Below are 54993 nucleotides of genomic sequence, written 5' to 3'. Positions count from 1 at the left end.
GGGTGAGGGCAAGCCTCGCCTGGACGTGGCCTGGGCGTGCACGCCCGACGAGATCCGCGCCGCCCAGCGCCTGAGGTACGAGGTCTTCGTCGAGGAGATGGGCGCCCGGCTCAGCCCGCCGGCCGATGCGCCCGCCGGCCACGACATCGACGCCTTCGACCCCTTCTGTGAACACCTGCTGGTGCGCGCCCTCTCCGCGGACGGCCACAGTGCCCAGGTCATCGGCACCTACCGCGTGCTGACGCCTGAGGCCGCACTGCGCGCCGGCGGGCTCTACAGCGAGACGGAATTCGATCTTGCCCCCCTTCGCGCCCTGCGCCCGCGCATGGTGGAGCTGGGCCGCTCCTGCGTGCATGCCGAGCACCGTTCCGGCGGCGCCATCATGGCCCTGTGGGGCGCGCTGGCGGAATTCATGGTGCGCAACCAGCTCGACACCATGATCGGCTGCGCCAGCGTCAGCATGCGAGATGGCGGCCACTACGCCGCCAGCCTCTGGCACCAGCTCAAGGACAGCCACATGGCACCCGAGCAATGGCAGGTGGCGCCCAAGCTGGCGCTGCCGGTGGATGAACTGCGCCAGGACCTGGCGGTCGAGCCGCCGCCCCTGATCAAGGGCTATCTGCGCTGCGGTGCGCGCATCCTGGGGCGCCCGGCGTGGGATCCGGACTTCAACACGGCCGACCTGCCCATGCTCATGCGCATCGACGACCTGCCGGCACGCTACCGCCGCCACTTCCTGGGCGCGGCGTCCTGAGCCGGGTGGACGCGGCGCCCGGCCCAGCCGGACGCCGCAAGGCTCACTCGCCTTCGCCGAACTTGTCGTTGACCAGGGCCGTGATGGCGTCCTGGGCGGCCTGTTCGTCCGGGCCGTCGGTTTCCAGCTCGACCTGGGAGCCAATCCCGGCGGCCAGCATCATGACGCCCATGATGCTCTTGGCATTGACGCGGCGGCTGCCGCGGCTCAGGAAAACCTCACATTGATAGGCGCCAGCCAGTTTGGTCAGCTTGGCCGATGCGCGGGCATGCAGGCCCAGCTTGTTGCTGATGGTGAGGGTCGTCTTGATCATCGGTCCGCGGGGTTGGAGGGCAATTCGCTGAGCACCACGCCCTGCGTGGCGCCCTGGCTGGCGCGCTGCACGAGCGCCGCCAGCGGCTCATGGGCGTAGCAGAGGCTGCGCCACAGCATGGGGACGTTGACGCCACTGAGCACGCGCACATGCCCCTGGACATCGGCCAGCCGCTGGGCAGCGTTGCTGGGGGTCGCGCCGTAGACGTCGGTCAGCACCAGCACGTCCTCGTGGCCGGCCTGCAGGATCAGGGCGCGGCCGCGCTGCTCGACGTCATCCGCCGACATGTCCGTCGTCACGTCCAGCACGGACAGCTGGGTGGCGCAATGGGGAAAGGTGTGCTCCGCCACGGCCTTGAGGGCCGAGGCCAGAGGAGCGTGGGCGATGAGCAGCAAGCCGGTCATGGGCTCATTATCAGCGGGCACGGCGCCAGCGCGACCCGAGACAAGCCCCTCACTGAGGCAATCTCACCGAAGCCACGAAGTTCTGCCAGGCGAGCTCGTCGTCCTTGGGGCCCAGCATGACCAGCTGATAGACCTTGAGCCCGCGGGAGAACAGCGCCTGCCGCGCCTTCTGCCCCGGACCGATCAAGGCCTGCTGCCCCGACTCCGGCCGCGGCGTCATGCCCGGCAGCTGCAAGGCCTGCCAGGCGGCCTCAGGCGCCTTCAACCGCTGCCGCAGCCCTTCTCCCATGGCATGCAAGGCGGGCCCGACCATGTCTGGCCTGGGCATCTCGGACCAGCTCAGGGAGAAGCCCAGCTCGCCCGCGCGGCACACCGCCAGCCCCATGGCCGGCTCCTGCGCACTCGCGGGACGACGGGCCTGCTCAGGCTTGCAGGGGAACATCAGCTCCGCGCCACTGCCTTCGGGCCGTACCTCGCGCCAGTTCAGCGAGGGCGCACAGGCGCCCAGCAGGAGCAGGCAGGCCAGAAGGCCCGCGCGCGGGGGCGTCTTGAGCGGTGTCATCCTCGCATTATCGAGGGATGGCAGCCTCGCGAGCGGCAGTCACAATCCGCCCATGCAAGACCCGACCCCCTCCCTGGCGGCCCTGCCGCCTGGCGCCCTCCGTGGCGTCACCGTGCTGGACCTCTCCCGCGTGCTGGCAGGCCCCTGGTGCACCCAGACCCTGGCCGACCTCGGCGCCAACGTCATCAAGGTCGAGCGCCCCGACAGCGGCGACGACACCCGTGCCTGGGGTCCGCCCTATCTCAAGACTGCGGACGGCCAGGACAGCAGCGAAGCCGCCTATTTCCTGGGTGCCAACCGCAACAAGCGCTCCATCACCGTCGACATCGCCCACCCGGAGGGCCAGGCCCTGATCCGCAGGCTGGCGCTGCAGGCGGACGTGCTGGTCGAGAACTTCAAGGTGGGGGACCTCGCCCGCTACGGCCTCGATGCGCAAAGCCTGCTGGCGCTCAAGCCAGGCCTGGTGGTGTGCTCCATCACCGGATTCGGCCAGACAGGCCCCTACCGCGACCGCGCCGGCTACGACTACGCCATCCAGGGCATGGGCGGCCTGATGAGCGTGACCGGCGAGCGCGACGACCTGCCGGGCGGCGGGCCGCAGAAGGTGGGCGTGGCAGTGGCCGACCTGTTCACCGGGCTCTATGCCACCGTGGCCATCCTTGCCGCGCTGCGCCACCGGGACCTCACCGGCCAGGGTCAGGTCATCGACATGGCCCTGCTGGACACCCAGGTGGCCATGCTGGCAAACCTCGGCGCCAACTACCTCTGCACCGGCAAGGCGCCGGGCCGCATGGGCAATGCGCACGCCAATATCGTGCCCTACCAGGTCTTCGAGACCCTCGACGGCCACCTGATCCTCGCCGTGGGCAATGACAAGCAGTACGCCAAGTTCTGCGAAATCGCCGGCCATCCCGAGTGGGCCACGGACCCGCGCTTCCTGCGCAACGCCGACCGCGTGCGCCACCGCGCCGAACTCGTCCCGCTGATCGCCGAGGCCCTGCGCCTGCAGCCCCGCCAGCACTGGCTGGGCCAGCTGGAGGCCGCCAAGGTGCCCTGCGGCGCGATCAACAACCTGGACGAGGTCTTTGCCGACCCCCAGGTCCAGGCCCGCGGCATGACCGTGCCCATGGCTCACCCCCTGAGCGATCAACTGCAGCTGGTCGCCAATCCGATCAAGCTGTCGGCCACGCCGGTGCAGTACCGGCGCCCCCCGCCCCTGCTGGGCCAGCACACGGACGAGCTGCTGGGCGAGGCAGGCATGACGCCTGCCGAAGTCCAGGCCCTGCGCGAACAAGGAGTGATCGGATGAGCGACTTTGTCCTGGTCCACGGTGCCTGGCATGGCGCCTGGTGCTGGAAACGCATCCTGCCGGCGCTGTGGAAGGCCGGCCACCGGGCCTTTGCCGTGAGCCTCAGCGGCGTGGGCGAGCGTGCCCATCTCGGGCCGGCGGGCATCACCCTGGACACCCACATCCAGGACGTCGCCGCCGTGATCGAGGCCGAGGAGCTGCAGGACTGCATCCTCGTCGGCCACAGCTACGCCGGCATGGTGATCACCGGCGTGGCGGACCGGCTGCACGATCGCATCGGCCAGCTGGTCTATCTGGATGCCGTCGTGCCCTGGACGGGCGACGCCTGGTCCAGCCGCCACAGCCCGGACACGCAGGCCCAGCGCCGCGCCCTCATCGCCCAGCTGGGCGTGCTGCCGCCTGCGCCCCCCAGCCTCTTTGGCCTGGCCGCAGACGATGCCGCCTGGGTCGAACGCCGCCAGACCGCCCACCCCGGCGGCGTCTATGACCAGGCCCTGCCCTATGACGCCGAGCGCTGGGCCCGCCTGCCGCGCCGCTTCATCGATTGCACCGAGCCCGCCCTGGCCACCATCGCCGCCAGCCGCCAGCGGGTGCGCAGCGAGCCTGGCTGGATCGTCGACGAGATCGCCACCGGGCATGACGCCATGATCAGCGCCCCCGAGGCCTTGCTGGACTGCCTGCTGGCCGCGGCGCAGGCCCGCCCCAAATCGTGACGCAGCCCCCCAGGCTGAGGGAAGGGCTGATCCCAGGCCCGCTGGAGGCGCCGGCTTTCACAATCCTGCACCAGGGCCTGCGGCACCGGCCCCCGAGTCACGGGATGGACGCTGCAGGCCAGACTGCCAACCATGGCAGGCCAGACCGGACTGACATCCGTCATCCGCAGGAATCCAGCCCCCGCCTTCATGCAGCACAGCCAGCAGTCCCTCTCCCACGCCGCAACGGCCAGCGCCGATTCCGCGGCCTGGGCGGACATCGTGCAGCAGCTGGGCGCCGAGATCGCCGGCCCGCTGAGCCAGGCTCTGGAGCGCATCCACACGCTCATCGCCACCGGCCAGATCGACCGCCAGAGCCTGCGCGCGCTGCGCGAGGGCGTCAGTCAGGCCCGCGAGGCCGGCATGATGGGCCAGCAGCTCGCACGCCTGGCGTCGGGCAAGCTGCGCCTGTCCAAGGAACGCCTGCAGCTCACCCAGATGCTGCGTGGCGTGCTGGCCCACCGCAGCCGCGAGGCCCTGGCCCGCGGCATCCAGATTCGCCAGGTGCTGAAACCAGCCGACGTGCTGGGGGACGGCGCCCTGCTCTTCGCCCTGCTCAATGCCCTGCTGGACTGGGCGCTGGCCTGCACGCATTCCTCGGTGGACTTCCGCCTGGACCTCAGCCCCTGGCCAGCGCGCGCCCGGCTGATCTGCCGCTTCGCGCACCGCTCGCTGGACCTGGTCGACGATGCGCGCGAGGAGGAGCTCCCCGCCGCCCTGAACTCCCTGGCCTGGCGCCTGCTGGAGCAGACGGCGCTGACCATGGGCCTGCAGCCCTTGCGAGAGCATGAAGCCGGCATCACCGAGCTGACCCTCGAGTTCCCTCACACCCTGCTGGACGAGCCCGGCGCCCCGCAGCCCGAGCCGTCCGAAGGCTGGGGCATGCCCGACGCGCGGGAGTTCGCCAACTCGTCCAACTCCAAGCCGCTGGCGGGCAGCCACCTGCTGATCGTCTCGCCGCGGCGCGAGCTGCGGGGGCAGATCCAGGATGCCGTGCGGCACATGGGCCTGATCATCGACGTGGTGAACACCATGGCCGAGGCCCAGCACTTCTGCATGGAGGGCCTGCCCCACGCGGTGATCTTCGAGAGCTCGCAGCGCGGCAGCGATCTCGAGGCACTCAAGACCGGCATCGTTCGCGACGTGGCGGACTTCTGCTTCATCGAGGTCCAGGAAGCCGCCCACCTCACCCAGCTCTCCAGCGCCACCGCCGACGGCATGGCCCGCATCGCCCGTGGCAGCCTGGCCGAGGCCCTGCCGGCCATGCTGCTGTTCGAGCTCTCGAAGTCGCTGTAGTCCCTCGGACCAGACCGGCGGCCGCGCGCTTCTTGCCCCTGCGCAGGACCTGCCCACGCCCGCTGTCCTACACTGGGCGCCTGCCATCCTGGATGCTGCCTGCCATGCGCCGCTTCGTCATTCCCGCCCTTCTTGTCGCCGCCCTTGCCGGAGCCGGCGTGCTCGGCTATCAGAGCCTGCTCTCGACCCAGAAGGCGCCCGCCGTCAGCTATGTGCTGCTGAACGGGCAGAAGCTGGATTCGACGAACTGGCAGGGCAAGGTCATGCTGGTGAATTTCTGGGCCACGAGCTGCACGACCTGCGTGCACGAGATGCCGCAGATCATCGCCACCCACGAGAAGTTCAAGCAGCGCGGCTTCGACACCCTGGCCGTGGCCATGAGCTATGACCCTCCGGCCTATGTCTCGACGTTCGCCGAGACCCGGCAGCTGCCCTTCAGCGTCGCCATCGACAACACCGGCGAGATCGCCCGGCAGTTCGGCGATGTGCGCCTGACCCCCACCACCGTGCTGATCAACAAGCAGGGCGAGATCGTCAAGCGATTCGTCGGCGAGCCGGACTTCGCCGCCCTGCACGCCCTGATCGAGAAGCTGCTGGCGCAAGGCTGAGCCGCGTCGCCATGGAGATCTACGAAGTCGGCGGCGCCGTGCGCGACAGCCTGCTGGGCCGCCCCGTCAGCGACCACGACTGGGTGGTGGTGGGCGCCACCCCTCAGGACATGCTCGACCGCGGCTTCCAGCCCGTGGGCAAGGACTTCCCGGTCTTCCTGCATCCCCGGAGCCACGAGGAATACGCGCTGGCGCGCACCGAACGCAAGACGGCGCCGGGCTACCACGGCTTCAGCGTCCATGCCGCGCCCGACGTCACGCTGGAGCAGGACCTCAGCCGGCGAGACCTCACCATCAACGCCATGGCCCGCGATGCCCAGGGCCGGCTGATCGACCCTTACGGTGGCCAGCGTGACCTGGCGGCGCGCTGCCTGCGCCATGTCTCGCCCGCCTTTGCCGAGGACCCGGTGCGCATCCTGCGCCTGGCCCGCTTCGCCGCGCGCTTCCACGACTTCAGCGTCGCCCCCGAAACCCTGACGCTGATGCGCACCATGGTCGATGCCGGCGAGGTGGACGCCCTGGTGGCCGAACGCGTCTGGCAGGAGCTGTCACGCGGGCTCATGGAGGCGCACCCCTCGCGCATGATCGAGGTGCTGCGCGAGTGCGGCGCCCTCGCCCGCCTGGCGCCGGAGCTGGACCAGCTCTTCGGCGTGCCCCAGCCCGAACAGCACCATCCGGAAATCGACACCGGCGCGCACCTGCTGCTGGTGCTGGACCAATGCGCGGCGATGGACGCACCACTGCCAGTGCGTTACGCCTGCCTGTGCCATGACCTGGGCAAGGGCGGGACGCCGCCCGAGGAATGGCCGCGTCACATCGCTCACGAGGTGCGCAGCGAGCGCCTCAGCCGGGCACTGAGCGAGCGCTGGCGCGTGCCCACCGAGGCCCGCGAGCTGGCCGAACTGGTGGCGCGCGAGCACACCCACGTCCACCAGAGCGAAAGCTTCAGCCCCGAGGCCCGCCTGCGCCTGCTGGACCGTTGCGACGCCTGGCGCCGCCCGGAGCGCTTCGGGCAGCTGCTGTGGGCCTGCGAGTGCGATGCCCGCGGCCGCGCCGGCCTGCAGGCAAGACCCTATCCGCAGCGCGAGCGGCTCGCCGCCGACCTCCGGCGTCTGCAGGCCCTGGACCAGGCCGCCATCAGTGCCGAAGCCCTCGCCCGCGGGCTGAAGGGCCCGGCCATCGGCCAGGCGATCCATCACGCCAGGCTGGCGGCGCTGAAGGCAGCCGGCTGATGCTGCCTGTCTGGCGGGCCCTTGTCCGGGGCTCGTCAGAGCGTGTGGCTGCGGTCCCCGCGGCTGAAGCCGATGGCCTCGAACTCCGGCCCAGCCACGAAGCCGATCACCTTGAAGAGCTCGCCCATCTCATGCTCGGCCAGCAGCTTGTGCGCCATGGTCCGCGCGGGCAGCGAGGCCCGGGCCATCAGCTCGATCAGCCCGCAGTTGATGAGGAAGTTGGCCTGGCTGGTGTAGCCCAGCACCTGCAGGCCGGCGTCCTGGCCGGCCAGGGCGATGCCGGTGAAGTTGACGTGGGCGGTGATGTCCTTGTTGCCCACGCGCTGCAGCGGGTCGGGATCGGCCTGGTGCAGGTAATGGCACATCAGCGTGCCGCCGCTGCGCTGGGGGTGGTAGTACTCGGCCTCGGGAAAGCCGTAGTCGATGAAGAAGGCGGCGCCGCGTTCCAGCTGCGCCGCGAGGGTCCGCACGAAGGCCTCCGCCTGGGCGTGCAGCTCGGTGAGGAAGCCGGGCACGAAGCCATCCGGCGGCGCGCAGGGCGGCTGCAGGGGCGTCGGCCGGTCGGCCCAGCCCAGGCCCTCACCCTCGCGCACCACGCCGCGCTCCAGCCACTGCCGGCCGTCATAGCGGATGAGCTGCACTGGCATGGCGTCCAGCACCTCGTTGCCCACCACCACGCCGCAGAAACGCTCAGGCAGCGCATCCAGCCAGACCACCTTGTGGGCCCAGGGCCTGAGCCGCTCGGCCTGCCGCGCGCGCAAGGTGCCGGAGAGGTCGACGATCACATAGCGGCGCACTGCATCGCCCAGGGTCGAGAGTAGCTGCTCCGCCAGCGCGCCGGTCCCTGCGCCGAACTCCCAGACCTCGTCGGTCGCCGTCTGGCTCAGGGCCTGAGCCACCTGGGCCGCCAGGGCCTGGCCGAAAAGGGGCGAGAGCTCGGGCGCGGTGACGAAGTCGGAGCCGCTGTCCGGCAGCAGGCCGAACTTCTGGCGGCCGCCGCTGTAATAGCCGTGCTCCGGCGCGTAGAGCGCGGTGCTCATGAACCGGTCGAAGGGCCACCAACCCTCATCGGCCAGGTGTTCGCGGATCTGGTGCAGCAGGGGCGTGCCGGTCTCGGCGCTCTGCGGCCTGGAGCTATCGTTCGCTGACATCCGGGCATTGTAGGGACCGGCTGCCGCCAGGTCGCCGGCCCTCAGGACGCGGCCCGGCGCTGGCTCAGCCAGTGCTCGAATTCGGCCGCGGGCATGGGCGGGCCGATCAGCTCGCCCTGCAGGCTGTGGCAGCCCCAGTCGCCCAGCAGCTGCGCCTGGCCCGCGTCACGCACCCCCTCGGCGCTGACCTGCAGCCCCAGGCCCAAGCCCATCTGCACGATGGCCCGGGTGATGGCCACAGCCTTGCTGTCGCCGGGCAGGCCGGCCACGAAGCTCTGGTCGATCTTGAGCTTGTCCACCGGCAGGCGCCCCAGGTGGGACAGGGAGGTGTAGCCCGTTCCGAAGTCGTCGACCGAGATGCTCAGCCCCAGGGCGCGCAGGGCCTGCAGCAGGGCCGGTACGCGCTCGATGTCGTCCATGAGCATGCGCTCGGTGAGCTCCAGCTCCAGCCAGGTCCCGGGCACGCCGGCGTCCTGCAGCACCAGGGCCACCACGCGGTCGAAATCCTCCAGCCGGAACTGCATGCTGCTGAGATTGACCGCAATGGGCACGGCCGCGATACCGCGTTCATGCCAGTCCCGGCTCTGGCGTGCGGCCTCGCGCATCACCCACTCGCTGAGCGGCAGCATCAGGCGGTGACGCTCCGCGACGTCGATGAAGGCGTCCGGCGTCAGCAGGCCGCGCTGCGGATGGCGCCAGCGCAGCAGGGCTTCGGCACCGCGCAGCTGGCCGCTGCGGGCGTCGATCTGGGGCTGGTAGAAGAGCTGGAATTCGTCGCGGGTGAGGGCCAGGGCGAGCTCGGCTTCCAGCACCAGGTCGGCATAGGCGCGCTCGGCCAGTTCGGGCTCGAAGAAGCGGTAGTTGGCGCGGCCGCTGGCCTTGGCCAGGTACATCGCGGCGTCAGCGTGCTGGATCAGCTCCTCGGCGCTTGAACCGTGCTCGGGATACATGGCCACGCCGATGGAAGGCGTCACCGAGAGGTCGCGCCCGTCTGCCTGGACCGGCACCTCCACCACCGCCAGCAGGGCCGACAGCACGGCCTGCACATCGGCGCGGCTGTGGACATCGGCCAGCAGCACCACGAATTCATCGCCGCCAAAGCGGCCGACGAGGTCCGTGCTGCGCAGGCAGGCGCTGACGCGGTCCGCCACCGTGCCCAGGACCTTGTCGCCCTCCAGATGGCCCAGGGAGTCGTTGACGCGCTTGAAATTGTCCAGGTCGATGAAGAGCAGGGCCAGCGAGCGCGGCGGCACATGAGCGTCCTCCAGCCGGGCCTGCATGCGCTCCATGAAGGCGGCGCGATTGAGCAGCTGGGTCAGGGGATCGTGGTGCGCCAGGTGGTGGATGCGGGCCTGCGTGGCGAGCTGCTCGCGGATGTCGCGGATGATGGTCATGCGCAGGCGCTCGCCCTGGCGCTCCAGCGTGCGCACGATGAATTCCACCGGAATGCGCTCGCCGCTGCGGTGCACGATGGCGGATTCGTAGCGCAGCTCCTGGCCCGCCATCATCACGCTGTTGACCTTGGGCCGCATGTCGGGCGCGACGAAGTTCAGGGCCGGCTGCCCGACGAGCTCGTCCAGCCGGTAGCCCACCAGCTCGCACAGGGGCGGGTTGGCATCGGTGATGATGCCGCCCTTGTGGAAGAGGATGCCCTCCACCGTGGCCTGCATGAATTTGTCGAGGCGCTCCTCGGACTCGCGCAGGGCCGCCTCGGCGCTGCGCCGCTCGCTGATGTCATTGATCAGCACGAAGGCGCCAATGACCGGGCTGCCCGCCCCCTGCCCCGGTGCGAACTGCGGCAGCAGATTGACTTCCAGCCAATGCGGGCGGCCGTCCGGCGCCTGCATCTGCCGCTCATAGCGCACGGCCGCGCCGCGCTGCATGACCTGGTCCACATAGGGCTGGATCTGGCGTGCAGCCTCCTCGCCGATGACCTCGGAAAAGGTCCGCCCCAGCACCGAGCGGGTGCTGTGACCGAAGGTGCGGGCATAGGCGAGGTTGGCGAATCGGCAGTGGAAGGTGTGGGCTTCGTAGAGCGCCATCAACACGGGCACGTTGTCGGCCAGCAGGCGCAGCATCTGCGCCTCGTCGAGGGCGCCGTGGAGGGCGCGTTGCAGCTCTTCCAGTGCGCTGTCGCCCTCGGCCATCAGCCCGCTCCCGTCTCGCCCAGCTGCCGCCGGTAGACCGCTTGAGCCAGGCACAGGTCTTCCCAGGCCCGGGCCTTGTCAGGCAGGTTGCGAAGGAGGTAGGCCGGGTGGTAGCTGACCACCACCGGGATGCCCTGGTAGTCGTGGACCTGGCCGCGCAGCCGGCCGATGGCCTCGCTGCGCTGAAGCAGGGTCTGCACGGCAAAGCGGCCCAGGGCCAGGATGATGCGGGGCTTCACCAGCTCGATCTGACGCTGCAGATAAGGCAGGCACTGGGCCAGCTCGGCAGGTTCGGGATTGCGGTTGCGCGGCGGCCGGCACTTCAGGGTGTTGGCGATGAAGACCTGCTGCACCGCCTCTGCGCCGCCTCGGGTCAGGCCCAGGGCACGCAGCATGTTGTCCAGCAGCTTGCCGGCCTGGCCGACGAAGGGCTCGCCCTGCAGGTCCTCCTGCTCGCCGGGCGCCTCACCGATGATCATCCAGTGGGCCTGCTCGTGGCCCACGCCGAAGACGGTCCGCTGCCGTCCATCGCAGAGCCCGCAGGCGCGGCAGGACGCCACGCTGTCGCGCAGCTGGGCCCAGTCCATGGCCTGGATGGCCGCGGCACGCTCGCCCTGCGCCGCCCCCAGGGCCGCTGGGAGCAGCGCCTGGAGGGCGCTCGCAGCCGGTGGTTCGGCGGCAGCCGGTGCCGGCGCGGGGACCTGCACCGCACGGGGCGGTGCGGCCGGACGGCCAGTGCTACGGCCACCGTCACGGCCGGCAGGCTCGGGTGCTGGCGCCTTTTGCAGAGGGGCCTGCGCAGGGCGCTCGGCAAGGGCCAGATCCGACACCGGCGCCGCCTTGCCGGCCGTCACCGCGGAAGAGGTCGAGGCCGGCTCGCCCGGGGCGTTGGGCAGCGGCATCCAGACCTTGAGGCCCATGGCCTCCAGCATCGCGCGTTGGCGCGCATCCCAGCTCACAGGGGGCTCCTTCGCAGGGCTCGTGGCAGGCGCGAGACCTGATGGCAGAGGGCCGGGCTCATGGCTGCACCTCCGGGTTCAGGGGCTGTGCCGCCAGCTGCAGGCTCATCAGCACGGCATCCTCACGTTGGCCTTGTGCGGCGGGATAGTAGGCGCGGCGCCGGCCGACCTCGGCGAAGCCATAGCGGCGATACAGCTGGCGCGCCCGTTCATTGCCCAGCCGCACCTCCAGCCACAGCTGAAGGCAGCCGGACTGGCGGCACAGCCGGCACAGGGCGTCCAGCATCTGGCGTGCATGGCCCCGCCCTTGCGAGGCGGGCGCCACGCTGATGTTGAGCAGATGCATCTCGTCCACGCCCTGCAGCGCCAGGAAGTAGCCCACCGCCATGCCCCCGTCCTCCAGCAGCCAGGCCTCGTAGCCGGCCGCGAGGGAATCGATGAAGTTGCCGCGGGTCCAGGGAAACTCATAGACCTGGTTCTCGATGGCCAGCACCGCTTCCAGGTCGGGGATCTGCATGCGGCGCAGCCGGGGCGCCGCCGACACAGCCAGGCAGGCGCTCACGAAGCAGCCTCCAGGCCGGCCGCGTGCCGCTGCAGGTCCAGGCGAGCGCTCATGCGCCCCCCTTGGCAGCCAGGCGTTCGGCGGTGGTCTGGGCGACCTTGTCACGCACGTAGACCGGCATGGCTTCAGCGGCATCGACCGCACGGCCGGCCAGAAAGGCCTGGCGGGCCAGCGAGCCCAGCGCTGCAGCACGCGAGCGCGCCTGCGAGGCCTGGACGATGCCGGCCGGCAGCGCCGGTGCGAGATCCTGGGCGAAAGCGGTCAGGGCATTGCCGGCGACAGCCTGCGGCGGGAGCCCGCGCAAGGCCTCGATCAAGGCGGGCAGCCCATACAGAGCCGGCGCACGCAGCGTCTCCCAGCGATCGCCCAGCCAGCGGTAGGCCGCGGCGTAGACCTCGTTCATGCGCGCGTCCATCAGCACCCAGCAAGTGCCCGCCAGGTCGGCAGGCGCCAGCTGGAGTCGGAGGTCCTCGGCCACCAGCAGGAGGCTGTCAATGGGGAGGACCGGCCTGGCGGCGCCAAAGGCCAGGCCCTGGGCCACGGCGCAGGCGGTGCGCAGGCCGGTGAAGGCGCCGGGGCCGGCGGCAAAGGCGATGGCATCCAGCTGGGCCAGCGTCAGGCCGGCCTGCGCCAGCAGGGCCATGGCCTGCGGCACCATCTGCTCACTGGCCCGGGCGCCGCCCTCACTCTCATGAGACAGCAGCCCGGACTCGCGGCTCAAGGCCACAACCAGGGTTTCAGTGGAACTATCCAGAGCCAGCAGAACAGACATGGCTGCAGTGTAGCGGCCCACCTCTCCCGAAGTGGGCCGCGTCCCCCATCGTCAGGGGATGAGCGCCATGGCGCCGCGGGGCTCAGCGCCCGATCAGAAGCTGTAGCCCAGCGACAGGCTGTAGACCGTGGGGCGGAAGTTGATCCGCGTGCTGCGGGTGATCTCGCCGTCGCGGGTCTGGGTCACGGCGGTCATGTCGCTCTTGACGTCGGCCCGCGCCACGGTGGCCACCAGGGACCAGTGCTTGTCATACACGACCGTCAGGCCCACGTGGCCGGCCAGGCCCCAGGAGTCCGACAGCTTGATGCTGGTGGGGCCGCCCGATGCCGCATCGCCGGACGGCGTGCTGCGGGTCTTGGTGAAGCGGGTGTAGTTGATCCCCAGACCCACAAAGGGCTGGACCCGCTGCCACAGGTTCACGAAGTGGTAGTTGGCGAACACCGTGGGCGGCATCTGCTCGACCACCGAGACCTGGCCGAAAGCCTGGATGAAACCGGCGCCATAGACCTTGTGCGCCGGCGGCAAGCCCAGCGCCACCTCCGCGCTCCATTGCGGCGAATAGCGGTAGGTGTAGCCGAAGCCCAGGGTTTCGGCCGAACCGATGCGCAGCAGCGCGCCCGGGGCGGGGATGGCCGGACCGCCGGTCAGCGGGGGCATGGTGGCATCGACGTCGATGTGGGCGCCGCCAAGGTAGACGGTGTGCTGGGCCTGGGCGCCCGCTGCAGCCAAGGCCAGCAGGCCGGCACACAGGATGTGGTTTGCTTTCATGTCTTGATGCTCCTGGATGTCGTCTTCAGAGGCCGGCGGCCAGCACTTGCTGGAAGAAGCCGCGTGCCAGGGCGTTGCAGAACGGCGGCACCAGCCCGCCGTGGTACTGAGCCTGAGCCGAGCTGCCGGCCGCCGCCTTCGCCTGCTGGAAGCCGTAATAGACGGTCTGTCCGGCGGCGCCGGCGGGCAGGGAGCTGAGGGTTTCCAGGTCGTAGACGCCCATCAGCGGCATGCCTCGGGCCTTGAGGTCCGCGGCGGCGACACCGGTGTTGAGGTCGTAGAACACCGTGGGATCGGCCTTGCCGCCGCACAGGGCGATCGGGCGCTTGGTGTTCAGGCCCAGCAGGGTGTTGGTCTGCAGCGCCTTGCGGAAGTTGGAGGTGGCGTAGCTGGCCCTGAAGCTGTCCTTGAGCAGGCCGCCCGTTCCGAACAGCTTGGTGAAGGTCGGATCGGCGGGCAGCTTGCCGGCGGCCATCAGGTCGGCAATGGGGGTGTCCGTGGGCAGCAGGGTCTCGGCAGACGCATCGAAGGGCGCCTGGTAGGCCTCGCTGGGCGAGGCATAGATGTTGCCGTAGGACTTCTGGTAGCTGGTCAGCTGCAGCATCGAGAAGATCGTGGCGCCTGCATTGGCCTGCACATTGACCACGGCATCACCGAAGCCCACCAGGTTGTACGGGCCGGACATCGGCGCCGATGCGGTGATCTTGAACTCGCCGCTGTAGTCGCGCTCGATGATCTTGTGGGTGGCCAGGGCCACATGGCCGCCTTGCGAGTAGCCGGCGAGCAGCAGCTTGTCGGAGGGCTTGGTGCCGCTTTCCGCCTTCAGGTGGGCCAGGCCGGCGCGCAGGCCGTCCACCATGTCCACGGCCTGCGCCTCGGCATTCAAGTAGGGGTGGAAGCTCAGGCTCGAACGCTCGTAGCCCAGGAAGTTGGGGGCGATCACGATGAAGCCCTGGGCGGCGTACATGGCCATCATCAGCGAGGCTTCGCGGTTGTTGGTGACGTCGGCCAGGTTGTAGCTCTTCTGCGTGGCGGTGCCATGGGCATACAGCAGCACGGGGCGGCTGCCCGTGCAGGCGGCATCGGTGCCGGTGGGCACCAGGACGCCCGCCGAGGCCGTGGCCGGCTGGCCTTGCGGGTCACGGGTCATGTAGTAGACGTAGCGGACGTCGACCTCGCACTTGGCCTTGCCCGACAGCGGCTGCAGGCCGCTCGCGGAGGTGCCGGCATCGATCTGGGCCTGGGTGGCGTGACCCGCCAGCGTGCCGTAGATGATGGTGCCGCGAGCGGCGGGCGGTTCATCGCGGCTTTCGCTGGTGCCGCCGCCACAGGCGGACAGTGCTGCGACGCTGATTGCCAGCATCGCCAGGTTGAACTTGCTCATCGTGCGTACCTCTGCAGTCGGCATGGATTGGGGATCAGGACAACAAAAACGAACGATCGTTCGCTTTTAATGTCGAGCACTATAGGCTGGCCAGATCATGACTCTAAGAAGTAAAAACCCCGACACCGTTGCCGGTGTCGGGGTGGAATCAGCGAACTTGAGGATGTCGTGCCTGCGAGCCCGCAGGCGGCCGACAGGCCGGTGCCGGCGCCTGCGTCAGAGCGGGTTGCGCAGCACGCGGGCCAGGGCGAGGTTGCCCAGCGTGGAGTGCCCGGCCGGACCGAGGCGGCGGTCGTCGGCCCACAGGAAGGTCTGGACCGTCGCCCCACCGACCAGGGTGTTCATCGTGCAATTGGGCAGACTCGCCGTGGCCTGGCAGGCCGGGTTCATGATGTCCGTGAGGCCATACTGGCCGGGGTACTTCGTGAACGAGGTCGACATGTCGTCGCCCAGCACCAGCGCACCCAGGCGGCCGTCATTGAGCGCGCCCAGGGCGCGGTACAGCTCGGTGTTGAAGGCCGTGGTCAGCGCCGACAGGAACTGCGCGCGGTTGAGCCCCTCGCGCACCGGCGGGCGGTTGTTGCGTTCCTGGAAGGCGAAGGGCGTGGCCCCGACATCGGGCAGGGACACCACGAGCGTGCGGCCGCCCGAGCGCATCATGCGCACGGCCAGCTCGCCCAGCTGGCGGCCGGCATCGCCCGCCGCGCTCATCAGGTCACCCTCCGACTGGGCCGGGTACTGCGCATAGAGCCCCAGGATGTCATGGGTGCCGACGAACAGCGTCACCAGGGTGTGCTCCGTCATCACGTCGCTGGCCAGGTAGCGGTCCAGCTGCGCGCGGACGTCATCGACCTTGGCGCCGTTGGCGGCCATGATCCGCCCCTGCGGCGCGGCCAGGTTGCTGGGATTGCACTGCGGGAACACCATGCCGTAGCGATTGGCCAGGGCCTGGATCCACAGGGGATTGCTGGCGCAGTCCACCGTGTTGCTGACGGAGTTGATCGCGTTGACGCTGTACTTGCGACCGTCCGCCGTCAGCACGCTGGCCTCGTCGCCGAAGGCGACCAGCCGCGTGGGCGCAAAGGCCTCAATGGGCTCACTGCCCCCGCCGCAACCGGCCAGGGCCGCAGCGGCCACCAGGCCGATCAGCAGGGCACGGGCGCTGCCTCGTGCAGCTTGCTTCAAACTCTTCATGAACACTCCATCACGGGAAATCAATCGCCAGCCCCGGTGGCGAAAGCAGCTGCCGCGCGCGACAGGCGGTCGCGCACGCCGTCCCAGGTTGAATCCGAGGGGGGCTGCTCCACCCAGATCTCGCGCATGCCGGCCTCGTCCAGCTCGCGCAGCACGGCAAACAGGTCGTGGGCTGCGGCACGCGCATCGTCGGGCAGGGGGCGCCAGAGCTCGGGCGACCGGGCTGGCATGGTGCGCGAATATACCGCCACACCCTTGGGAACTTCTTTGGCCAGGGCAGATTCGATGGCCGCCTGGCTCAGCAGGCGCACCACCGCACTGGGCGCGTAGTGGGCCTCGAGCGTGCCCGAGGCCCGCGGCGCAGCTGCATCGCGCGCGTGCAGCGGTTCGCCCAGCGCCGCCTCGATCTGGGCGCGCGTCAGCACCCCCGGGCGCAGCAGCACGGGATGGCCGCGGCTGCAGTCGATGATGCTGGACTCGATGCCCACCTCGCAGTCCCCGCCATCCAGGATGATCAGGGACTCGTCGAACTCGCTGCGCACATGGGCCGCGTGCGTGGGACTCACCCGCCCGAACCGATTGGCGCTGGGAGCGGCCACGCCGCGCACGCCCAGCCGCAGCGCCTCGCGCAGCAGGGCCTGGGCGACCGGATGCGCGGGGCAGCGCAGGCCCACGGTGTCCTGCCCACCGGCTGCGGCCGCGGCCATGCCCTCGGCACGCGGCACGATGACCGTCAGCGGGCCGGGCCAGAAGGCCTGCATCAGCTTGCGGGCCGACGCGGGCAGGCGGGCCGCGAAAGGCTCGGCTGCGGCCATGTCGGGCACGTGGACGATCAGCGGATGGTCCGCCGGCCGACCCTTGGCAGCGAAGATCTGGGCGACCGCCGCGTCGTCGTCGGCGCGAGCGCCCAGGCCGTAGACGGTCTCGGTAGGCAAGGCCACCAGGGCGCCGCGGGCCAGGGCCTCGGCGGCCTGGCGCACGGCGGCAGGATCGGCTCCATTCAGCAGCATGGTCTCAGCTCCGCTCGCAGGCTCACCACGCGTCCGGCAGGCCCAGCAGGCGGGCGGCGGCACGGGCCGAGTCCTCGGCCGCCTCGGGCGTTGCGGCCGTGATGTTCAGGTGACCCATCTTGCGCCCCGGCCGGGCGCTCAGCTTGCCGTAGAGATGCAGGTGGGTGCCCGGCAGGGCCAGCACCTCGCCCCAGGGCGGCGTGCGCTCGGTGCCCGCGGCATCGAACCAGAGGTCGCCCAGCAGGTTCAGCATCACCGTGGCCGAATGCAGGCGCGGCGGACGCAGCGGCAGGCCAGCCATGGCGCGGACCTGCATCTCGAACTGCGAGACGTCGCAGGCGTTCATCGTGTAATGACCGGAGTTGTGCGGGCGCGGGGCCATCTCGTTGACCACCAGGGAGCCGTCCTGCAGCAGGAAGAACTCCACGCACAGCACGCCCACGTAGCCCATTTCGGCCGCGATGCGCGAGGCTGACTCCACCACCTGCTGCTGCAGCGCCGCCGACACGGCCGGCGCCGGCACCTGGGTGACGGCGAGGATGCCGTCGCGGTGCAGGTTCTGCTGCACGGGGAAGTGCACGATCTGGCCGTCATCGCCCCGCACGACGATGCAGGACAGCTCCAGCTGCAGCGGCAGCATCTGCTCCAGCACACAGGGCACGCCCTTCAGCGCATGGAAGGCCTCGGCCAGCGCCTGCGGCGTCTTGACGCGGACCTGCCCCTTGCCGTCATAGCCCATGCGGGCCGTCTTGAGAATGCCGGGCAGCAGGCTGGCGGGCACCGCGGCCAGGTCGACCTCGCTCCGGATCACGGCATAAGGCGCACAGGCCACGCCGCTGCGCTGGAAATGCGCTTTTTCGTCGGCCCGGTCCTGGCAAATGGCCACGCAGTCGCCGGCAGGCGCCACGAAGCGCTGCCGCGCCAGGCGGCGCAGGGCGTCGGCGGGCACGTTCTCGAATTCGGTGCTGATGGCATCGCTGGCCGCGGCCAGGCGGGCCAGGGCGGCTTCGTCCAGGTAGTCGGCCTGGAGGTGCTCATGGGCGATCAGGCCGGCCGGGCTTTCCGGGTCCGGGTCCAGCACCACGGTGCGGTAGCCCAGGGCCTGGGCCGCGTGCACGAACATGCGGCCCAACTGGCCGCCGCCCATCACGCCCAGGGTGGCCGTGCCGGCTTCCAGACGCTTGGCCATCAGATCAGGTCCTTGCTCATGCCGCGGGCATGCTCGGTCTGGCGCTGGCGGTAGGCCGCCAGCTGCTCGCGCAGGGCGGCATCGTCCTGGGCCAGCATGGCCACGGCGAACAGCGCGGCATTGCCGGCGCCGGCCGTGCCGATGGCGAAGGTGGCCACGGGAATGCCCTTGGGCATCTGGACGATGGAGTGCAGGGAATCCACGCCCTGCAGGTGGCGGCTGGCCACCGGCACGCCCAGCACGGGCACGAGCGTCTTGGCCGCCAGCATGCCCGGCAGGTGGGCAGCACCGCCGGCACCGGCGATGATGGCGCGCAGGCCGCGGGCCTGGGCCTGCTCGGCGTAGGCGAACATGTCGTCCGGCATGCGGTGGGCGGAGACCACCTGCGCCTCGAAGGGCACACCGAACTCGGAGAGAATGTCTGCGGCGTGCTTCATGGTCTCCCAGTCACTGCTGGATCCCATCACCACGCCGATCAGGGGAGAGGCGCTGCTCACGGCTCGCTCCATAGGCTGGAAAACCTTGAATTGTAGGCGGCGCGCCCCATCTGCCGCCGGAGTGCCGGGCCACGAGGCGCCGACATCCGGCAAGAACACACCCCACACCATGATCGACATCACTCTTCAGAACTTCGAGACCGAACTGCTGCAGGCTTCCATGCAGCAGCCGGTGCTGCTGGACATCTGGGCGCCCTGGTGCGGCCCGTGCAAGAGCCTGGGCCCCATCCTCGAACGCCTGGAGGCCGACTACGGCGGCCGCTTCCTGCTGGCCAAGCTCAACAGCGACGAGCAGCCCGAGATCGCCAGCCAGCTGAGCCAGGCCTTCGGCGTGCGCAGCATTCCCTTCTGCGTGATGTTCGTGGGCGGCCAGCCGGTGGACGGTTTCGTGGGCGCCATTCCCGAGTCCCAGATCCGCGAATTCCTGGCCAAGCACCTGCCCGAGGCCGGTGAACTGGAGGCAGAGCAGGATCTGGCCGAGGGCGAGGACCTGCTGGCCGAGGGCGACGCCGATGCCGCGCTGGCCAAGTTCATTGCCGCGCTCGAGGCCGATCCCGGCAACGAAGCCGCCCGCTTCGACCTGGTCAAGGCCCTGCTGGAATCCGGCCGTGTGGGCGAGGCCCGCGCCGCCTTCGAGCCGGTGGCCGTGCAGGCCGCCGACACCATCACCCCGCACGCCCGCTTCGCTGCCCTGGCCCTGTGGCTGCAGGCGGCCGAGGCCGCGCAGCGCGGCCTGGACGCCAGCGCCCTGCAGGCCGCCGTTGCCGCCAACAAGCGAGACTTCGACGCCCGCTACGGCCTCGTGCAGCTGCATTTCGCCGCCGGCCGCTTCACCGAGGCCATGGAGGAGCTGCTGGAAATCATCATGCGCGACAAGGCCTGGAACGGCGAGCTGGCGCGCAAGACCTACGTCGCCATCCTCGAGATCCTGACCAAGCCCCAGCCCAAGGCCTCGGCACCCGCCGCCGGCGAGCCCAAGGGCGGGCTGCAGCTGGCCGGCCACGCGACCGTGGCGCCCGCGGATCCGCTGCTGGACCAGTACCGCCGCAAGCTGTCGATGGCGCTGTTCTGACGCTCGGTGTCAAGACCTGACCCCGAGAGGGAAAAGCAAAAGGCCCGCCGATGCGGGCCTTTGTCATGGCGGACCGATCCGGTCAGCCGCTGACGACACCCGCCTGCGCGGCCTGCTTGTCCGCGTGGTAGCTGGAGCGCACCAGGGCACCCACGGCGGCGTGGGTGAAGCCCATCTTGTAGGCCTCGGCCTCGTACATCTTGAAGACGTCGGGGTGCACGTAGCGGCGCACCGGCAGGTGATGGCCGGACGGGGCCAGGTATTGCCCGATGGTGAGCATGTCGATGTTGTGGGCGCGCATGTCGCGCATCACCTGCAGCACTTCCTCGTCGGTCTCGCCCAGGCCCACCATGATGCCGCTCTTGGTCGGCACGCCCGGCACTTCTTCCTTGAAGCGCTTGAGCAGGTTGAGGCTGAACTCGTAGTCCGAACCCGGGCGCGCTTCCTTGTACAGGCGCGGTGCGGTCTCGAGGTTGTGGTTCATCACATCGGGCGGGGCGGCCTTGAGGATGTCCAGTGCGCGGTCCATGCGGCCGCGGAAGTCGGGCACCAGGACCTCGATCTGGGTGCTGGGACTCAGCTCGCGGACCTTGCTGATGCAGGCGGCGAAGTGGCCGGCACCGCCGTCGCGGAGGTCGTCACGGTCCACGCTGGTGATCACCACGTACTTGAGCTTCAGCGCGGCGATGGTCTTGGCGAGGTTCTCGGGCTCGTTGACGTCCAGCGGGTCGGGGCGGCCGTGGCCGACGTCGCAGAAGGGGCAGCGGCGGGTGCACTTGTCGCCCATGATCATGAAGGTGGCCGTGCCGTGGCCGAAGCATTCACCGATATTGGGACAGGACGCTTCCTCGCAGACCGTGTGCAGCTTGTGCTCGCGCAGGATCTGCTTGATCTCGTAGAAGCGGGTGCTGGGCGAGCCGGCCTTCACGCGGATCCAGTCCGGCTTCTTGAGGGTCTCGGCGGGCACGATCTTGATGGGGATGCGTGCCGTCTTGGCCTGGGCCTTCTGCTTGGCGCTGGCGTCGTAGTCGTCGCCGGTCTTGGCTTCGTGCGTGATGTTCTCGGTGGGCATGGCGCCTCGTCCTCAGGGCTGGCTCGCTGCAGGCTCAGTGCAGCTTCATGGCGTGAGCTGGGCAGCCAGCCGCTCGCCGAATCGCTGGGCCACGGTGGTCCAGTCGGAGAAAACCCGAAGTGTAGCGAGGTCCACCGTCTTCAGTCCTGCGTATCCGCAAGGGTTGATGCCATCGAAAGGGTGCAAATCCATGCCCACATTGAGGGCCACGCCGTGGTAACTGCAGTGCCGGCTGATCTTGATCCCCAGGGCGGCGATCTTGCCCAGGCCCTTGAACGGGTCGCTGGGATCGGCCGGGCCGGTGAGGGCAGCGTGGGAGGACGGGTCGTCCAGCCGCACATAGATGCCCGGGGCGCCGGAGACGCGGTGGCCGGTGACGCCGAAGGTCTCCAGCGTCTGGATCACGGCCGCCTCCAGCCGGAAGACGTACTCGCGGACATAGATGCCCAGGCGCTGCAGGTCCACCAGGGGATAGGCCACCACCTGGCCGGGGCCGTGGTAGGTCACCTGGCCGCCGCGGTTGGTCTGCACCACCGGGATGCCGGCCGGATCGAGCACATGGTCGGCCTTGCCGGCCAGGCCCTGGGTGTAGACGGGATCGAACTCGCAGAGCCAGAGCTCGTCCGGCGTGTCCGGGCCGCGCTCCGCGGTGAAGGCCTGCATGGCGGCCAGGGTGGCCGCATAGTCGACGCGGCCCAGGGTCTTGATCAGCATGGGCCAGATGGTAGCGCCGCCCCTGTAAGGCCCCACGGCGCCGCCGCGACCAAGACTGCGTTACAAGCCGCAAAGTACCGAAGGACGCTCCCATGCCACGACGCACCGCCCTGCTCCCCCTCCTGACGCTCACGTTCTGGAGCGCTCTGGCCCTGGCCCAGCCGCCCGGGGCCGGGCCTCAGGGCGTCCCCGTGGACCGAGCCATCGCCGCCTACGCGCAAGGCCGCCTGCCCGAGGCCGCGAAAGCCTTCCAGCAGCTCGCGGCACAAGGCAATGCCCTCGCCCGCTACAACCTGGCGATGATGCATCTGCGCGATGAGCTGCCCCGCAGCAGCGCGCGATCGGCAAGGCAGCTGCTGGAACAGGCGGCTGGCCAGGGCTTTGTGCGCGCCGAGCTGGCGCTGGGCGAGCTGCACGAGCAGGGCCGGCTGGGGCGCGTGGACCTGGTCCAGGCCCAGCGCTGGTTTCTGCGAGCGGCCGAGCATGGCAGCGTGGACGGGCAGGTCGCCGTGGGCACCGCCTTCTTCCTGGGCCGGGGCGCGCCCAAGGACATGGCCCAGGCCGCCCGCTGGTTCCGCGAGGCGGCCACCGGCGGCGACGTGGGCGCCCAGTACCTGCTGGCCTCGCTCTACGAACAGGGGGACGGCGTGCCGCGCGACCTGCGCCTGGCGCGCTACTGGTACGACATCGCGGCCCGCAACGGCGACGAGGCCGCGCCCTTCAAGCGGGAGGAGATCGATGCGCGCATCGAGTCCGAGCGGCAGCGGCAGGACGAGGTCTGAGCCTCAGAGCACCACCTTCACCATCGGATGCGTGCTGAGCGTCCGGTAGAGCTCGTCCAGCTGCTCGCGGCTGGTGGCGGTGATGGTGATGGTCAGGCCCAGGTAGTTGCCGCTGCTGCTGGGGCGGCGCTCCACGGTGCCGGCGTCGAACTCCGGATCGAACTGCTGGGCCACCATCACGATGGCCTCGAAGAAGCCCTCGACATGCGCGCCCATCACCTTGATGGGGAACTTGGACGGGTATTCGATCAGGGACTGCTCGGGGGGAATCGTCGGCGCCATGCGCCCTCCTTCAAAAACTCGATCACAGGTGAGGCCTGTCAGACGGACTGCAAGGCCTTGGCCCGCTGGTAGGCCTCGTGCAGCCTGGCATAGACGGGCCCGGGCTTGCCGTGCAGCGCGCCATGGCCGACGGGCTCGTGGTCCAGACGCGTCACCGGCAGCACCTCCTTGGTGGCCGAGCTCAGCAGGACCTCGTCCGCCGCGAAGACCTCGGCCTCCGCGATGGGCCGCAGGTTATAGCCGATGCCCAGCTCCTCGCACAACTCGTGCAGCAGGCCCATGCGCACGCCTTCCAGCAGCAGCTCGGAGCGCGGCGGCCCCAGCAGGGCGCCTTCCTTGACGATCCAGACATTGGACGCCGAGGCCTCGGTCAGGAAGCCATCCCGGAAGAGGATGGTCTCCTGCGCGCCCTGGTCCGCGCTGATCTGGCGCGCCAGCACATTGCCCAGCAGGGAGATGCTCTTGATGTCCCCGCGCTGCCAGCGGAAGTCGCGCGCGGTGATGCAGGCCACGCCCTGGTGCCGCTGCTCGGCGGTGGGCCAGGCAGGCGGCATGCAGTAGCTGAAGACGGTGGGGGTGATGTCCGGCGGCATCACGTGGTCTCGCGGGGCCTCGCCCCGGGTGACCTGCAGATACCACCACTGGTCCCCGCCACCGGCCCGCTCCACGAGACTGCGCCCCAGTTGCAGCCATTCCTGGCGGCTCAAGGGGTTGGCGATGCGCAGGCGGGCCAGGCTGCGGTCCAGCCGTTCGAGGTGGTCCTCGACGCGGAACATGCGCCCGCCATAGACCGGCACGAGCTCGTAGACCCCGTCCCCGAACAGGAACCCTCGGTCCAGGGGCGAGATGCGGGCCTCTGCCAGAGGCAGCATCGCGCCGTTCAGATAGCAGCTTGCGGGCGGCATCGGCTTCATCGCGGACTCCTTGCAGACGGGTCTGCATCCGCGCAGCTTACGCCACCGCGCCCGGGCTGGGCAGCCCAGGCCTGCGCGAAGTCCGGCTTATTTGATCCAGAGGCGGATGGAGTCCCAGGCGCGCCCCAGGATGCCGGCCTGCTCCACGCCCTCCTGCACGACCAGCGGCACCTCGGCCACGGCCACGCCGCCGGTGGTCGTCACCTTGATGGTGCCCACGCGCTGGCCCTTGTTGAGCGGTGCCACGAGCGGGTCGGTGCGCTCGACCTGGGTCTGCAGCTTGCCGCCCTCGCCGCGCGGCACCGCCACGAAGACGGGGCCCTCGGCGCCCAGTTTGACCTCGGGCACGGCGCCCTTCCAGACCTTGACCGTGCTGGCCGCCTGGCCGGCGTCGAAGAGCTTGACGGCGTCGTAGGCCGAGTAGCCCCAGTTCAGCAGCTTCTGGCTCTCGTTGGCCCGCGCTTCCTTGGAGGCGGTGCCCATCACCACGCTCAGCAGGCGGCGCTTGCCGTTGGGGAAGTCGCGCTGGGCGCTGGCCACCAGGCAGTAGCCGGCGGCGTCGGTGAAGCCGGTCTTCATGCCGTCGACGCTGGGGTCGCGGGTCAGCAGCAGGTTGCGGTTGTGCTGGCGGATCTTGTTGAAGGTGTACTCGCGCTGCGAGTAGTAGGGGTAGTACTCCGGGAAGTCACGGATGATGTGCGAGGCGATCACCGCGATGTCGCGCGCGCTGCTCTTGTGGCCGGCCTCGCTGAGGCCGGTGACGTTGCTGAAGCGCGTGTTCTTGAGGCCCCAGGCCTGGGCCTGGCGGTTCATCATCGCGACGAACTGGTCCAGCGTGCCGCCCACGCCCTCGGCCAGAGCCACCGAGGCGTCATTGCCCGACTGGATGATCAGGCCGCGCAGCAGCTCGTCCACCTTGGGGCGCATGGTGGTGTCGATGAACATCAGCGAGGGGTCGCCCTTGCGCTCGTCCCAGGCTCGCTTGGAGACGCTCAGTTCCTGCTCCAGCGTCAGGCGCTTCTCCTTCAGCGCCTGGAAGGTCAGGTAGGCCGTCATCAGCTTGGTCAGCGAGGCCGGGTCATTGGGGACGTCGGCCTCGCGCTCGGCCAGGATGCGGTTGGTGGTCATGTCCAGCAGCACATAGCTGCGGGCGGCGATCTCGGGGGCTTGCGGCGCCTGGGCCTGCGCGGACACGCAGGCCACGCCGGCCAGGGCCAGGGCAATCAGTCGTTTCATGGGGATGGGCAAGAGGAGGAAAACGTGCGGCGCAACTCGAGGGCTCAATGCCAGCTGCGCAGCACCAGGTTCTTGAGCAGCGTGAGCTGCCCGTGGAAGAAATGGCCCACGCCGGGCACGACGATGACGGGCAGGTGCTGCGGGCGGGCCCAGTCCAGCACGGAGCTCAGCGGCACGACGTCATCGATCTCGCCATGGATCACGAGGGCGTCGGCCGGCACGGTGGCCATGTCGAAGCGCGAGGTCGCGGGGCCGACCAGCACCAGGCGTTCCGGCGCCGCCTCGCCCTCCAGGCGCTGCGCGGCACGCGAGGCCACATAGCCACCGAAGGAGAAGCCTCCCAGCACCAGGGGCAGGCCCGGCTGGCGGAAGTGCGCGACCACGGCCAGCGCATCGTCCACCTCGCCGCGCCCCTCGTCCCAGCCGCCGCCGGACTGGCCGATGCCGCGGAAGTTGAAGCGCACCACCTGGTAGCCCAGCTGCACAAAAGCGCGAGCCAGGGTCTGGACCACCTTGTTGTCCATGGTCCCGCCCTGTGTGGGATTGGGATGGCAGATCACCGCCGTGCCGCGCGGCGCCTGCAGGTCCAGCAGCTGGTCGACGGCGCATTCGAGGGGGCCGGCCGGGCCGTCGATCAGCACTTTGCGGGTCTGGGAATTCATTGTGCTCAAGCGCCTCAGCGACCCACGGACTCGGGCAGGACCAGGCGCTCGACGACCTGGCCCTTCTTCAGGTGGGACTCGACGATCTCGTCGATGTCCGTGCTGTCCACGAAGCTGTACCAGACGGCTTCCGGATAGACCACCGCCACCGGCCCGCCTGCACAGCGGTCCAGGCAGCCGGCCTTGTTGACGCGCACGCCGCCCTTGCCGGCCAGGCCCTCGGCCTTGACGCGGCTCTTGCAGTGGTCGAAGGCCGCCTGCGCGCCGTGCTGGGCGCAGGCGTTCTCGCCGTTGTCCCGCTGGTTGAGGCAGAAGAAGATGTGGCGCTCGTAATAGCTCATGGCGCGGGATTGTAGGCCGCGCGGGTTTGCCCCGATGGCGCCTGGCCTTTCAGCGTTCGCGCTGCGTCACACCCCACAGCAGCCAGGCGATGGCCGCGAAGGGCCAGACCCAGCCCACCCACTGGGCCAGGCCGTAGAGATTGATGAAACGCCCCTGCTCCCAGGTCTGCAGGGTCTGAGCCAGGTAGGGGTCCGTGGGCGCCTCGGTGATGAGCGCGATCAGCACGGTCAGCGCCACCAGGCCCCAGGCCGCATTGGCCCGGCGCGACATCAGGCAGGCCAGCAGGCTCAGCACCAGGCCGGCGCCCAGGCCCGGCCAGGCGGTGGGACCGATCCAGGCCCAGGCATGCTGAGGGCCGAAGTTCAGCGCGGTGGACAGCGCGGTGACCAGCACCCCCGTCAGCGCGGCGCCCAGCACCAGGGGCAGGCGCCGCCAGCCCGGCCGCGCCACCGACAGCGCCAGCAGCACCGGCCCCAGCAGCCCGAGGGCGATCGCGATCGCTTCCTGCCCTGGCGGCAGGGGCAGCTCGACCAGGTTGGCGAAATCGGTGTCCTGCAGCGCCCACGGCGTGCCATCCAGGGCCTGGGCGCTGAGCTCACGCAGGCGCGGCAGCCACTGGCCCAGCCCCAGGGGCAGGGGCGCAGGAAAGAGCAGGCCCACGGGCCACAGAGCCAGCAAGGCCAGGGCCCCGGCACTCTGCGGCACGAACCAGCGCTCGCGCCAGCCATGCCAGCGGGCCAGCCCACCGAAGCGGTGCAGCAGCCAGCCCAGCACGCCGCCGGCCACCGCCCCGACGCTGTTGAGGCACCAGTCCGCCAGCGATGGCACACGCCCTGGCAGGAAGTACTGCAGGGTCTCCATCAGGTAGGAGGTGGCCGACAGGCCCAGCAGCACGGCCAGCCAGGCGGCGCGCTCCGAGCCGCCGCTGCGCACCACGGCCGCGAACAGCAGCAGGCCGAAGGGCGCATAGCCCAGGGCGTTGGCCCAGATGTCGAAGCTCAGCCAGTAGCGTGGCCAGTGCAGCAGGAGCACGCCCGGGCCCTGCACGCCGGTCGGCCAGCGCCAGGGCCAGAAGGGGTACAGGCTCGCGTAGACCACCAGCAGCGCATAGATCAGGGCCAGCCAGCTGGCCGAACTGCGCCGCCCCATGGGTCAGAAGGGCTTGACCACGACCAGGATCACGATGGCCATGAACAGCAGCACCGAGACCTCGTTGAACACGCGGTACCAGCGGTGGCTGCGGCGATTGGCCAGGGCCTCGAACTGGCGCAGGTGGCTGCGGCAGACGTGGTGGTAGCCCACGGCGCCGATGACCACGGCCAGCTTGGCATGCATCCAGTACTGGCCCGGCCCGCGGCCGATGCCGTAGTACAGCCACAGCACCAGGCCCAGGGCCAGCGCCGGGATCATCAGCAGGCTCATGAAGCGGTAGAGCTTGCGCCCCATCACCAGCAGGCGCTCGCGCTCGGCATGGCTGTCCGCCGGCACCATGGCCAGGTTGACGAAGATGCGCGGCATGTAGAACAGGCCGGCGAACCAGGACGCCACGAAGACGATGTGGAAGGCTTTGATCCAGAGCATGCGGGGATTATGGACCGGTGAGGTTCAGCCCTGCACGCAGGGGTCAGGTCTTGCCCTTGCCCCGGCTCAAGCGCGCAGCGACGCCAGCCAGGCCGCGAAGTCGGCGTCCATGTCCTGCCCCCAGCTGCGCACCAGGGCCTGGTAGCGGGGGAAGTCACCGGCGCGGGTCAGGGCCAGCATCTGGTCGATGCGGGCGCGCTGCTTCTCCATCATGAAGCGCACGGCCAGGTAGCCGCCGCCGTAGATGCGCTCCGTGCCGCCCTGGGTCTCGTAGCCCGTGTTGAAGAGCTCGCTGAGCGGCAGCTGCTGGGCCTGGGCGATCTGCTTCAGGCGCGGATGGGCCTGGCCATGGGCCACGTACTCGGCCACGCCCTCGGTCCACCAGACCAGGAAGGGACGCAGCGGTGTGGGCTGGGCGCAGTTCTCGGGCGGCGAGTGCGAGTCGTGCAGGTTGGCGCAGAAGTCGCCCTGCAGGTTGAAGCGGCCGTCCAGGTAGTGGCTGAACTCATGCGCCAGGTTGTGGACGGCGCCGCTGGCCTGCTGGTAGGCCACGAACTCGGCCTGGTTGCCGGGCTTGTCCGGCAGGCCCTCAAGGTACATGCCGCCGTTGTCCACCGGCATGTCGAAGTGCTTGCCGGCCCAGCGCTTGAACTCCTGCACATTGCGGTAGATGTTGGCCCGCAGCGCCTCGTTGCCGTCGTGCGGCACGGGTCGGCCGGCGGTGCCGAACAGGGCATGGAAACGCTGCTCGACGGCGCCCAGGTCCTGGCAGATGCGCACCTCCTGCTCGCCGGTGAGCGCCTGCGAGCGCAGCACCAGGCTGGGGCCGCAGCGGTGCTCGTGGCTGAGCACGCGCTGGACGGCGTCCTCGCTCAGGGCGGGCCGCCCCGTGCAGGCCACCAGGCCCAGCGCCAGCGGCAGGCCCAGGCCCAGCAGGCCCAGGCGTCTCCTCGTCTTCATCCCCATGTTCAGCGACTCCTCTGTTAATATATTTTCAGAATCTCTATGATATTTCTGAAATGACGCCTCACGCAAGCCATGCATTCCCGGAGCGCTCCCTGGGGGCCTGGGCGCCCGACGCGCCCTGCCTCCGCCTGCGCAGCATCGACTGCCATACGGGCGGCGAGCCCCTTCGCGTAATCGTTGAGGGCTTTCCAGAACTGAAGGGGCAGACCATGCTGGAGCGCCGGCGCGACTGCCAGCAGCGCCTGGACCACCTCCGCCAGGCCCTCATGTGGGAACCACGCGGCCATGCGGACATGTACGGCGCGGTCATCACCCCGCCCGAACGCAGCGACAGTGCGTTCGGCGTGCTCTTCCTGCACAACGAAGGCTACAGCACCATGTGCGGCCATGCGATGCCGGCCCTGGCCAAGCTGGCCATCGAGAGCGGCCGGGTGGCGGCCACCGGCCCGCGGACCCGCCTCAACATTGACGCCCCCTGCGGCCAGATCCGGCTCGAGGCCGACTGCATGCAGCGCCAGGACGGGGCCTGGCGCGTGGGCCGGGTGCGGTTCCTGAACGTGCCCTCCTTCGTGCTGGCCGATCGTCAGTCCCTGCCCGTGGAGGGCCTGGGCCTGGTGCACTATGCCCTGGCCTATGGCGGCGCCTTCTATGCCTACGTGGAGGCGGCCTCCCTCGGGCTGTCCCTGGCCACGACCAACCATGCGCGCCTGATCGAGGCGGGCCGGGCCATCAAGAACGCCATCGTGCGCGCCGGGGTCGACATCACCCACCCGGACAGCGCGGACCTCGGCTTTCTCTACGGCACCATCTTCACCGGCACGGCTCTGGAGCCCGGGGCGGACTACCGCAACGTCTGCATCTTCGCCGAAGGGGAGCTGGACCGCAGTCCCACCGGCAGCGGCGTCTCCGGCTTTGCGGCCCTGCTGCTGGCGCGCGGCCAACTGGCCCTCGGGCGACGGCTGACGATCGAGAGCGTGCTGGGCTCCCGCTTCGAGGTCTGGGCCGATCAGGAGACCCGCTGCGGCCCCCATCCCGCCATCGTGCCGGGCGTGGAGGGCGAAGCCCATGTCACCGGCCGACACGAGTTCCTCCTCCACCCCGACGATCCCCTGGTCAAAGGATTCCTGCTGCGATGAACGCCCTGCCCCAAGCCCTGCAACCTCTTTTCGCCCAGCGCCTCGCCCGCCTGCGCACCCACATGGCCGAGACCGGCCTGGATGCCTGCCTGGTCTTTGCGCCCGAGCACTTGCGCTACCTCTTCAACTACAGCGGCGAGGCCGCCTGCGGCCTGCTCAGCGCGCGCGGCAGCTGGCTGATCACCGACTACCGCTTCATCGAACAGGCCGAAGAGGAATGCATGCACCACGAGTGGCGCCGCGGCGTGGCCACCGAACTGCTGTGCCGAGACCGGCAGCGCGAGCGCCTGGGCCAGGTGCTGGGCCGCCTGCTGGCGGACATCGGCGCCAGTCGCCTGGCTTACGAGGCCGGGCACGTCAGCGTGTCGCAGTGGGCGGAGATCAGTGCGGACCTCCCCGGCCTGGCCCTCGTTCCGCTGTCAGACTTCCTGGTGCAGGCCCGACGCGTCAAGGATGCCTGGGAGCAGCAGCAGATGCGCCAGGCCGCCGCCCTGGCCGACGCCGCGCTGGAGGCCCTGCGCCCCGAGATCCGCCTGGGCCAGAGCGAGCGGCAGCTGGCCACGCGCCTGGAGCAGCTGCTGCAGGACCTGGGTTCGGAAGGCCTGTCCTTCCCCACCATCCTGGGCTTCGGGCCGCGCTCGGCCCTGCCGCACAGCGCGCCCTCGGACCGCCCGCTGCAGAAGGGCGACCTCATCGTGCTGGACTTCGGCGCCGTGGTGAACGGCTACCGCTCGGACATGACGCGCAGCCACGTGGCGGGTACCGCCCTACCCTGGCAGCAGCGCATGTACGACACGGTCAGCACCGCGCAGCAGGCCGCACTGGCGCTACTGAAACCCGGCGTCAACGGACGGACGCTCAACGAGGCGGCCAGCACCGTGCTGGCCGCCAGCGAGTTCGCCGAGCATGCCGGCCCCGGCCTGGGCCATGGCGTGGGCCTGATCCTGCACGAGCAGCCCTTCATGAACACAGTGTGCGAGGCCCGCCTGCGAGCGGGCGAGGTGGTCACCATCGAGCCGGGCATCTACATCCGCGGCCAGGGCGGCCTGCGCATCGAGGACGATGCCTTGCTGCTGGAGGGCGGCCATGAGATCCTGAGCCGCGCCCATCGCGACTTCGAGCTCGCGCTCTGAACCCGTTCCACGAGGCCCCGCCCCATGCAAGTGATCAGCGCCGAACAGGTCGACGCCGCCCTGAACTTTCCCGATCTCATCGACGCCCTGTCCGTGGGCTTCGCCGCCCCCTTCCAGATGCCGGCGCGGCAGCTGCTGGAGCTGGCCCCCGACCAGGGCCATGACCGCCTGGGCCTGCTCCCGGCCTGGACGGATCGCCTGATCGCCTTGAAGGCCTTCACCTACCTGCCTGGCAACGCGGCCCGCGGGGAATCCGTGCTGCATGCCCAGGTGCTGGTCTTCGATCGCCGCAATGGCCAGCCCCTGGCCCAGCTGGAGGGGCGCAGCCTCACGCGCTGGCGCACGGCGGCGGTCTCGGCCCTGGCCTCGCGCCTGCTGTCGCGCCCCGGCGCCCGACGCCTGCTCCTGCTGGGCACGGGCGAGCTGGCCTGCCCCCTGGTCCAGGCCCACCTGAGCGTGCGCCCGCTGGACGAGGTGCTCGTCTGGGGCCGTCGTCCGGCACAGGCGCAGGCACGCATCGCGGCACTGCGGGCGCTGGGCTGCACGGCCCGCCTGGCGATCGCCGAGGACCTCGAGGCCGCGCAGCAGACGGCAGACATCATCGTGGCGGCCACGGGCTCGGGAGAGCCCCTGGTCTTCGGTGATCTCGTGCCGCCGGGCTGCCACGTCGACCTGCTGGGCAACCACCGCCCGGACCAGCGCGAATGCGATACGGCCCTCGTCCAGCGGGCCCATGTCTACGTGGACAGCCGGGCCAATGCCCTGCGCGAGGCCGGCGAGCTGATCATTCCCATGCAGCGGGGCCAACTTGATGCACATCAAGTCCGCGGCGAGCTGGCGGACCTGTGCCGCATGGCCCTGCCGCCGGAGCGCGCCCCGGGGTCCGTCACCCTGTTCAAGTCCGTGGGCACCGCACTGGCCGACCTGCTATGCGCCCAGCTGGTGCTGCAGCGGCTCGGCCTGGCCCAGGCCTGATACGCAGCGCCCTGCGGCCAGGCCCATGGCATCGGGCCTGCCGGCCAGCCTTGCCCGTGCGGCGGGCTCTGAAAGACGCGACAAAAGCGGCGCGACAAAAAAAAGCCCCAGCCAATGGGCTGGGGCGGGAAAGCCTTATCGCTGTCATCACGTTAAGGCTCCTGCTCAGGGAGGAAAAGCAGGGAATGACCACCTTGCGGCTATCATTCGGGGACCAGTTTAACAGAGCCGCCATCGGGCCGTCTCTACGGGTCACTGCGTAGAACTGCACGTTTTTGACGGCCCCACAACCAAACCCCTAGATTGAGGGGGTTTGCCCGGAGAGTCCGCCTTGTCCCGCACCTTCAGCGCCCCCTTCCCAGCGGCTCGCCCGCGCCGCCTGCGCCGCGATCCCTTCAGCCGAGTCCTGGTCCGCGAGTCCCGCCTCGACGCCTCCGACCTCATCTTGCCGGTCTTCGTGCACGAGGGCAGCCAGCCCCATGCCATCGACTCCATGCCGGGCGTGTCTCGCCTGCCCATCGAGCAGCTGCTGCGCACGGCGGAGGAGGCGGTGTCCCTGGGCATCCCGGTGATCGCCCTCTTCCCCGCCATCGACCCCAGCCTGAAGGCCATCGACGGAGCCGAGGCCTTCAACCCGCAGGGCCTGATCCCGAGAGCCGTGCGCGCGCTGAAGTCCCGCTTCCCGGAGCTGGGCGTGCTGACCGACGTGGCCCTGGACCCCTACACCAGTCACGGCCAGGACGGCCTGCCCGACGAGACCGGCTACCTGATCAATGACGCGACCGTGGAGCTGCTGGTCCGCCAGGCTCTCACGCAGGCCGAGGCCGGCGCCGACATGGTCGGCCCCAGCGACATGATGGACGGACGCATCGGCGCCATCCGCGACGCGCTGGAAGCGTCAGGCCACATCCACACGCGGATCATGGCCTACAGCGTCAAGTACGCCAGCGGCTTCTACGGTCCCTTCCGCGATGCCGTGGGCTCCAAGAGCGCCCTGGGCAAGGCCGACAAGAACACCTACTACGTCGACCCCGGCAACAGCGACGAGGCCCTGCGCGAAGTCGCCATGGACCTGGCCGAGGGCGCGGACATGGTCATGGTCAAGCCCGGCATGCCCTACCTGGACGTGGTGCGCCGCGTGAAGGACGAGTTCCGCGTCCCCACCTTCGCCTACCAGGTCAGCGGCGAGTACGCCATGCTCAAGGCCGCAGCCGCCAATGGCTGGCTGGCCCATGACGTGGTGATGATGGAGTCGCTGCTGGCCTTCAAGCGCGCAGGCGCAGACGGTGTCCTGAGCTACTTCGCCCTCGAAGCCGCACGGCTGCTGAAGAAGTAATTCCGGCGCTCGCGCACAGGCCCGCAATTGCGTCTCTTCCTCCTCAACGGCGAACAGCTCAGCGAGCTCGCCCAGCTCCCCCAGGACCTGCCCGCCACCGGCTATCTGTGGGTGGGGCTGAGCCGCGAGGAGTTCAGCCTGCGCAGCCTGGAGCTGCAGCTGGCCCTGCAGCGCTGGTGCGGCGCGCCGCTGGTGGACCTGCACATCTCGGACCTGCTCAACGCGCAGCTGCCCTCGCACTTCGATTACACCTCCTGGTACGACCTGATGGTCTTCCGCCGCCTGGCCACCACGCCTGGCACGGAGACGCCTGACGAGGAGTCGCCGGTCTCGGCCGCGGCCATCGAGCGCTCGCTGCAGGCCATCGACACCAGCCCGGTGGGTTTCGCCGTCTTCGACCGCGTGCTGCTGAGCGTGCATCCCGGCGACTGCCAGGTGCGCGACTTCTTCGCCGCCCGCCTGGGCCAGATGCACGAAGGCCGCGACCTGCGCGGCAGCAACCGCCTGCCGACCAGCCCCGCCGAGCTGATGCTGCGCATGCTCAACCACATGGTCGACAGCTACCTGGACCTGCGCCGCCTGCTGACGCGCCAGCTGACCGGCCTGCAGCGCCAGCTCTTCGACCCGCACAGCAACTTCCGCGAATGGCCGGCCCTGCTGACCGCCCGGGACACCCTGCACCGGCTGGAGGACATCTGCGAGGACCAGCGCAGCGCCGTGCAGGAATGGCTGGATGCCCTGGCCGAATGGCCGCCCGAGAACGACGCCCGCGCCGATCGCGAGCGCGAGCTGCTGCGCGTGCGCTCGCGTGACGTGCTCGAGCATGTGGAGCGGGTGCTGAGCCATGTGCGCCGGCTGGAGAGCTCGGCGGAGTCCGCCGTGCAGATGCACTTCTCGGCCCTGGGGCACCGCACCAACAACATCATGCGGACGCTGACGGTGCTCACCGCCATCTTCCTGCCGCTGAACCTGATCACCGGCATCTTCGGCATGAACTTCGACACCCTGCCCCTGATCCACAAGGCCACCGGCTTCTGGATCGCGGTGGGTGTGATGTGCGGCGTGGGCCTGGGGCTGGGCCTCTTCTTCTGGCGCAAGCGCTACCTCAGCAGCCAGAGCTGAGGTCCGCCGAGGCCTCGGGCGTCACCTCGAGCTTCAGCGCGCCTGGTACGGGTCGGCGAAGCCCAGGGCGAGCATGATCTCGGTCTCACGCGCTTCCATGCACTCGGCCTCGTCGTCGTCCTCGTGGTCGTAGCCCTGGGCATGCAGGGTGCCGTGCACCAGCATGTGCGCATAGTGCGCGACCAGGTCCAGGCCCATCTCGCGGGCCTCGCGCTCGACCACCTCGGCACAGATGACCAGATCTGCACCCACCACGGGCTCATGGCTGTAGTCGAAGGTCAGCACATTGGTGGCGTAGTCCTTGCCGCGGAACTCCCTGTTGAGCTGGCGGCCCTCCTCGGCGTCGACGATGCGCACGGCGATCTCGCCTGGCAACTCCAGCGCCGCGCGGATCCAGCGCTGCACCTTGTGGCGCGGCAGCTCGGCACGGTGGCGGGCATCGGCAAACTGCAGGGACAGGCTGAGGTCAGGACGGCTCATGCGCGGGCTCCATGGCTGCCGGCAGCGGCCTGCTTCCTGTTCTCAGCCTTGGTGCGGGCCTCGTAGGCCTCGACGATGCGGGCCACCAACGGGTGGCGCACCACGTCGGCCGAGGTGAAGTGCGTCATGGCAATGCCGCGTACCTTCTTCAGCACGCGCTCGGCATCGACCAGACCGCTGAGCGTGCCCTTGGGCAGGTCGATCTGGCTGGTGTCGCCGGTCACCACGCACTTGCTGCCAAAGCCGATGCGGGTGAGGAACATCTTCATCTGCTCGGGCGTGGTGTTCTGGGCTTCGTCCAGGATCACGAAGGCGTGGTTGAGCGTGCGGCCGCGCATGAAGGCCAGGGGCGCGATCTCCAGCTGGCCCTTCTCGAAGGCCTTGCTGACGCGGTCGAAGCCCATGAGGTCGTAGAGCGCGTCATAGAGCGGGCGCAGGTAGGGGTCCACCTTCTGCGTCAGATCGCCGGGCAGGAAGCCCAGGCGCTCGCCGGCCTCGACGGCCGGGCGGGTCAGGATGATGCGCTGCACCTGCGAACGCTCCAGCGCGTCCACGGCGCAGGCCACGGCCAGGAAGGTCTTGCCGGTGCCGGCCGGGCCCAGGCCGAAGGTGATGTCGTGGTTCAGGATATTGCGCAGGTAGCCGTGCTGGTTGGGCGTGCGGCCGGCGAGGTCGGCGCGGCGTGTGCGCAGCACCACGCCTTGCGCATCCGGCAGAGGCTCGGCGACCTCGGCACGGCGTGGCTTGCGGGCGCCCAGGGCCTCGGCCAGCTGCTGGGTGGCCTCCAGGATGGCCAGCTGCAGGCTTTCCGGGGCAATGGGTTTGCGGGCGGCGTCGTAGAGGCTCTGCAGCAGCTGCAGGCTGTGCTCGGCGGCGGCCTTGTGCCCCTCGATGCGGAAGGCCTCGCCACGGCGCGTGATGCGCACGTCCATGGCGGCCTCGATCTGGCGCAGATGGTCGTCCAGCCCCCCGCACAGATGGGAGAGACGTTTGTTGTCGGCGGGGGTAAAAACGTGGCGCAGTATCAAGGCGGACCCTTCGTCGCGGTCGGAATCAGGCGGCTATTGTCGCCGGGCTCCTGCCCGCCTTGCGTCCCGCCTTGCCCCCATGTCGGAGGACGGCCCGGCCGCTGTCACCAGAGCTTCGGCACAATCGGTCCCGGCCCAGCCCTGGCACGCCTCCAACCACCCATGAGCATCCACTCCTTTCTGCTGCGACTTCCTCTCCTGCTGGGCGTGGCCCTGCTGAGCCTGGTGCCTGGGCTGCTGCCGGGCCAGGCCCAGGCCCAGAACCTGCTCCTTCAGCAGGCCCTGGTGGCCGAGGGCAGCGAGACCCAGTTTCCCGAGCAGGCCGCGCTGTCCCTCCAGGCTCTGCCGCATGACTGGCACCAGAGCCGCCAGGAAGCGCCGTCGCAGTACGCGCAGCATCCGCTGTGGTACCGCCTCGCCTTCGACCTGCCCACCGCGCAGGCTCCGGGCGCCATGGCCGCCTACATCGCCCAGGCCTGCAGCAATGTGCGGGTGCGCTTCAACGGCATCAGCCTGCTGGCCCAGGGCCGCATGGTGGACCCCATCACGGACCACTGCTACGAGCCCTTGCTGGTGCCCCTGCCCACCGAGCTCCTGCGGACCCAGGGCAATCTGCTGGACGTCCAGCTGGCCGGCTATGCCCGCCAGCAGCTCAATTCCAGCCAGCGCAGTGCCCGGCTGAGCGTGGTGGAGATCGGCCCGCTGGAGCAGCTGTCGCAGCGTCATGCGCGGGCCAGCTTCTGGCGGCAGGGCCTGCCCAAGGCACTCAATGCCATGCTGGTCATGATGGCCGTCACCACCGGCGTGCTGGCCATCCTGTATCGCCGCGAGCGGCACCTGCTCTTCCTTTCCGGGCTGATGCTGGCCTGGGTGCTGCTGTCCACCCGCTTCTGGATCGGCTCGCTGCCGCTGCCGCGGCACTGGCTGGAGATCGGTCTGTCCACCTGCCTGCCCCTGATCACCCTGTTCGCGCTGCAGTTCCTGCTGCTGGAGATGGGTTGGCGCAATGGCCGGCTCAACGCCCTGCTGCTGGCTCAGTGCGCCCTGGTCCCCCTGAGCCTGATGGCCGTGGGGCCGGCGCTTCACTTCATCGTGGCCAGCATGTGGACCACCCTGCTGGCCGCCGAGCTGATGGCCGGCATGGGCTTCCATCTGTGGCTGCGCTGGCAGGCCGTCCTGGCCCGCCCCCTGGACGCGAGCGTGCAGCGCCGGGACTTCGCCGTGGTCTGCACCCTGCTGGCCCTGGCCATCGCGGCGGTGCTGCTGGAGCTGCTGCTCTCGCAGCTGCAGGCGCCGCTGATCGTGCCGATGACGCCCCTGGCCGTGCCCCTGCTGATGATGGGCCTGGGCCTGCATGCCACGGTCTGCGTGGCCCGCGCCCGCAAGGTCGCCGAGCACAAGCATGTGCAGCTGGAGCAGCGCATGGCGGAGAAGCTTGCCGAGATCGAGCGCAGCTATGCGCAGATGGCTGAGCAGAAGCTGGAGCAGGTCACCGAGCGGGAGCGCAAGCGCATTGCCGCCGACCTGCACGACGACCTGGGCGCCAAGCTGCTGACCATCGTCCACACCAGCGAATCAGACCGCATTTCCACGCTGGCCCGCGAGGCGCTGGAGGAGATGCGGCTCTCGGTGCGCGGCCTCACCGGCAAGCCGGTGCACCTGCTGGACGCCCTGGGCGACTGGCGGGCCGAGCTGGTCTCGCGCCTGGGTCAGGCCAATATCAATGCCGAGTGGAAGTCCCCCGCCGAGGACGTGGAGCACACCCTGCCCGCCCGCGCCTATGTGCAGACGACCCGCATCCTGCGCGAATCCGTCAGCAACATCATCAAGCACAGCGGTGCCACCCACTGCACGGTCAGCTGCAATGTGCAGGGCGGCGACTTCCAGGTGATCATCCAGGACAACGGCCAGGGCATTCCCATGGAGCTGGACGGCCGCCTGGACAAGGGCCACGGCATGGCCAGCATGAAGGCCCGGGCCAAGCAGATGCAGGGGCAGTGCCTGGTGGAGTCCGGCGCCGGCATGGGCACCATCATCCGCCTCACGATTCCGCTCTGATCCACCCATCGGGATCTGCCCGGGACTGGCGCGCGACCGCCAAAAGGCATACTGTTGCCTGATCGTCAGGCCCGGGGCCCGCACAGAGCCCGCCAACACCCAGAAAACATCATGAACAACATCCTGCTGCTCGAAGACATTCCGGAAATCCGCGCCTGGCTCAAGACCCTGGTGAGCCAGGTCTTCACCAATGCCGTGATCACCGAATGCTCTCGGGTGCAGGACGCCCTGCAGCACATCAACAGCCAGCGCTTCACCCTGGCCCTGCTGGACCTGGGCCTGCCTGACGGCTCGGGGGTGGACGTGGTCGCCGCCCTGCGCGAGAAGCAGCCCGAGGTGCAGTCGGTGATCGTCACCATCCACGACGACGATGAGCACATCTTCCCGGCCCTGCAGGCCGGCGCCTTCGGCTACTTGCTGAAGGAGCAGGCCCGGGAGCTGCTGGTGGAGCAGCTGCAGCGAATCAGCCAGGGCGAGCCGCCGCTGTCGCCCTCCATCGCCCGCAAGGTGATCGCGCATTTCAACTCGCAGCGTCGCCCGCAGGCTTCACCGCAGTTGATCGAGGTCTCCCTCACCGAGCGCGAGACCGAGGTGCTGCTGCGCGTGGCCAAGGGCTTCACCCTGCCCGAGATCGGCGTGCAGCTGGGCCTGTCCCGCCACACCATCGCCGACTACGTGAAGCAGATCTATCGCAAGCTCAACGTGTCCTCGCGGGCCGAGGCGGCGCTGGAAGCCCAGCGCCTGGGCCTCTTCGGCCGCAACTGAGCGTCCACGGCGAGCGGGCACCGCCCTGCGCAGCGAAGCCCCCGATAATCGCCCGATGATTGGAAGGCTCACGGGCGTCATCGCGGAAAAATCGCCCCCGCTCGTGCTCATCGACGTGCAGGGCGTCGGCTATGAAGTCGACGTGCCCATGAGCACCTTCTTCAACCTGCCGAACCTGGGCGAACGGGTGAGTCTGCTGACGCACTTCGTGGTGCGCGAGGACGCCCAGATCCTCTTCGGCTTCCTCAGCGCCGAAGAGCGCGCCACCTTCCGCCTGCTGATCAAGATCAGCGGCGTGGGCCCGCGCACCGCGCTGTCCATCCTGTCCGGCCTCAGCGTGGCCGACCTGGCTCAGGCGGTGAGCCTGCAGGAAGCCGGCCGCCTGGTGAAGGTGCCGGGCATTGGCAAGAAGACAGCGGAACGCCTGCTGCTGGAGCTCAAGGGCAAGCTGGGGCCCGACCTCGCCCTGCCTGCCAGCGAGGCCAGCGACAGCCAGGCCGACATCCTCCAGGCCCTGCAGGCCCTGGGCTACAGCGACAAGGAAGCCGCCGCCGCGCTCAAGCAGCTGCCCGCCGACGTGGGCGTCAGCGAGGGCATCAAGCTGGCGCTGAAGTCCCTGAACCGCTGAGAACCCGCCCCCTGCCGCCCCACGTCCACGCCCCCTGAGCCGCCATGCCCATCCAGACCGACGATTTCGCCCCTCAGCCGCCTCGCGTGGTCAGCGCCTCCCCGGGCAATCCCAATGAAGAGGCCCTGGAGCGCGCCCTGCGGCCCAAGCTGCTGGACGAATACGTGGGCCAGGCCAAGGCGCGCGAGCAGCTGGAGATCTTCATTGGCGCCGCCCGCAAGCGCGAGGAGGCCCTGGACCACGTGCTGCTCTTCGGCCCGCCGGGTCTGGGCAAGACCACGCTCTCTCACATCATCGCGGCCGAGCTGGGCGTGAACCTGCGCCAGACCTCGGGCCCGGTGCTGGAGAAGCCCAAGGACTTAGCGGCCATCCTGACCAATCTCGAGAAGAACGACGTACTCTTCATCGACGAGATTCACCGCCTCTCGCCCGTGGTCGAGGAAATCCTGTACCCCGCGCTGGAGGACTACCAGATCGACATCATGATCGGCGAAGGCCCGGCGGCCCGCTCGATCAAGCTGGACCTGCAGCCCTTCACCCTGGTCGGCGCCACCACCCGCGCCGGCATGCTGACCAACCCGCTGCGCGACCGCTTTGGCATCGTGGCCCGGCTGGAGTTCTACACGCCGGACGAGCTGCAGCGCATCGTGACCCGCTCCGCCGGGCTCATGAACGCGCCCATCGCGCCGGAAGGCGCCCTGGAGATCGCGCGGCGTTCGCGCGGCACGCCGCGCATCGCCAACCGCCTGCTGCGCCGCGTGCGCGACTATGCCGAGGTCAAGGGGGACGGCCGCATCACCAAGCTCATGGCCGACAAGGCCCTGGCCATGCTGGACGTGGACCCGCAGGGCTTCGACCTCATGGACCGCAAGCTGCTGGAAGCCGTGGTGCACCGCTTCGACGGCGGCCCGGTCGGGCTGGACAACGTCGCCGCCGCCATCGGCGAGGAACGCGACACCATCGAGGACGTCATCGAGCCCTACCTGATCCAGCAGGGCTTCTTGCAGCGCACACCTCGGGGACGCATCGCGACGCTGGCCGCGTTCCGGCACCTGGGGGTGACGCCGCCCAAGAACACCACGAGCCTGTTCGACGAGTAGCGAATGGCGGCGCGCTCAGGGATCGCAAGAGGCGCAACAGAATGAAAAAAGGCGACCCGAAGGTCGCCTTTTGCACTTTCTGATCCCGAGGGATTAGAAGTTGTGGCGGATGCCGGCAGCCAGGCTGTTGAAATCGTCGCCGTTGGTCTTGCTGTCGACCTTGGTGAAGAAACCGTAGACCTTGGTGCGCTTGCTCAGGTTGTAGTTGTAACCCAGGGTCAGCTGCGTAGCCTTGTTGGTGCCCTTGTGCAGGGTGTCGAAGTCGCTGCTCTTGCTGGTGCTGCCCAGGTTCACGTGGAACTCGGAAGCGCCCATGGTGTACATGCCGGCCAGACGCCAGATGTTGCGGGTGTTGCCGTCCATGTCTTCACGCTGCAGGTAAGCACCCACAGTGAACTCACCCAGTTCATACAGGGCACGGCCAGCGTATTGCTTGTTGGAACCTTGCTTGGTGAAGCCGGCACCCAGGTGCAGAGGGCCCTGGTCGTAGTTACCGGACAGATCCAGCACGCGGGGAGCAGCGCCTTCGCCAGCGCCCATGGTGATTTCGCCCACGAAGCCGTCGATGTTCGGGGTGAAGTAGCCCACCTTGTTGGCATTGCCGCCGATGTAGCTCAGCAGAGCATCGGAAGAAGTGCCGGTGTCGTGGTTGTGCATGCTGATGTAGTCAGCAACGGCAAAGTAGGAGCCATGGGTCCACTGGCCCAGACGCACAGCACCGAAGGAGCCCGACAGTTGCACTTGGGCTTCACGGTTCCAGAAAGCGCCAGGGCTGGTTTGAGCACCGGTGTCAGAGTTCAGACCGTGTTCCAGTGCGAAGCTGGCCTTCAGGCCGCCGCCCAGGTCTTCGGCACCCTTCAGGCCGATACGCGACGAGTTGTTCTGCACAACCACCTTGCGGTCACCGGTGCCAAACTTCTGGCTTTCGACGGTGGTATTCATGCGGCCCCACAGGGTCACGGAGCTTTGAGCGAAAGCCGAAGCCGAAACAGCGGCCAGAGCGGCGACGAGAGCGATCTTCTTCATCATTTGCCTTTGTAGGTTGAGGTTGTGCCGGGTTGAATCACCCGGTCTTGTCACGCGGAATGTGGCGGCAGTATAGGAGCCCTAGGGTTTGACCGAAGCCCCCGCGACGCGAATTTGCAACAGTCACTTCTGGCAGGTCTGGTGCAAGGATTTGTCGCCGGGGGCCGGCAAAAGCGTCAGGCCGATGCCGGGAGCGCCGGGAGATGCGTTTCGTCGGCCCAGCCCACCAGGTGCAGCCGGCCGCCGGAAACCATCAGGCGGTTGATGGCGGCATTGCCCAGGCGCCAGCTGCGGGCGGCCTGGAGGTCCAGTCCCAGGGCCGCCCGGTACAGGCAGTCCAGGACCCCACCGTGTGTCACCAGCAGCAGGGTCTGGCCCGCATGGGCCGCCGCCAGTTCGCGCACCACCGCCAGCACGCGCTCGCTGAACGCCCGCAGCGACTCGCCGCCGGGCGCCGAGAAGTCGGGGTCCCGGGACTTCCAGCGCTGCAGCGCCTCCGGCTCGCGCGCGGCAAGCTCGACCCAGGTCTGCCCCTGGAAGTCGCCGAAGGAGCGCTCGCGCAGCCCGGCATGCCAGCGGACGGGCAGGGTGCGCTGCAAGAGCAGGGGAGCCAGGGTCTGGCGGCAACGCCGCAGATCGCTGCAGACCACCTGGTCCAGGCCCTCGTCCTGCAGGGCCGCGGCCAGGGCCTGGGCCTGGGCCTGGCCCAGCGGGTTCAGGTCGATGTCCAACTGGCCCTGGATGCGCCCCTGCGCATTCCAGTCGGTCTGCCCGTGGCGAACGCAGACCAGCCGGGTGACCTCATCCAGTCCGTCCATGGGCCTTCAGCCTTGCCAGATGACATCGGCCCGCTCGGCCTCGCTCAGGCGCAGCATGTCCAGCAGGGGCCAGACCCGCTGCCTCAGGGTGATGCCCTGGCGCCGGGGCGGCGGCTCGCCCTGGGCCTCGGCCTCGGCCACCAGGGCGGCGAATGCGGCCTCGTCGACCTCCACGGCGGCCAGCAGGGCCTGCTGCGCCGCGGGGAGGTCAGCCACCTCGATGATGCCCTGCTGCGCCGGCTCGCGGCGCAGGGCTTCGAGGACCTGGCGGGCGGCCTCAGGCAGGTAGATCACATCGGCCGCAGCCTTGGACTTGAATCGATACATGGGGACCCCGGCGCGGCGCTGGCGCAATCAAGAGAGGAAAGCAGTGGGCCTATTGTGGACCTCGCGCACGCGGGATCAGCCAACCCCACCCTGAACGAGGCGAATGGCCGGGCGCTCGGCCCCCCAGACCCGGGTCTCGAAGGCGGCCAGATCCAGGGCCGGCGAGAAGAGATAGCCCTGGTATTCATGGCAGCCGGCCTCGCGAAGGAAGTCGCGCTGGGCCTCGTTTTCCACCCCTTCGGCGATGACCTGCAGGCCCAGCGCCCGCCCCATCTGGGCCACGGCGCGGACGATGCCCGCATCGCTGGCGTCCGCCGGCAGCCCCTGGACGAAGCTGCGGTCGATCTTGAGCCGCTGGATGGGGAAGCGCTTGAGGTAGGCCAGACTGGAATAGCCGGTGCCGAAATCGTCGATGGACAGGCAGACGCCCAGCTCGGCCAGGGCCTGCAGCCGGCGCAGGGCCTCGTCGGCATCCCGCAGCAGGATGGACTCGGTGAGCTCCAGCTCCAGCAGATCCGGCGGCAGACCGGCCGACTTCAGCACCTGGCGAACGGTGTCCACGAACTGCCCCTGCTGGAACTGCAGGGCCGACACATTCACCGCGACCGGCATGCGGCGCCCTTGCTGCCACCAGCGCTGCGCCTGCGCCACCGCCTCATGCAGCACCCAGTCGCCGATGGCCACGATGAAACCGCTCTCCTCGGCCACCGGGATGAACTCGCCCGGCAACACCTCGCCGCGCAGCGGATCCCGCCAGCGGATCAGGGCCTCGGCACCGATCACCTGGCCGCTGGCCAGGTCCAGCTGGGGCTGGTAGTGCAGGCGGAAGCGCCTGTCCAGCAGGGCCTGGCGCATGGCGTGATCCAGGCGCATGCGGGCCAGGAGGTCCACATCCTTGCGCGGCTGGTGGAAGCGGAAGCCCGCCCGCCCGCTGTCCTTGACGCCCTGCATGGCGCGCTCGGCGCTGGACGTCAGCTCGTCCAGCGATTCGCCGTCGCCCGGAAACAGGGCGATGCCGATGCTGGCGGTCACGGTGAAGCTGAGGGCATCGAAGCCGAAGGGCCGGCCCATGGCCTCCAGCACGCGCCGCGCCGTGTGCTCGGCGCCGCGGGCGTCGGCCTCATGGATCAGGAGCGCGAATTCGTCGCCCGAGAGCTTGGCCACGGTGTCCACCTCGCGCAGGCTGTCGCGCAGGCGCTGCGCCACTTCGCGCAGCACGCGGTCGCCAAAGGCATGGCCGAGCGTGTCATTGATCTGCTTGAAGCGGTCGAGGTCGACGAAGAGCATCGCGAAGCCCGAGTGCTCGCGCTTGGCGATCGCGCGGGCGTACTCCACCCGCTGCGATAGGGCGCGCCGGTTGGGCAGCCCGGTGAGCATGTCGGTGTGTGAAAGCTCCTCGATGCGCTGGCTGGCCGCCAGCTGGTCGCTGAGGTCGCGGAAGGAGAACACCCGGCCAACGGGCCGCTGCCGGCTCCACTGCGGCAACGAGACGCGCTCCAGCACGCGACCGTCCAGCAGCTGGATCACATCGCTGCTCTGCAGCAGGGGGGCGTCCAGCAAGGCCGCCAGGCGCGCGGCATAGGCAGCGCCATCCGTCACGCTGCGCCGCATCCAGGCCTGCACGGCCGCATCGTCGCGCTGCTGCAGCAGGTCCTCGGGAATGCCCCAGAGCGTGGCGAAGCGCTGGTTGAAGTTGCGCAGGCGCCCGGCCAGGTCGGTCACCAGGATTCCATCGGCCGTGGACTCCAGCGTGCTGCGCAGGTCCACCAGCAGGGCCTCGCGCTCTTCCTCGCCGCGGCGCTGGGCGCTGAGGTCCCGCATGCTGACCACCCACAGGGCACGCCCGTGCGGATGGGCGCCGTCCGCCTGCACGAGGCAGGCCCTGCGGTCCACCCAGAGCGTGTGGCCGTCGGCATGGCGCATGAGCGTCTCGGTGTGGAGCTCCTCGCAGGCACCGCCCGCGACCTCGCTCCAGAACAGCAGGTCCTCCGGGGTGACGCACAGGGACTCGATGCGCCGCCCGACCAGCTGCGCCGATGACAGCCCCAGCAGTTGCCGGGCCGCCTCGTTGGCTTGCAGCACCGTCAGGCCATGGGCATCCACCAGCCAGACAGCCTCCTGCAACGCGTCCAGCAGGCCGCGATGGTGCGAGGCATCCAATGCACTGGGAATCGACTCATCCGCCTGGCCCGCCTGCGTCTCCCGCCGGGGCGGTCTCACACCGACACCTCTCCCGACGGCATGGCGGCGGAGGACTCGAAGAAATACGCCACGCGCGCACGCGGGCTGAGGTAGTCCAGCGAGGCGCGAGGCAGCGCACCGGGCTTGAGGCTGCGGCGGATGCCCAGGTCGGGATGGTCTTCCAGGTTGACGATCAGGGCCTCTTCGCGCGCGACCTTGGCGTCATGCACCATGACACGCGGCTTCAGCGGGCGCGAGGAGTTGACGGCCACGACCAGCGCATAGCGGTCGTCGGTCAGCTGTACGGTCGACCCCGGCGGATAGACGCCCATCATGCGGATGAAGGCGTTGAGCATGGTGGCGTCGAAGCGGTTGCGCCCTTGCGCGAACATCAGGGACAGGGCCTCATGCGGCGTCATGGCCTTGGAAACCAGCAGCGGGTTGCACAGCCCATCGAAGCGGTTGACCAGGGCCACGATGCGCGAGGCCGCGCTCATGCGATCCACGTTGATGCGCTGCGGGAAGCCCGAGCCATCCGCGTTCTCATGATGCTGGGCGATCACCAGCAGCGGCCCGGCAGCGAGGTCCATCTGCTTGGCCAGGGCCACGCCCTTGACCACATGGGTCTGGTAGACCTGGCTCTCGGCGGAGGTGAAGCTCTCGTCCCGATGGCGCAGCCGCGGCGGCAGCTCGAGCTTGCCGATGTCGTGCAACAGGGCTCCCACGCCCAGGTCCATCATCTCTTCGCGCCCCAGGCCGAAGGCACGGCCCAGCAGCAGGGAAATGATGGACACGTTCAAGGCGTGCGCCGTGCCACGGTCGCCGGCGCCTTCGTTGAGCAGGCGGATGTTGAGGTCACCCTCGACCAGCATCTTGTCCAGCAAGGCGCTGACCAGCGCGGTGGACTGGTCCCGCGAATTGACAGGCTCGCGGGGGACGAGGTCGACGATGTTCTTGAAGGCCGCGGCGGCCTCGGCGTACTGTTTTTCGCACAGCGACAGCGCCTCGCGCTGGGCGGCCAGCGCCTGGCGATGGGCGTCCTTGAGCTGTTGCTCGGGACTGAGGGCCGGATTGCTCGGCTCCGCCACGACGGCGGCCGGTGGCGCATCGTCGGGCAGTTCGCTCTTGCCAGGACTCCAGCGCACCTGCTTGAGACCCAGGCGGCGCAGCACCAGCAGCTGGTCTTCCGAGCTCAGCTTGAAGCTGCTCAGCGGGAAGGGGTGCGACATCCAGCCCAGGTCCAGATGGATGAACATCCCGACCTTCAGCTGGGCCACGTCAATCAGCGGATCTGTTGCGTTGTCCTTCATGCGTGTCCTACGCCCTTTTCCTCCGGGGGCGCCCTCTTGCGATGCATCGGCCGCGGGTCCGGAGAACTTGAGCGACGCACTGGGGAACTTTACACGGACGGATACACCTCGCTGACGTATGTGCGCCAACAGGCCTGCGCTTGACTGGAAAGATCGCACAGGCCTAGCATGTTCATTTGATGAACGAAAGTTCTATTAAAGAACTTTTCGAATCAAGCTATCGTCAAGATCACCCATCATCCCGGCGGCCGGCGAGGCAAGCCCCGCCCACGACCCAGCACACTTGAGGACCCCATGAAGACTGCCTATCTCTGCGACGGCCAACGCACGCCCTTCGGCCGCTACGGCGGCGCGCTCGCCAGCGTGCGCGCCGATGACCTGGGCGCCCTGCCCATCAGGGCCCTCATGGCCCGCCACCCCCAGCTGGACTGGCAGGCGCTGGAAGATGTCTTCTACGGCTGCGCCAACCAGGCCGGGGAGGACAACCGCAACGTCGCCCGCATGGCCGCCCTGCTGGCCGGCCTGCCGATCAGCGTACCGGGCGTCACGCTCAACCGGCTGTGCGGCTCGGGCCTGGACGCCGTGGGCAGCGCCGCGCGCGCCATCAAGGCCGGGGAGGCGGACCTGCTGATCGCCGGCGGCGTGGAGAGCATGAGCCGCGCCCCCTTCGTGATGCCCAAGGCCGACGCCGCCTTCTCGCGCCAGAACGCGGTCTATGACACCACCATCGGCTGGCGTTTCATCAACAAGCTGATGAAGAGCCAGTACGGCGTCGACTCCATGCCAGAGACCGCCGAGAACGTGGCGCGCGAGTTCGGCATCGAGCGCGAAGCCCAGGACCGCATGGCCCTGGCCAGCCAGAAGAAGACGCTGGCCGCCCAGCAGGCCGGCTTCTTCGACGCCGAGATCTGCCCGGTCGAGATTCCCCAGAAGAAGGGCGAATCCCTGTGGGTGCGCCAGGACGAGCATCCCCGCGACACCAGCCTGGAGGCGCTCGCACGGCTCAAGGGCGTGGTGAGCCCCGAGGGCTCGGTGACGGCCGGCAACGCCTCCGGCGTCAACGACGGCGCCGTGGCACTGCTGATGGCCAGCGAGACCGCCGTCCAGCGCCATGGCCTGACGCCCCGCGCCCGGGTCGTGGCCATGGCCACGGCGGGCGTCGCGCCGCGCATCATGGGCATCGGCCCGGCTCCGGCCACGCAGGCGGTGCTCGCCCGTGCCGGGCTCAGCCTGGACCAGATGGACGTGATCGAGCTGAACGAGGCCTTTGCGGCCCAGGGGCTGGCCGTGCTGCGCCAGTTGGGCCTTCAGGATGACGATCCCCGCGTCAACCCCAACGGCGGCGCCATCGCCCTGGGCCATCCGCTGGGTGCCAGCGGTGCCCGCCTGGCGCTCACCGCCGCCAACCAGCTCCAGCGCACGGGCGGCCGCTACGCCCTGTGCACCATGTGCATCGGCGTCGGCCAGGGCATCGCGCTCGTGCTCGAGCGGGTCTGAGCGCACCCCGGGGGGCCCCGGCGCCCACCAGGCGTTCTCCAGACGGACGCCATACGGACGCTCCGCGAACGCTCCGCGAACGCTCTGCGAACGCTTTCGCCCAGCCCTCCCCCATTGGGCTGGTCGCCCGGACAGCTGCGCGGCCCGGGATCGTGTGATACTGGCTCCGCTGGGGCCATATATCACACATATGTCGAAAGTCATATGCGTACGTTCAAGGCCCCTCCCGAGACTTGCCGGCAAACAAGAAGCAAGACAGGGGGATGATCCGCAACCCGGTGCCGTGAGGTGTCTGGGGCCCGCTCGAAGCGACCTGCACCAGGCCGTCAGATGCGTGCGCCTTAAAATCACCAAATTGGTGCATAGATGTGCGTTCGTCGCCCAGTTCTTGCGAAGTCGTCACACGTTGTAGTGACAGACTTCTATAGTCGGCGCTTGAATTGATCGCGCTCAGACCACTTTGGGCGCCCATCGGACCCTGGAACGCCATGTCTGCTGCTCGCGCCCTTGATGATCTCGCCTCTGTCGCAGTGCCGCCCAGTTCGGCCGCCACTGTCTCTCTGGAACCACAGACGCCGCTGAAACGCGACCTCGTGGCCGGCCTGGAGAAGGGACTGGCCGTGATCGAAGCTTTCGATCAGGAACGTCCCCGCCTCACCATCAGCGAGGTGGCCGCCCGCACCGGCCTGACCCGTGCGGCCGCCCGCCGCTATCTGCTGACCCTCAGCTACCTGGGCTTCGTGTCCCAGGACCGCAAGATGTTCGCGCTCACGCCCAAGGTGCTGCGCCTGGGCCAGAGCTATATGCACTCGGCACGCCTGCCCCGCATCGTGGAGCCCGAACTGCACAAGCTGGCCTTTGCGCTCAAGGAAGCCAGCGCTGCCGGTGTGCTGGATGGCAATGACGTGATCTGCATTGCCGCCACCAGCGCCGGCCGTGTGCTGTCCCAGCACCTGCAGTCCGGCGGCCGCGTCCCGGCCTACTGCTCCGCCAACGGCCGCGCCCTGCTGGCTGCGCTGGCGCCCGAAGACGCCGACGCCTGGATCGCCCGCCAGACGCTGGAACCGGTCACTCCCCACACCATCACCAACCCGGACCGGCTGCGCACCGAGGTTGCCCGCGCCCGGACCCTGGGCTACGCCAGCGTGGACCAGGAGCTCGAGCTCGGCCTGCGCACCCTGGCGGTGCCGCTGAAGAACTACCGTGGCGATGTGGTCGCCGCCCTCAACATTTCCATCCACGCCTCGCGCATGAGCATGGAGCAGCTGGTCGAGCATGCCCTGCCGCCCCTGCTGCAGGCGCAGCAGCACCTGCGCATGCTGCTCTGAACGGGCGGCTCCGCGCCACGCCGTGAAAAAGCCGCCTCGAAGGCGGCTTTTCGTTTGCGGCGGCTGACGCTCAGTCGGCCCACAGGCGTTGCCGCAGCAGCGGACTGACGCGGTAGCGCTCGTTGCGGCAGGCCTCAAAGAGCGCGTCCAGGGTCTCGACCACGGGCGCGACGCCCAGCTGTGCCAGCCACTCGAAGGGCCCGGCCGGGTAGTTGACGCCCAGCTTCATGGCCTGATCGGCGGCGGCCTCGTCGCAGACGCCCTGCCAGACGGCATCCGCGCCCTCGTTGACCAGCATGGCCAGCGTGCGGGCGACCACCAGGCCGGGCGCGTCGCGCAGAACCAGCGGGGCCCAGCCCAAGGCAGCGAAGAGCCGCAGCGCCTGCTCACGGCTGGCCTCGCTGCAGCGCGGGGCGAAGGCCAGCGCCAGGGCCTCGGTGCGCGGGCCCTGGATGGGCCAGTCGATCACGGCCAGCTCGGCATGACCAGTCTGCCTTGCGAGTTCGGCGGCGCAGCGGCCGGTGCTCATGCGCAGCTGCAGCGCCCCCATCACCAGGCCGGCCCAGCTGGACTGCCTCTGGCGCTCGAAGGCGACGCCGGCGGCTTCCAGGGCTTGTGCCAGGCCGTCGACCAGCGCACCGCTGCCCAGCAGCTGCACGGGCGGCAGGGCAGCGGCACCCTGGCGCTCCACGGGAGCCGGCGCCACGGGCACGCCCTCATAGAAGCCCTTACCGACCTTGCGGCCCAGGCGTCCCCCGTCCACCAGGGCCTTCTGCACCAGGGAGGGCATGTAGCGCTTGTCACCGAAGTTGGCCTCGAAGACGGACTGGGTCACCAGGAAGTTGGTGTCATGCCCGATCAGGTCCATCAGCTCGCAGGGGCCCATGCGGAAGCCCACCGCACGCAAGGCGCGGTCCAGCTGCGCGGGCGTGCCGGCCTGCTCCAGCAGCAGGGCCAGGGTCTCGGCGTAATAGGGGCGGGCGATGCGGTTGACGATGAAGCCAGGCGTCGACTTCGCATGCACGGGCGCCTTGCCCCAGCGCCGCGAAAGCTCGTAGATGGCTTCCGCCACAGAGACCAGCGTCTCCGCCCCGGACACCACCTCCACCAGCTTCATCAGCGGCACGGGATTGAAGAAATGCATGCCCACCAGGCGGCCGGGACGCTGCATGCCATTGGCCAGCGCGGTGATGCTGATCGACGAGGTGTTCGAGGCGATCAGCGCGTCCGGCCCCAGCAGGGCGTCCAGCTCGCGCAGCAGGGCCTGCTTGGGCTCCAGCTTTTCAATGATGACCTCGACCACCAGGGCCGCGCCAGCCAGCTCAGCCAGGGCCGACACCGGCTGGATGCGCGCCAGCACGGCCTCGCGCTCGGCTGCCTCCATGCGCCCCTTGGCCACCAGGCCTTCCAGGGCCTTGGCGATCTGACCGTGCGCGGCGGCGGCGGCGCCTTCGCGGACGTCCATCAGCCGCACCGGATGACCGGCCTGGGCTGCCACCTGAGCAATGCCCGCGCCCATCACGCCAGCGCCGATCACGCCGATCAGGGCTTCAGCGGCGGGCTTGCTCGCCACCGCCCATTGCTGGACCTCGCTCATGCGCCCTCCCCTTGCGGCACCCAGGGCGCCGGACGCTTGGCCATGAAGGCGGCAAAGCCCTCGCGAGCCTCCGCGCCCACGCGCACACGGGAGATGGTCTGGGCCGTGAGCTCGCGCACCTCCTCGGTCACCGGGCCGACGCAGAGCTGGCCCAGCAGCTGCTTGATCTCGGCCTGGGCCTGCGGGCCGTTGGCCAGCAGCTCGCTCAGCCAGCGCTCCAGGGCCTCGTCCAGGGCCTCGGGGGCCACGACCTCATGCACCAGCCCCAGGGCCAGCGCTTCAGTGGCGGGGATGCGGCTGCCCGTCAGGGCCAGGCGGCGCGCCTGGCGGCTGCCCACGGCATTGACCACATAGGGACCGATCACGGCCGGCAGGATGCCGAAGCGCGCCTCGCTCACCGCGAAGCGGGCGTCCTGGCTGGCCACGGCGATGTCGCAGGCCGCCGTCAGCCCGACGCCACCGCCCAGCGCCACGCCCTGCACGCGGGCAATGGTGGGCTTGGGGCAGGACTGGATGCGGTACAGCATGGCTGCGAAACGCCGCGCATCCTGCAGGTTCCATTCCTGGCTGGCCTGGGCTGCGCGCTGCATCCACTGGATGTCAGCGCCAGCGCTGAAGGCCTTGCCGGCGCCGGCCAGCACGATGACGCGCACCTTGGGGTCGGCCGTCAGCCGCTCGAAGGCCTGGTCCAGCTCGCCGATCATCTGCTCGTTGAAGGCGTTGAACACCTCCGGACGGGTCATGGTGACGCGCGCCACGCCGCGCGCGTCCACCGCAATATGCAATGTCTCCACCGTGAAACTCCTTGTAATGAACGAAGTATCGCAGCGCAGCCGCCCGCGGCTCGACGAGGGCAGAATTCCGCCATGAGCACGCCGAGCCCCTTGACGCCGCGCCCGCCCTTCCTGCAGCCGCTCATGCTGGACGGCGAGTCGCTGCGCATCGAATCCCAGTGGCTGGGTGAGGCTCAGGAGGCGCGCCAGCCCCTGCTGGTCTTCCTGCACGAGGGCCTGGGCTCGCTGAGTCAGTGGCGCGATTTCCCTGCACGGCTCTGCGAAGCCCTCCAGCTGCCCGGCCTGGTGTTCTCGCGCCCGGGCTATGGCCACAGTACGCCACGCACGGCGCCTTGGCCGCCAGACTATCTCCAGCGCCAGGCACGCGGCCTGCTGCCGGCCTGCTTCGAGGCCCTGGGCCTGGCCGACCGCCCGCTGCTGCTCTTCGGCCACAGCGACGGTGCCAGCCTCGCCCTGCTCTACGCGGCCCATGCAGCGCAGCAGGTGCGAGGCGTCGTGGCGATGGCTCCTCACCTGTTCGTGGAGCCCATGACCCTGCTGGGCCTGCATGCCGCCAAGACCGCCTACGAGCAGGGCGACTCCCTGCGCAAGGCCCTGGCCCGCCATCACGCAGACACCGACTCCGCCTTCTACGGCTGGAACGACGCCTGGCTGCGCCCCGGCTTCGAGGACTGGAACATCGAGGCGGAGCTGCAGGGCCGCCTTCAATGTCCCGTGCTGGCGGTGCAGGGCGTGCACGACGAATACGGCAGCCTGCGCCAGATCGAGGCCATCGCCGAACTGCACGCCGACACCCGCCTGCTGGCCCTGCCGGACTGCGGCCACAGCCCGCACAAGGACCAGCCTGAGCGGCTGATCGCCCACATGCAGGACTGGCTGGCGAGCCTGGCCTGAGCCGCCAGGCCCGGCATCGATCGCAGCCAGCAGCCGTTCACGTCACCCCGCCGTCAGTTCGTCGCAGGCACCTGGAAGACCGGGGGGCCGGCGCGCACACTCCTCTCATCGACAAAGCCATGAGGCCCGCCAGCACCAAGACGCCAGAGAGGAATGCCATGAAAGCCGCCACCAAGACCCTGCTCACCGCCCTTCTTGCCATCGCCAGCGCCGCGTCCCTGACGCTCGCCCAGGCCGATGCCACCGGTGGTCAGCCCTGCCTGGGTGCGCCGGCCATGCAACTGCCCTCGCTGAGCCTGGCTCAGGCATCGGCCGCACACGAAGCGGCTGCGCAGGCCTGATCCGGCCGGCCCATCGATCCCGATCAAGCGCGCGCGGCCCTGCGGCCGCCTGCTTCCCTTGTCCTCCCTTCAGCCCGGCCACCGCCGGGCGTTTTTTTGGGCCATGAAAAAGGCCGCCCGGAGGCGGCCTTGGCTGGACGGCGGGATGCCGTCATCGCTTACCAGATGCGGATCCGCTCCTCGCTGGGCTTGAACATCTTGTCGCCCTGCTTGGTGCCGAAGGCCTGATGGAAGCCGTCGTGGTTGATGGCCGCGCCATTCGCACGGTACTCGCCAGGCGAGTGCGGGTCGATCACCAGCAGCTGCAGCAGGCGCTGTTCGCGGGCCTTCACGCGCCAGGACTGCGACCAGCCCAGGAAGAAGCGCTGCTCGCCGCTGTAGCCGCCGATGGCCGGCGCAGCCTGGCCAGCCAGGGAGCGCTGGTAAGCCTTGAACGCGATCTGCAGGCCGGAGAGATCGGCGATGTTCTCGCCCAGGGTCAGCTGGCCGTTGACATGCTTGCCGGGGATGGGCTCGTAGCCGTTGTACTGCGAGACCAGCTGGGCGGTGATGCCGTCGAAGGCCTTGCGGTCCTCCGGGGTCCACCAGTTGCGCAGCACGCCATCGCCGTCGAACTGGCTGCCCTGGTCGTCAAAGCCATGGCTGATCTCGTGACCGATCACGGCACCGATGGCGCCGTAGTTCACGGCGTCGTCGGCGTTCATGTCGAAGAAGGGCGGCTGCAGGATGGCGGCCGGGAACACGATCTCGTTCTGCGAGGGGTTGTAGTAGGCATTGACCGTCTGCGGCGTCATGCCCCATTCCTTGCGGTCCACGGGCTTGTCGGCCTTGGCGGCCATGCGCAGCCACTCGTTGCGGCCGGCGCGCTGATTGTTGCCCAGCGCGTCGCCGGCCTTCACGACCAGGCGGCCGTAGTCACGCCAGCTCTCGGGGTAGCCGATCTTGGTCATGTATTTGGACAGCTTGTCCTGCGCCTGGACCTTGGTGGCCGGCGACATCCAGCTCAGGCCGTCGATGGAGTCCTTGTAGGCGGCCAGCAGGTTGGCGACCAGCTTCTCCATGCGGGCCTTGGCCTCGGGCGGGAAGTGGCGGGCCACGTAGATCTGGCCGATGGCCTCGCCCAGGGCCATGTTGACTTCGGCCACGCCCTTCTGCCAGCGCGGCAGCTCGGCCTTCTGGCCGGACAGGGCCTGGCCATGGAAGGCGAAGGAGGCGTCACGCAGCGCCTTGGGCAGCACGCTGGCATAGCTGTCCAGGGTGCGGGCCTTCAGGTAGAGCTTCCAGTCGGCCAGCGGTGCCTCGGCCAGCAGCTTGGCAATGCCCTGCACGGCGCTGGGCTGCATGAGGGACACGGTGTCCAGCTTGGGCAGGCCGGCGGCCTGGAACAGGACGGTCCAGTCCAGCTGCGGCGCCTGGCTGGCCAGCTCGGTCACGCTGAGCGGGTTGTAGGTCTTGACCGGGTCGCGGTTCTCGACGTTGCTCCAGTGCAGCTGGGCGATCTTCTCTTCCAGGGCGTAGATGCGCTGGGCCGCGGCGGCGGCGTTCTTCTCGCCCGCGAAGCCGGCCAGCTGCTGCAGATAGGCGAGATAGGCCTTGCGGGCGTCGCCCATGCGGGCGTCGTCCTTCAGCAGGTAGTAGTCGCGGTCGGGCAGGCCCAGGCCGGCCTGGACCAGGGTGAGGCGGTTCTCCTGGGGCCTCTTGGCGTCGGCATCGACGTACATGGCGATGGGCGTGGACACCTCGCCTTGCACCTGGCCGATCCAGCGGGTCAGGTCGGCGACCGACTTCAGGCCGTCAATGGCCTTCAGATGCGGCTGCACGGGCTTGAAGCCGGCGCGGTCGATGGAGGCGGTGTCGACGAAGGCGGCGTAGTAGGTGCCGATCTTGAATTCATTGCTGCCTGCCGCCTGCTTGCCCTTGGCCAGCTCCTCGACGATGGCACGCACGCGGGCGTCCGACATGTCGCGCAGCAGAACGAAGGTACCGAAGGAGGACTTGTCCGCCGGGATCTCGGTGCGGCCCAGCCAGCCGCCGTTGGCCGCCAGGAACAGGTCGTCCTGGGCCCGCACGGCAGGATCGTAGTTGGGCAGGTCGAGCCCATGGTTGTGAGGGGCGGCAAAGGCGGCACCGGCCAGCTGGATCATCAGCGCCAGGGCGCCCAGTTTGAAGGTCGACTTCATGGACTCTCTCTCGGCCCCTTCGCGCTCCTGACGCTCGAGGCCCGTTGTAGATCTTAGGGATGGACGAAAGGGCGAAAGCATACGTGCTGCACCATGCCCGCCCAAAAGTCAGTCACCCGTGAAAGCCCTAGCCAAGGGCCGAAAACCCCGCAGGCGCGGGCCGGGTCAGCCCGGACACGGCCCCGCCGCGCCATGGCCTTCGACACTGTGCGGTCCCGGGCTGTGGCCGCACCATGGCGCCACCTGACTCATCCGAACAAGGCGCGGGCCATGTCCTTCACTTCCCTGCTGCTGTGGTTGCTGCTGGCGCTGATCTGCTGGCCGCTGGCCCTGCTGGCACTGCTTCTGTGGCCCCTGGTCTGGCTGGTGCTGCTGCCCTTGCGGATCCTGGGCTTCGCGGTCGGGGGCGGCCTGGCGCTGATCCAGGCCCTGTTCTACCTGCCGGCACGGCTG

Annotated in this window: 56 protein-coding genes (2 of these 56 running past the window's edge); 22 read left to right on the top strand and 34 right to left on the bottom strand. The window is 69.4% G+C overall.

All coding sequences use genetic code 11. The features are described from left to right. Positions 1-754: the 3' portion of a GNAT family N-acetyltransferase gene (locus ABDJ40_RS20530; RefSeq protein ID WP_347612449.1), read on the top strand. 101 nt of this gene lie to the left of the window's left edge; 754 of the gene's 855 nt are visible here — the last part of the coding sequence; the start codon falls outside the window, past its left edge; the stop codon is at positions 752-754. Positions 755-797: 43 nt separating this feature from the next. Here the strand turns inward: ABDJ40_RS20530 and ABDJ40_RS20525 are convergent, their stop codons facing one another. The 3 genes from ABDJ40_RS20525 to ABDJ40_RS20515 are packed head-to-tail and all read right to left on the bottom strand — an operon-like array spanning position 798 to position 2033. Next, the gene (locus ABDJ40_RS20525; RefSeq protein WP_183105400.1) at positions 798-1067 is read right to left on the bottom strand and encodes an HPr family phosphocarrier protein; all 270 of its coding nucleotides are present in this window, start codon (positions 1065-1067) and stop codon (positions 798-800) included. Next, positions 1064-1471, bottom strand: a complete 408-nt coding sequence (locus tag ABDJ40_RS20520) for a PTS sugar transporter subunit IIA (RefSeq protein WP_269631370.1) — start codon at positions 1469-1471, stop codon at positions 1064-1066. The genes ABDJ40_RS20525 and ABDJ40_RS20520 overlap by 4 nt, the downstream gene beginning before the upstream one ends. Positions 1472-1520: 49 nt before the next feature. Further along, complete coding sequence (locus ABDJ40_RS20515; RefSeq protein ID WP_347612447.1) at positions 1521-2033, bottom strand: hypothetical protein; 513 nt, start codon at positions 2031-2033, stop codon at positions 1521-1523. A gap of 52 nt (positions 2034-2085) precedes the next feature. Between ABDJ40_RS20515 and ABDJ40_RS20510 the strand changes: the two genes are divergently transcribed. From ABDJ40_RS20510 to ABDJ40_RS20490, 5 genes are all read left to right on the top strand, one after another. Next, positions 2086-3342, top strand: a complete 1257-nt coding sequence (locus tag ABDJ40_RS20510; RefSeq protein WP_347612446.1) for a CaiB/BaiF CoA transferase family protein — start codon at positions 2086-2088, stop codon at positions 3340-3342. Continuing rightward, positions 3339-4055, top strand: a complete 717-nt coding sequence (locus tag ABDJ40_RS20505; RefSeq protein ID WP_347612444.1) for an alpha/beta fold hydrolase — start codon at positions 3339-3341, stop codon at positions 4053-4055. The genes ABDJ40_RS20510 and ABDJ40_RS20505 overlap by 4 nt, the downstream gene beginning before the upstream one ends. Before the next feature lie 132 nt (positions 4056-4187). Further along, positions 4188-5390 (top strand): hypothetical protein, encoded by a 1203-nt coding sequence (locus ABDJ40_RS20500; protein ID WP_347612442.1) that lies wholly within the window; start codon positions 4188-4190, stop codon positions 5388-5390. A 104-nt stretch (positions 5391-5494) separates the two neighbouring features. Next, the gene (locus ABDJ40_RS20495) at positions 5495-5998 is read left to right on the top strand and encodes a TlpA family protein disulfide reductase (protein ID WP_347612440.1); all 504 of its coding nucleotides are present in this window, start codon (positions 5495-5497) and stop codon (positions 5996-5998) included. An 11-nt stretch (positions 5999-6009) separates the two neighbouring features. Continuing rightward, positions 6010-7230 carry a multifunctional CCA addition/repair protein gene (locus tag ABDJ40_RS20490; protein ID WP_347612438.1) on the top strand — a complete coding sequence of 407 codons (1221 nt, stop codon included), beginning with the start codon at positions 6010-6012 and terminating at the stop codon, positions 7228-7230. A 35-nt stretch (positions 7231-7265) separates the two neighbouring features. Here the strand turns inward: ABDJ40_RS20490 and ABDJ40_RS20485 are convergent, their stop codons facing one another. The 11 genes from ABDJ40_RS20485 to purE form a co-directional block, all read right to left on the bottom strand. After that, positions 7266-8381 carry a class I SAM-dependent methyltransferase gene (locus ABDJ40_RS20485; RefSeq protein ID WP_347612436.1) on the bottom strand — a complete coding sequence of 372 codons (1116 nt, stop codon included), beginning with the start codon at positions 8379-8381 and terminating at the stop codon, positions 7266-7268. A gap of 41 nt (positions 8382-8422) precedes the next feature. Continuing rightward, a complete protein-coding gene (locus ABDJ40_RS20480; protein WP_347612435.1) occupies positions 8423-10528 on the bottom strand; it encodes a putative bifunctional diguanylate cyclase/phosphodiesterase in 2106 nt (701 codons plus the stop codon). Further along, positions 10528-11487: a uracil-DNA glycosylase gene (locus ABDJ40_RS20475; RefSeq protein ID WP_347612433.1), complete on the bottom strand. Its 960-nt coding sequence runs from the start codon at positions 11485-11487 to the stop codon at positions 10528-10530. Before ABDJ40_RS20475 ends, ABDJ40_RS20480 begins: the two co-directional genes overlap by 1 nt. A 58-nt stretch (positions 11488-11545) precedes the next feature. Continuing rightward, positions 11546-12049: a ribosomal protein S18-alanine N-acetyltransferase gene (gene rimI / locus ABDJ40_RS20470; protein ID WP_347612432.1), complete on the bottom strand. Its 504-nt coding sequence runs from the start codon at positions 12047-12049 to the stop codon at positions 11546-11548. A gap of 49 nt (positions 12050-12098) precedes the next feature. Further along, positions 12099-12821, bottom strand: a complete 723-nt coding sequence (gene tsaB, locus ABDJ40_RS20465) for a tRNA (adenosine(37)-N6)-threonylcarbamoyltransferase complex dimerization subunit type 1 TsaB (protein WP_347612431.1) — start codon at positions 12819-12821, stop codon at positions 12099-12101. A gap of 93 nt (positions 12822-12914) precedes the next feature. Further along, positions 12915-13589 (bottom strand): OmpW/AlkL family protein, encoded by a 675-nt coding sequence (locus ABDJ40_RS20460; RefSeq protein WP_347612430.1) that lies wholly within the window; start codon positions 13587-13589, stop codon positions 12915-12917. Between the two features lie 25 nt (positions 13590-13614). Then, positions 13615-14973, bottom strand: coding sequence for an alpha/beta hydrolase family protein (locus ABDJ40_RS20455; protein ID WP_347612428.1), 1359 nt, complete (start codon positions 14971-14973; stop codon positions 13615-13617). Positions 14974-15189: 216 nt separating this feature from the next. Next, positions 15190-16167, bottom strand: coding sequence for an SGNH/GDSL hydrolase family protein (locus tag ABDJ40_RS20450; RefSeq protein WP_347612425.1), 978 nt, complete (start codon positions 16165-16167; stop codon positions 15190-15192). A gap of 20 nt (positions 16168-16187) precedes the next feature. Next, the gene (locus tag ABDJ40_RS20445) at positions 16188-17177 is read right to left on the bottom strand and encodes an L-threonylcarbamoyladenylate synthase (RefSeq protein ID WP_347612423.1); all 990 of its coding nucleotides are present in this window, start codon (positions 17175-17177) and stop codon (positions 16188-16190) included. A 22-nt stretch (positions 17178-17199) separates the two neighbouring features. Further along, positions 17200-18366: a 5-(carboxyamino)imidazole ribonucleotide synthase gene (locus tag ABDJ40_RS20440; protein ID WP_347612421.1), complete on the bottom strand. Its 1167-nt coding sequence runs from the start codon at positions 18364-18366 to the stop codon at positions 17200-17202. After that, positions 18366-18830 (bottom strand): 5-(carboxyamino)imidazole ribonucleotide mutase, encoded by a 465-nt coding sequence (purE, locus tag ABDJ40_RS20435; protein WP_430765663.1) that lies wholly within the window; start codon positions 18828-18830, stop codon positions 18366-18368. The genes ABDJ40_RS20440 and purE overlap by 1 nt, the downstream gene beginning before the upstream one ends. Positions 18831-18972: 142 nt before the next feature. Between purE and ABDJ40_RS20430 the strand changes: the two genes are divergently transcribed. After that, a complete protein-coding gene (locus tag ABDJ40_RS20430) occupies positions 18973-19935 on the top strand; it encodes a tetratricopeptide repeat protein (protein ID WP_347612419.1) in 963 nt (320 codons plus the stop codon). An 82-nt stretch (positions 19936-20017) separates the two neighbouring features. Here the strand turns inward: ABDJ40_RS20430 and lipA are convergent, their stop codons facing one another. Both lipA and lipB read right to left on the bottom strand, forming a co-directional pair. Next, entirely contained in the window at positions 20018-21007 is a 990-nt protein-coding gene (gene lipA, locus ABDJ40_RS20425; RefSeq protein WP_347612417.1) for a lipoyl synthase, read from the bottom strand. Positions 21008-21052: 45 nt separating this feature from the next. Further along, on the bottom strand, positions 21053-21721 hold the full coding sequence (lipB, locus tag ABDJ40_RS20420) for a lipoyl(octanoyl) transferase LipB (protein WP_347612415.1): 669 nt from the start codon (positions 21719-21721) through the stop codon (positions 21053-21055). Positions 21722-21813: 92 nt separating this feature from the next. On the opposite strand from lipB, the gene ABDJ40_RS20415 reads away from it, so the two are divergent. Next, positions 21814-22503: a tetratricopeptide repeat protein gene (locus ABDJ40_RS20415; RefSeq protein WP_347612413.1), complete on the top strand. Its 690-nt coding sequence runs from the start codon at positions 21814-21816 to the stop codon at positions 22501-22503. Positions 22504-22506: 3 nt separating this feature from the next. On the opposite strand, the gene ABDJ40_RS20410 is transcribed toward ABDJ40_RS20415, so the two are convergent. The 8 genes from ABDJ40_RS20410 to ABDJ40_RS20375 all read right to left on the bottom strand — a co-directional run bounded on the left by ABDJ40_RS20410 (position 22507) and on the right by ABDJ40_RS20375 (position 28480). Then, a complete protein-coding gene (locus ABDJ40_RS20410; protein ID WP_269631348.1) occupies positions 22507-22785 on the bottom strand; it encodes a DUF493 family protein in 279 nt (92 codons plus the stop codon). A 38-nt stretch (positions 22786-22823) separates the two neighbouring features. After that, a complete protein-coding gene (locus tag ABDJ40_RS20405; RefSeq protein ID WP_347612410.1) occupies positions 22824-23699 on the bottom strand; it encodes a D-amino acid aminotransferase in 876 nt (291 codons plus the stop codon). A gap of 87 nt (positions 23700-23786) precedes the next feature. Continuing rightward, positions 23787-24935: a D-alanyl-D-alanine carboxypeptidase family protein gene (locus ABDJ40_RS20400; protein WP_347612408.1), complete on the bottom strand. Its 1149-nt coding sequence runs from the start codon at positions 24933-24935 to the stop codon at positions 23787-23789. A gap of 44 nt (positions 24936-24979) precedes the next feature. Next, positions 24980-25597 (bottom strand): alpha/beta hydrolase, encoded by a 618-nt coding sequence (locus ABDJ40_RS20395; RefSeq protein ID WP_347612406.1) that lies wholly within the window; start codon positions 25595-25597, stop codon positions 24980-24982. A 14-nt stretch (positions 25598-25611) separates the two neighbouring features. Continuing rightward, entirely contained in the window at positions 25612-25938 is a 327-nt protein-coding gene (locus ABDJ40_RS20390; RefSeq protein WP_269631344.1) for a (2Fe-2S) ferredoxin domain-containing protein, read from the bottom strand. Positions 25939-25987: 49 nt separating this feature from the next. Further along, entirely contained in the window at positions 25988-27088 is a 1101-nt protein-coding gene (locus ABDJ40_RS20385; RefSeq protein ID WP_347612402.1) for a VanZ family protein, read from the bottom strand. A gap of 3 nt (positions 27089-27091) precedes the next feature. Beyond that, the gene (locus ABDJ40_RS20380; RefSeq protein WP_269631342.1) at positions 27092-27520 is read right to left on the bottom strand and encodes a CopD family protein; all 429 of its coding nucleotides are present in this window, start codon (positions 27518-27520) and stop codon (positions 27092-27094) included. A gap of 66 nt (positions 27521-27586) precedes the next feature. Then, complete coding sequence (locus ABDJ40_RS20375; protein ID WP_269631341.1) at positions 27587-28480, bottom strand: collagenase; 894 nt, start codon at positions 28478-28480, stop codon at positions 27587-27589. A 59-nt stretch (positions 28481-28539) separates the two neighbouring features. Here ABDJ40_RS20375 and ABDJ40_RS20370 point away from each other — a divergent pair, with 59 nt between their 5' ends. From ABDJ40_RS20370 to ABDJ40_RS20350, 5 genes are all read left to right on the top strand, one after another. Then, positions 28540-29622: a proline racemase family protein gene (locus ABDJ40_RS20370; protein ID WP_347612400.1), complete on the top strand. Its 1083-nt coding sequence runs from the start codon at positions 28540-28542 to the stop codon at positions 29620-29622. Then, on the top strand, positions 29619-30755 hold the full coding sequence (locus ABDJ40_RS20365) for a M24 family metallopeptidase (protein ID WP_347612399.1): 1137 nt from the start codon (positions 29619-29621) through the stop codon (positions 30753-30755). The genes ABDJ40_RS20370 and ABDJ40_RS20365 overlap by 4 nt, the downstream gene beginning before the upstream one ends. Positions 30756-30779: 24 nt before the next feature. Next, a complete protein-coding gene (gene lhpI, locus ABDJ40_RS20360; RefSeq protein WP_347612396.1) occupies positions 30780-31730 on the top strand; it encodes a bifunctional Delta(1)-pyrroline-2-carboxylate/Delta(1)-piperideine-2-carboxylate reductase in 951 nt (316 codons plus the stop codon). 331 nt (positions 31731-32061) lie between these two features. Beyond that, positions 32062-33066, top strand: a complete 1005-nt coding sequence (hemB, locus tag ABDJ40_RS20355; RefSeq protein WP_347612394.1) for a porphobilinogen synthase — start codon at positions 32062-32064, stop codon at positions 33064-33066. Between the two features lie 27 nt (positions 33067-33093). After that, a complete protein-coding gene (locus ABDJ40_RS20350) occupies positions 33094-34188 on the top strand; it encodes a magnesium transporter CorA family protein (RefSeq protein ID WP_347612393.1) in 1095 nt (364 codons plus the stop codon). A 33-nt stretch (positions 34189-34221) separates the two neighbouring features. Here ABDJ40_RS20350 and ybeY read toward each other — a convergent pair whose 3' ends face one another. Both ybeY and ABDJ40_RS20340 read right to left on the bottom strand, forming a co-directional pair. Next, positions 34222-34668 carry an rRNA maturation RNase YbeY gene (gene ybeY, locus ABDJ40_RS20345; protein WP_347612391.1) on the bottom strand — a complete coding sequence of 149 codons (447 nt, stop codon included), beginning with the start codon at positions 34666-34668 and terminating at the stop codon, positions 34222-34224. Next, positions 34665-35696, bottom strand: coding sequence for a PhoH family protein (locus ABDJ40_RS20340; RefSeq protein ID WP_269631334.1), 1032 nt, complete (start codon positions 35694-35696; stop codon positions 34665-34667). Before ABDJ40_RS20340 ends, ybeY begins: the two co-directional genes overlap by 4 nt. A 162-nt stretch (positions 35697-35858) precedes the next feature. Here ABDJ40_RS20340 and ABDJ40_RS20335 point away from each other — a divergent pair, with 162 nt between their 5' ends. The 4 genes from ABDJ40_RS20335 to ruvB all read left to right on the top strand — a co-directional run bounded on the left by ABDJ40_RS20335 (position 35859) and on the right by ruvB (position 40247). After that, the gene (locus ABDJ40_RS20335; RefSeq protein ID WP_347612390.1) at positions 35859-37754 is read left to right on the top strand and encodes a sensor histidine kinase; all 1896 of its coding nucleotides are present in this window, start codon (positions 35859-35861) and stop codon (positions 37752-37754) included. A gap of 111 nt (positions 37755-37865) precedes the next feature. Next, the gene (locus ABDJ40_RS20330; protein ID WP_183105436.1) at positions 37866-38519 is read left to right on the top strand and encodes a response regulator; all 654 of its coding nucleotides are present in this window, start codon (positions 37866-37868) and stop codon (positions 38517-38519) included. A gap of 55 nt (positions 38520-38574) precedes the next feature. Further along, positions 38575-39147: a Holliday junction branch migration protein RuvA gene (gene ruvA, locus ABDJ40_RS20325; RefSeq protein ID WP_347612387.1), complete on the top strand. Its 573-nt coding sequence runs from the start codon at positions 38575-38577 to the stop codon at positions 39145-39147. A 44-nt stretch (positions 39148-39191) separates the two neighbouring features. Next, on the top strand, positions 39192-40247 hold the full coding sequence (gene ruvB / locus ABDJ40_RS20320) for a Holliday junction branch migration DNA helicase RuvB (RefSeq protein WP_347612386.1): 1056 nt from the start codon (positions 39192-39194) through the stop codon (positions 40245-40247). A gap of 93 nt (positions 40248-40340) precedes the next feature. Here the strand turns inward: ruvB and ABDJ40_RS20315 are convergent, their stop codons facing one another. The 5 genes from ABDJ40_RS20315 to ABDJ40_RS20295 all read right to left on the bottom strand — a co-directional run bounded on the left by ABDJ40_RS20315 (position 40341) and on the right by ABDJ40_RS20295 (position 45909). Continuing rightward, positions 40341-41273, bottom strand: a complete 933-nt coding sequence (locus tag ABDJ40_RS20315; protein WP_347612384.1) for a porin — start codon at positions 41271-41273, stop codon at positions 40341-40343. 176 nt (positions 41274-41449) lie between these two features. Further along, positions 41450-42091: a histidine phosphatase family protein gene (locus ABDJ40_RS20310; protein ID WP_347612383.1), complete on the bottom strand. Its 642-nt coding sequence runs from the start codon at positions 42089-42091 to the stop codon at positions 41450-41452. Positions 42092-42097: 6 nt separating this feature from the next. After that, positions 42098-42418, bottom strand: coding sequence for a DUF1840 domain-containing protein (locus tag ABDJ40_RS20305; RefSeq protein ID WP_347612381.1), 321 nt, complete (start codon positions 42416-42418; stop codon positions 42098-42100). Between the two features lie 75 nt (positions 42419-42493). After that, a complete protein-coding gene (locus ABDJ40_RS20300; protein WP_347612379.1) occupies positions 42494-44578 on the bottom strand; it encodes a putative bifunctional diguanylate cyclase/phosphodiesterase in 2085 nt (694 codons plus the stop codon). Between the two features lie 56 nt (positions 44579-44634). Then, positions 44635-45909 carry a cyclic di-GMP phosphodiesterase gene (locus ABDJ40_RS20295; RefSeq protein ID WP_347612376.1) on the bottom strand — a complete coding sequence of 425 codons (1275 nt, stop codon included), beginning with the start codon at positions 45907-45909 and terminating at the stop codon, positions 44635-44637. Positions 45910-46203: 294 nt separating this feature from the next. On the opposite strand from ABDJ40_RS20295, the gene pcaF reads away from it, so the two are divergent. Together pcaF and ABDJ40_RS20285 are read left to right on the top strand one after the other, a co-directional pair. Continuing rightward, positions 46204-47406 (top strand): 3-oxoadipyl-CoA thiolase, encoded by a 1203-nt coding sequence (gene pcaF / locus ABDJ40_RS20290; RefSeq protein WP_347612374.1) that lies wholly within the window; start codon positions 46204-46206, stop codon positions 47404-47406. A 488-nt stretch (positions 47407-47894) separates the two neighbouring features. Further along, on the top strand, positions 47895-48734 hold the full coding sequence (locus tag ABDJ40_RS20285) for an IclR family transcriptional regulator domain-containing protein (RefSeq protein ID WP_347612372.1): 840 nt from the start codon (positions 47895-47897) through the stop codon (positions 48732-48734). Positions 48735-48804: 70 nt separating this feature from the next. On the opposite strand, the gene ABDJ40_RS20280 is transcribed toward ABDJ40_RS20285, so the two are convergent. Both ABDJ40_RS20280 and ABDJ40_RS20275 read right to left on the bottom strand, forming a co-directional pair. Next, positions 48805-50331: a 3-hydroxyacyl-CoA dehydrogenase gene (locus tag ABDJ40_RS20280; protein ID WP_347612371.1), complete on the bottom strand. Its 1527-nt coding sequence runs from the start codon at positions 50329-50331 to the stop codon at positions 48805-48807. Next, positions 50328-51125, bottom strand: a complete 798-nt coding sequence (locus tag ABDJ40_RS20275; RefSeq protein WP_347612369.1) for an enoyl-CoA hydratase-related protein — start codon at positions 51123-51125, stop codon at positions 50328-50330. The genes ABDJ40_RS20280 and ABDJ40_RS20275 overlap by 4 nt, the downstream gene beginning before the upstream one ends. A 72-nt stretch (positions 51126-51197) precedes the next feature. Here ABDJ40_RS20275 and ABDJ40_RS20270 point away from each other — a divergent pair, with 72 nt between their 5' ends. Together ABDJ40_RS20270 and ABDJ40_RS20265 are read left to right on the top strand one after the other, a co-directional pair. Continuing rightward, complete coding sequence (locus ABDJ40_RS20270; protein WP_347612367.1) at positions 51198-52019, top strand: alpha/beta fold hydrolase; 822 nt, start codon at positions 51198-51200, stop codon at positions 52017-52019. A gap of 158 nt (positions 52020-52177) precedes the next feature. After that, positions 52178-52360 carry a hypothetical protein gene (locus tag ABDJ40_RS20265; RefSeq protein ID WP_269631320.1) on the top strand — a complete coding sequence of 61 codons (183 nt, stop codon included), beginning with the start codon at positions 52178-52180 and terminating at the stop codon, positions 52358-52360. Positions 52361-52518: 158 nt separating this feature from the next. Here ABDJ40_RS20265 and ABDJ40_RS20260 read toward each other — a convergent pair whose 3' ends face one another. Beyond that, on the bottom strand, positions 52519-54540 hold the full coding sequence (locus ABDJ40_RS20260; RefSeq protein ID WP_347612366.1) for a M13 family metallopeptidase: 2022 nt from the start codon (positions 54538-54540) through the stop codon (positions 52519-52521). A gap of 270 nt (positions 54541-54810) precedes the next feature. Here ABDJ40_RS20260 and ABDJ40_RS20255 point away from each other — a divergent pair, with 270 nt between their 5' ends. Next, positions 54811-54993, top strand: partial view of a hypothetical protein gene (locus tag ABDJ40_RS20255; protein ID WP_347612364.1) — the 5' portion only. The gene runs 18 nt beyond the window's last position; 183 of the gene's 201 nt are visible here — the first part of the coding sequence; it begins with the start codon at positions 54811-54813; its stop codon lies beyond the right edge, outside the window.

The organism is Roseateles flavus (assembly GCF_039872765.1).
GTDB lineage: Bacteria > Pseudomonadota > Gammaproteobacteria > Burkholderiales > Burkholderiaceae_C > Roseateles_B > Roseateles_B flavus.
This window is presented reverse-complemented; position numbering and strand designations above follow the sequence as displayed.

Bases quoted from the DNA above. Each gene is read 5' to 3' on its own strand.
- ABDJ40_RS20525 (WP_183105400.1), bottom strand. From the start codon at position 1,067: ATGATCAAGACGACCCTCACCATCAGCAACAAGCTGGGCCTGCATGCC.
- ABDJ40_RS20520 (WP_269631370.1), bottom strand. From the start codon at position 1,471: ATGACCGGCTTGCTGCTCATCGCCCACGCTCCTCTGGCCTCGGCCCTC.
- ABDJ40_RS20515 (WP_347612447.1), bottom strand. From the start codon at position 2,033: ATGACACCGCTCAAGACGCCCCCGCGCGCGGGCCTTCTGGCCTGCCTG.
- ABDJ40_RS20510 (WP_347612446.1), top strand. From the start codon at position 2,086: ATGCAAGACCCGACCCCCTCCCTGGCGGCCCTGCCGCCTGGCGCCCTC.
- ABDJ40_RS20505 (WP_347612444.1), top strand. From the start codon at position 3,339: ATGAGCGACTTTGTCCTGGTCCACGGTGCCTGGCATGGCGCCTGGTGC.
- ABDJ40_RS20500 (WP_347612442.1), top strand. From the start codon at position 4,188: ATGGCAGGCCAGACCGGACTGACATCCGTCATCCGCAGGAATCCAGCC.
- ABDJ40_RS20495 (WP_347612440.1), top strand. From the start codon at position 5,495: ATGCGCCGCTTCGTCATTCCCGCCCTTCTTGTCGCCGCCCTTGCCGGA.
- ABDJ40_RS20490 (WP_347612438.1), top strand. From the start codon at position 6,010: ATGGAGATCTACGAAGTCGGCGGCGCCGTGCGCGACAGCCTGCTGGGC.
- ABDJ40_RS20485 (WP_347612436.1), bottom strand. From the start codon at position 8,381: ATGTCAGCGAACGATAGCTCCAGGCCGCAGAGCGCCGAGACCGGCACG.
- ABDJ40_RS20480 (WP_347612435.1), bottom strand. From the start codon at position 10,528: ATGGCCGAGGGCGACAGCGCACTGGAAGAGCTGCAACGCGCCCTCCAC.
- tsaB (WP_347612431.1), bottom strand. From the start codon at position 12,821: ATGTCTGTTCTGCTGGCTCTGGATAGTTCCACTGAAACCCTGGTTGTG.
- ABDJ40_RS20460 (WP_347612430.1), bottom strand. From the start codon at position 13,589: ATGAAAGCAAACCACATCCTGTGTGCCGGCCTGCTGGCCTTGGCTGCA.
- ABDJ40_RS20455 (WP_347612428.1), bottom strand. From the start codon at position 14,973: ATGAGCAAGTTCAACCTGGCGATGCTGGCAATCAGCGTCGCAGCACTG.
- ABDJ40_RS20450 (WP_347612425.1), bottom strand. From the start codon at position 16,167: ATGAAGAGTTTGAAGCAAGCTGCACGAGGCAGCGCCCGTGCCCTGCTG.
- ABDJ40_RS20445 (WP_347612423.1), bottom strand. From the start codon at position 17,177: ATGCTGCTGAATGGAGCCGATCCTGCCGCCGTGCGCCAGGCCGCCGAG.
- ABDJ40_RS20440 (WP_347612421.1), bottom strand. From the start codon at position 18,366: ATGGCCAAGCGTCTGGAAGCCGGCACGGCCACCCTGGGCGTGATGGGC.
- purE (WP_430765663.1), bottom strand. From the start codon at position 18,830: ATGGGATCCAGCAGTGACTGGGAGACCATGAAGCACGCCGCAGACATT.
- ABDJ40_RS20430 (WP_347612419.1), top strand. From the start codon at position 18,973: ATGATCGACATCACTCTTCAGAACTTCGAGACCGAACTGCTGCAGGCT.
- lipA (WP_347612417.1), bottom strand. From the start codon at position 21,007: ATGCCCACCGAGAACATCACGCACGAAGCCAAGACCGGCGACGACTAC.
- lipB (WP_347612415.1), bottom strand. From the start codon at position 21,721: ATGCTGATCAAGACCCTGGGCCGCGTCGACTATGCGGCCACCCTGGCC.
- ABDJ40_RS20415 (WP_347612413.1), top strand. From the start codon at position 21,814: ATGCCACGACGCACCGCCCTGCTCCCCCTCCTGACGCTCACGTTCTGG.
- ABDJ40_RS20410 (WP_269631348.1), bottom strand. From the start codon at position 22,785: ATGGCGCCGACGATTCCCCCCGAGCAGTCCCTGATCGAATACCCGTCC.
- ABDJ40_RS20405 (WP_347612410.1), bottom strand. From the start codon at position 23,699: ATGAAGCCGATGCCGCCCGCAAGCTGCTATCTGAACGGCGCGATGCTG.
- ABDJ40_RS20400 (WP_347612408.1), bottom strand. From the start codon at position 24,935: ATGAAACGACTGATTGCCCTGGCCCTGGCCGGCGTGGCCTGCGTGTCC.
- ABDJ40_RS20395 (WP_347612406.1), bottom strand. From the start codon at position 25,597: ATGAATTCCCAGACCCGCAAAGTGCTGATCGACGGCCCGGCCGGCCCC.
- ABDJ40_RS20390 (WP_269631344.1), bottom strand. From the start codon at position 25,938: ATGAGCTATTACGAGCGCCACATCTTCTTCTGCCTCAACCAGCGGGAC.
- ABDJ40_RS20385 (WP_347612402.1), bottom strand. From the start codon at position 27,088: ATGGGGCGGCGCAGTTCGGCCAGCTGGCTGGCCCTGATCTATGCGCTG.
- ABDJ40_RS20380 (WP_269631342.1), bottom strand. From the start codon at position 27,520: ATGCTCTGGATCAAAGCCTTCCACATCGTCTTCGTGGCGTCCTGGTTC.
- ABDJ40_RS20375 (WP_269631341.1), bottom strand. From the start codon at position 28,480: ATGAAGACGAGGAGACGCCTGGGCCTGCTGGGCCTGGGCCTGCCGCTG.
- ABDJ40_RS20370 (WP_347612400.1), top strand. From the start codon at position 28,540: ATGACGCCTCACGCAAGCCATGCATTCCCGGAGCGCTCCCTGGGGGCC.
- ABDJ40_RS20365 (WP_347612399.1), top strand. From the start codon at position 29,619: ATGAACGCCCTGCCCCAAGCCCTGCAACCTCTTTTCGCCCAGCGCCTC.
- lhpI (WP_347612396.1), top strand. From the start codon at position 30,780: ATGCAAGTGATCAGCGCCGAACAGGTCGACGCCGCCCTGAACTTTCCC.
- ybeY (WP_347612391.1), bottom strand. From the start codon at position 34,668: ATGAGCCGTCCTGACCTCAGCCTGTCCCTGCAGTTTGCCGATGCCCGC.
- ABDJ40_RS20335 (WP_347612390.1), top strand. From the start codon at position 35,859: ATGAGCATCCACTCCTTTCTGCTGCGACTTCCTCTCCTGCTGGGCGTG.
- ABDJ40_RS20330 (WP_183105436.1), top strand. From the start codon at position 37,866: ATGAACAACATCCTGCTGCTCGAAGACATTCCGGAAATCCGCGCCTGG.
- ruvA (WP_347612387.1), top strand. From the start codon at position 38,575: ATGATTGGAAGGCTCACGGGCGTCATCGCGGAAAAATCGCCCCCGCTC.
- ruvB (WP_347612386.1), top strand. From the start codon at position 39,192: ATGCCCATCCAGACCGACGATTTCGCCCCTCAGCCGCCTCGCGTGGTC.
- ABDJ40_RS20315 (WP_347612384.1), bottom strand. From the start codon at position 41,273: ATGAAGAAGATCGCTCTCGTCGCCGCTCTGGCCGCTGTTTCGGCTTCG.
- ABDJ40_RS20310 (WP_347612383.1), bottom strand. From the start codon at position 42,091: ATGGACGGACTGGATGAGGTCACCCGGCTGGTCTGCGTTCGCCACGGG.
- ABDJ40_RS20305 (WP_347612381.1), bottom strand. From the start codon at position 42,418: ATGTATCGATTCAAGTCCAAGGCTGCGGCCGATGTGATCTACCTGCCT.
- ABDJ40_RS20295 (WP_347612376.1), bottom strand. From the start codon at position 45,909: ATGAAGGACAACGCAACAGATCCGCTGATTGACGTGGCCCAGCTGAAG.
- pcaF (WP_347612374.1), top strand. From the start codon at position 46,204: ATGAAGACTGCCTATCTCTGCGACGGCCAACGCACGCCCTTCGGCCGC.
- ABDJ40_RS20285 (WP_347612372.1), top strand. From the start codon at position 47,895: ATGTCTGCTGCTCGCGCCCTTGATGATCTCGCCTCTGTCGCAGTGCCG.
- ABDJ40_RS20280 (WP_347612371.1), bottom strand. From the start codon at position 50,331: ATGAGCGAGGTCCAGCAATGGGCGGTGGCGAGCAAGCCCGCCGCTGAA.
- ABDJ40_RS20270 (WP_347612367.1), top strand. From the start codon at position 51,198: ATGAGCACGCCGAGCCCCTTGACGCCGCGCCCGCCCTTCCTGCAGCCG.
- ABDJ40_RS20265 (WP_269631320.1), top strand. From the start codon at position 52,178: ATGAAAGCCGCCACCAAGACCCTGCTCACCGCCCTTCTTGCCATCGCC.
- ABDJ40_RS20260 (WP_347612366.1), bottom strand. From the start codon at position 54,540: ATGAAGTCGACCTTCAAACTGGGCGCCCTGGCGCTGATGATCCAGCTG.